At 60.5% G+C, this 56,995-nt stretch carries 51 protein-coding genes, 1 other RNA gene and 1 riboswitch (1 of these 53 cut by a window edge); of the genes, 31 read left to right on the forward strand and 21 right to left on the reverse strand.

Translation table 11 applies throughout. From position 1 onward, the window contains the following. A partial coding sequence (locus BFW87_RS16180; protein ID WP_176159759.1) for a malate:quinone oxidoreductase occupies positions 1–205 on the reverse strand: 205 nt, incomplete at its 3' end. Between the two features lie 730 nt (positions 206–935). Next, on the reverse strand, positions 936–1,169 hold the full coding sequence (locus BFW87_RS16185) for a hypothetical protein (protein WP_078740766.1): 234 nt from the start codon (positions 1,167–1,169) through the stop codon (positions 936–938). A 182-nt stretch (positions 1,170–1,351) separates the two neighbouring features. Here BFW87_RS16185 and BFW87_RS16190 point away from each other — a divergent pair, with 182 nt between their 5' ends. Continuing rightward, positions 1,352–1,936, forward strand: a complete 585-nt coding sequence (locus BFW87_RS16190) for a YajG family lipoprotein (protein ID WP_078740767.1) — start codon at positions 1,352–1,354, stop codon at positions 1,934–1,936. 60 nt (positions 1,937–1,996) lie between these two features. On the opposite strand, the gene BFW87_RS16195 is transcribed toward BFW87_RS16190, so the two are convergent. Further along, positions 1,997–2,206, reverse strand: coding sequence for a hypothetical protein (locus BFW87_RS16195; RefSeq protein ID WP_078740768.1), 210 nt, complete (start codon positions 2,204–2,206; stop codon positions 1,997–1,999). A 183-nt stretch (positions 2,207–2,389) separates the two neighbouring features. Between BFW87_RS16195 and BFW87_RS16200 the strand changes: the two genes are divergently transcribed. Beyond that, positions 2,390–2,647, forward strand: coding sequence for a hypothetical protein (locus tag BFW87_RS16200; RefSeq protein ID WP_078740769.1), 258 nt, complete (start codon positions 2,390–2,392; stop codon positions 2,645–2,647). A 122-nt stretch (positions 2,648–2,769) separates the two neighbouring features. Here BFW87_RS16200 and BFW87_RS16205 read toward each other — a convergent pair whose 3' ends face one another. Then, complete coding sequence (locus tag BFW87_RS16205; protein ID WP_176159760.1) at positions 2,770–3,933, reverse strand: 1-acyl-sn-glycerol-3-phosphate acyltransferase; 1,164 nt, start codon at positions 3,931–3,933, stop codon at positions 2,770–2,772. A gap of 130 nt (positions 3,934–4,063) precedes the next feature. On the opposite strand from BFW87_RS16205, the gene BFW87_RS16210 reads away from it, so the two are divergent. From BFW87_RS16210 to BFW87_RS16225, 4 genes are all read left to right on the forward strand, one after another. Further along, a complete protein-coding gene (locus BFW87_RS16210) occupies positions 4,064–4,246 on the forward strand; it encodes a CPXCG motif-containing cysteine-rich protein (RefSeq protein ID WP_078740771.1) in 183 nt (60 codons plus the stop codon). Between the two features lie 11 nt (positions 4,247–4,257). Beyond that, complete coding sequence (locus tag BFW87_RS16215) at positions 4,258–4,518, forward strand: putative signal transducing protein (protein ID WP_078740772.1); 261 nt, start codon at positions 4,258–4,260, stop codon at positions 4,516–4,518. Positions 4,519–4,554: 36 nt separating this feature from the next. After that, a complete protein-coding gene (locus tag BFW87_RS16220) occupies positions 4,555–5,175 on the forward strand; it encodes an SOS response-associated peptidase (protein WP_078740773.1) in 621 nt (206 codons plus the stop codon). A 257-nt stretch (positions 5,176–5,432) separates the two neighbouring features. Next, positions 5,433–6,251 carry a M48 family metallopeptidase gene (locus tag BFW87_RS16225; protein ID WP_078740774.1) on the forward strand — a complete coding sequence of 273 codons (819 nt, stop codon included), beginning with the start codon at positions 5,433–5,435 and terminating at the stop codon, positions 6,249–6,251. 128 nt (positions 6,252–6,379) lie between these two features. Here the strand turns inward: BFW87_RS16225 and BFW87_RS16230 are convergent, their stop codons facing one another. The 3 genes from BFW87_RS16230 to BFW87_RS16240 form a co-directional block, all read right to left on the reverse strand. Continuing rightward, positions 6,380–6,964, reverse strand: a complete 585-nt coding sequence (locus tag BFW87_RS16230) for a TMEM165/GDT1 family protein (protein ID WP_016974259.1) — start codon at positions 6,962–6,964, stop codon at positions 6,380–6,382. Positions 6,965–7,052: 88 nt separating this feature from the next. Beyond that, positions 7,053–7,174: riboswitch (yybP-ykoY riboswitch) on the reverse strand. A gap of 50 nt (positions 7,175–7,224) precedes the next feature. Then, the gene (locus BFW87_RS16235; protein WP_078740775.1) at positions 7,225–8,223 is read right to left on the reverse strand and encodes a class I SAM-dependent methyltransferase; all 999 of its coding nucleotides are present in this window, start codon (positions 8,221–8,223) and stop codon (positions 7,225–7,227) included. 30 nt (positions 8,224–8,253) lie between these two features. Beyond that, complete coding sequence (locus tag BFW87_RS16240) at positions 8,254–9,219, reverse strand: 2-hydroxyacid dehydrogenase (RefSeq protein WP_078740776.1); 966 nt, start codon at positions 9,217–9,219, stop codon at positions 8,254–8,256. An 84-nt stretch (positions 9,220–9,303) separates the two neighbouring features. Here BFW87_RS16240 and BFW87_RS16245 point away from each other — a divergent pair, with 84 nt between their 5' ends. From BFW87_RS16245 to BFW87_RS16265, 5 genes are all read left to right on the forward strand, one after another. Continuing rightward, a complete protein-coding gene (locus BFW87_RS16245) occupies positions 9,304–9,936 on the forward strand; it encodes a LysE family translocator (RefSeq protein ID WP_078740777.1) in 633 nt (210 codons plus the stop codon). Positions 9,937–10,225: 289 nt separating this feature from the next. Then, a complete protein-coding gene (locus tag BFW87_RS16250; protein ID WP_078740778.1) occupies positions 10,226–11,908 on the forward strand; it encodes a fatty acid--CoA ligase in 1,683 nt (560 codons plus the stop codon). A gap of 331 nt (positions 11,909–12,239) precedes the next feature. Further along, positions 12,240–14,099 (forward strand): DUF1302 domain-containing protein, encoded by a 1,860-nt coding sequence (locus tag BFW87_RS16255; protein ID WP_078740779.1) that lies wholly within the window; start codon positions 12,240–12,242, stop codon positions 14,097–14,099. A gap of 43 nt (positions 14,100–14,142) precedes the next feature. After that, positions 14,143–15,507: a DUF1329 domain-containing protein gene (locus tag BFW87_RS16260; RefSeq protein ID WP_078740780.1), complete on the forward strand. Its 1,365-nt coding sequence runs from the start codon at positions 14,143–14,145 to the stop codon at positions 15,505–15,507. Positions 15,508–15,763: 256 nt separating this feature from the next. After that, positions 15,764–18,493 (forward strand): LuxR C-terminal-related transcriptional regulator, encoded by a 2,730-nt coding sequence (locus BFW87_RS16265; RefSeq protein ID WP_078740781.1) that lies wholly within the window; start codon positions 15,764–15,766, stop codon positions 18,491–18,493. 346 nt (positions 18,494–18,839) lie between these two features. Here BFW87_RS16265 and BFW87_RS16270 read toward each other — a convergent pair whose 3' ends face one another. From BFW87_RS16270 to BFW87_RS16285, 4 genes are read right to left on the reverse strand one after another with little or no spacing between them, the layout of a single operon-like run. Next, entirely contained in the window at positions 18,840–19,403 is a 564-nt protein-coding gene (locus tag BFW87_RS16270; protein ID WP_078740782.1) for a PqiC family protein, read from the reverse strand. 14 nt (positions 19,404–19,417) lie between these two features. After that, positions 19,418–21,067 carry a PqiB family protein gene (locus tag BFW87_RS16275; protein WP_078740783.1) on the reverse strand — a complete coding sequence of 550 codons (1,650 nt, stop codon included), beginning with the start codon at positions 21,065–21,067 and terminating at the stop codon, positions 19,418–19,420. Continuing rightward, positions 21,048–21,692, reverse strand: coding sequence for a paraquat-inducible protein A (locus BFW87_RS16280; RefSeq protein ID WP_078740784.1), 645 nt, complete (start codon positions 21,690–21,692; stop codon positions 21,048–21,050). The genes BFW87_RS16275 and BFW87_RS16280 overlap by 20 nt, the downstream gene beginning before the upstream one ends. Further along, on the reverse strand, positions 21,689–22,279 hold the full coding sequence (locus BFW87_RS16285) for a paraquat-inducible protein A (RefSeq protein ID WP_078740785.1): 591 nt from the start codon (positions 22,277–22,279) through the stop codon (positions 21,689–21,691). The genes BFW87_RS16280 and BFW87_RS16285 overlap by 4 nt, the downstream gene beginning before the upstream one ends. Positions 22,280–22,433: 154 nt before the next feature. Between BFW87_RS16285 and BFW87_RS16290 the strand changes: the two genes are divergently transcribed. Together BFW87_RS16290 and BFW87_RS16295 are read left to right on the forward strand one after the other, a co-directional pair. Further along, entirely contained in the window at positions 22,434–23,078 is a 645-nt protein-coding gene (locus BFW87_RS16290) for an MBL fold metallo-hydrolase (protein ID WP_078740786.1), read from the forward strand. Between the two features lie 223 nt (positions 23,079–23,301). After that, on the forward strand, positions 23,302–24,087 hold the full coding sequence (locus BFW87_RS16295; protein ID WP_078740787.1) for an OmpA family protein: 786 nt from the start codon (positions 23,302–23,304) through the stop codon (positions 24,085–24,087). A 68-nt stretch (positions 24,088–24,155) separates the two neighbouring features. On the opposite strand, the gene BFW87_RS16300 is transcribed toward BFW87_RS16295, so the two are convergent. The 4 genes from BFW87_RS16300 to BFW87_RS16315 all read right to left on the reverse strand — a co-directional run bounded on the left by BFW87_RS16300 (position 24,156) and on the right by BFW87_RS16315 (position 27,602). Then, on the reverse strand, positions 24,156–24,737 hold the full coding sequence (locus BFW87_RS16300; RefSeq protein WP_078740788.1) for a BON domain-containing protein: 582 nt from the start codon (positions 24,735–24,737) through the stop codon (positions 24,156–24,158). After that, positions 24,734–25,327, reverse strand: a complete 594-nt coding sequence (locus BFW87_RS16305; protein WP_007904374.1) for a phosphoheptose isomerase — start codon at positions 25,325–25,327, stop codon at positions 24,734–24,736. Before BFW87_RS16305 ends, BFW87_RS16300 begins: the two co-directional genes overlap by 4 nt. 92 nt (positions 25,328–25,419) lie before the next feature. Continuing rightward, a complete protein-coding gene (locus BFW87_RS16310) occupies positions 25,420–25,791 on the reverse strand; it encodes a YraN family protein (RefSeq protein WP_078740789.1) in 372 nt (123 codons plus the stop codon). Next, positions 25,791–27,602, reverse strand: a complete 1,812-nt coding sequence (locus tag BFW87_RS16315) for a penicillin-binding protein activator (RefSeq protein WP_078740790.1) — start codon at positions 27,600–27,602, stop codon at positions 25,791–25,793. The genes BFW87_RS16310 and BFW87_RS16315 overlap by 1 nt, the downstream gene beginning before the upstream one ends. Before the next feature lie 165 nt (positions 27,603–27,767). On the opposite strand from BFW87_RS16315, the gene rsmI reads away from it, so the two are divergent. The 18 genes from rsmI to lpxC all read left to right on the forward strand — a co-directional run bounded on the left by rsmI (position 27,768) and on the right by lpxC (position 47,276). Further along, complete coding sequence (rsmI, locus tag BFW87_RS16320; protein WP_176159761.1) at positions 27,768–28,673, forward strand: 16S rRNA (cytidine(1402)-2'-O)-methyltransferase; 906 nt, start codon at positions 27,768–27,770, stop codon at positions 28,671–28,673. A gap of 85 nt (positions 28,674–28,758) precedes the next feature. Then, positions 28,759–29,112, forward strand: an RNA gene (gene rnpB, locus BFW87_RS16325) — RNase P RNA component class A. Positions 29,113–29,467: 355 nt separating this feature from the next. Then, positions 29,468–29,923, forward strand: coding sequence for a division/cell wall cluster transcriptional repressor MraZ (mraZ, locus tag BFW87_RS16330; protein WP_003171868.1), 456 nt, complete (start codon positions 29,468–29,470; stop codon positions 29,921–29,923). After that, positions 29,920–30,867, forward strand: a complete 948-nt coding sequence (rsmH, locus tag BFW87_RS16335; RefSeq protein WP_078740792.1) for a 16S rRNA (cytosine(1402)-N(4))-methyltransferase RsmH — start codon at positions 29,920–29,922, stop codon at positions 30,865–30,867. Before mraZ ends, rsmH begins: the two co-directional genes overlap by 4 nt. Further along, on the forward strand, positions 30,864–31,157 hold the full coding sequence (gene ftsL, locus BFW87_RS16340) for a cell division protein FtsL (RefSeq protein ID WP_004371991.1): 294 nt from the start codon (positions 30,864–30,866) through the stop codon (positions 31,155–31,157). The genes rsmH and ftsL overlap by 4 nt, the downstream gene beginning before the upstream one ends. Further along, the gene (locus BFW87_RS16345; protein ID WP_176159763.1) at positions 31,157–32,899 is read left to right on the forward strand and encodes a peptidoglycan D,D-transpeptidase FtsI family protein; all 1,743 of its coding nucleotides are present in this window, start codon (positions 31,157–31,159) and stop codon (positions 32,897–32,899) included. Before ftsL ends, BFW87_RS16345 begins: the two co-directional genes overlap by 1 nt. After that, positions 32,899–34,362, forward strand: a complete 1,464-nt coding sequence (locus BFW87_RS16350) for a UDP-N-acetylmuramoyl-L-alanyl-D-glutamate--2,6-diaminopimelate ligase (RefSeq protein WP_078740794.1) — start codon at positions 32,899–32,901, stop codon at positions 34,360–34,362. The genes BFW87_RS16345 and BFW87_RS16350 overlap by 1 nt, the downstream gene beginning before the upstream one ends. Further along, the gene (locus BFW87_RS16355) at positions 34,355–35,725 is read left to right on the forward strand and encodes a UDP-N-acetylmuramoyl-tripeptide--D-alanyl-D-alanine ligase (protein ID WP_078740795.1); all 1,371 of its coding nucleotides are present in this window, start codon (positions 34,355–34,357) and stop codon (positions 35,723–35,725) included. The genes BFW87_RS16350 and BFW87_RS16355 overlap by 8 nt, the downstream gene beginning before the upstream one ends. Next, complete coding sequence (gene mraY / locus BFW87_RS16360; protein WP_078740796.1) at positions 35,725–36,807, forward strand: phospho-N-acetylmuramoyl-pentapeptide-transferase; 1,083 nt, start codon at positions 35,725–35,727, stop codon at positions 36,805–36,807. Before BFW87_RS16355 ends, mraY begins: the two co-directional genes overlap by 1 nt. Positions 36,808–36,813: 6 nt before the next feature. Further along, positions 36,814–38,160, forward strand: coding sequence for a UDP-N-acetylmuramoyl-L-alanine--D-glutamate ligase (gene murD / locus BFW87_RS16365; protein ID WP_078740797.1), 1,347 nt, complete (start codon positions 36,814–36,816; stop codon positions 38,158–38,160). Then, positions 38,157–39,374: a putative lipid II flippase FtsW gene (gene ftsW / locus BFW87_RS16370; RefSeq protein WP_078740798.1), complete on the forward strand. Its 1,218-nt coding sequence runs from the start codon at positions 38,157–38,159 to the stop codon at positions 39,372–39,374. The genes murD and ftsW overlap by 4 nt, the downstream gene beginning before the upstream one ends. Beyond that, positions 39,364–40,434 (forward strand): undecaprenyldiphospho-muramoylpentapeptide beta-N-acetylglucosaminyltransferase, encoded by a 1,071-nt coding sequence (murG, locus tag BFW87_RS16375; RefSeq protein ID WP_078740799.1) that lies wholly within the window; start codon positions 39,364–39,366, stop codon positions 40,432–40,434. Before ftsW ends, murG begins: the two co-directional genes overlap by 11 nt. Further along, positions 40,427–41,872, forward strand: a complete 1,446-nt coding sequence (gene murC / locus BFW87_RS16380; protein ID WP_078740800.1) for a UDP-N-acetylmuramate--L-alanine ligase — start codon at positions 40,427–40,429, stop codon at positions 41,870–41,872. The genes murG and murC overlap by 8 nt, the downstream gene beginning before the upstream one ends. Next, positions 41,869–42,825, forward strand: coding sequence for a D-alanine--D-alanine ligase (locus BFW87_RS16385; protein WP_078740801.1), 957 nt, complete (start codon positions 41,869–41,871; stop codon positions 42,823–42,825). Before murC ends, BFW87_RS16385 begins: the two co-directional genes overlap by 4 nt. A 4-nt stretch (positions 42,826–42,829) precedes the next feature. Then, a complete protein-coding gene (locus BFW87_RS16390; RefSeq protein ID WP_078740802.1) occupies positions 42,830–43,699 on the forward strand; it encodes a cell division protein FtsQ/DivIB in 870 nt (289 codons plus the stop codon). Positions 43,700–43,714: 15 nt separating this feature from the next. Continuing rightward, the gene (gene ftsA / locus BFW87_RS16395; RefSeq protein WP_071486030.1) at positions 43,715–44,980 is read left to right on the forward strand and encodes a cell division protein FtsA; all 1,266 of its coding nucleotides are present in this window, start codon (positions 43,715–43,717) and stop codon (positions 44,978–44,980) included. 66 nt (positions 44,981–45,046) lie between these two features. Then, the gene (gene ftsZ, locus BFW87_RS16400) at positions 45,047–46,252 is read left to right on the forward strand and encodes a cell division protein FtsZ (RefSeq protein ID WP_078740803.1); all 1,206 of its coding nucleotides are present in this window, start codon (positions 45,047–45,049) and stop codon (positions 46,250–46,252) included. 112 nt (positions 46,253–46,364) lie between these two features. Then, positions 46,365–47,276 (forward strand): UDP-3-O-acyl-N-acetylglucosamine deacetylase, encoded by a 912-nt coding sequence (lpxC, locus tag BFW87_RS16405; protein ID WP_003171886.1) that lies wholly within the window; start codon positions 46,365–46,367, stop codon positions 47,274–47,276. 304 nt (positions 47,277–47,580) lie between these two features. On the opposite strand, the gene BFW87_RS16410 is transcribed toward lpxC, so the two are convergent. The 6 genes from BFW87_RS16410 to BFW87_RS16435 all read right to left on the reverse strand — a co-directional run. After that, positions 47,581–49,071, reverse strand: coding sequence for a diguanylate cyclase (locus BFW87_RS16410; RefSeq protein WP_078740804.1), 1,491 nt, complete (start codon positions 49,069–49,071; stop codon positions 47,581–47,583). Between the two features lie 174 nt (positions 49,072–49,245). Then, a complete protein-coding gene (locus BFW87_RS16415) occupies positions 49,246–50,568 on the reverse strand; it encodes an OprD family porin (protein ID WP_078740805.1) in 1,323 nt (440 codons plus the stop codon). A 295-nt stretch (positions 50,569–50,863) separates the two neighbouring features. Further along, the gene (locus BFW87_RS16420) at positions 50,864–52,228 is read right to left on the reverse strand and encodes a heavy metal sensor histidine kinase (protein ID WP_078740806.1); all 1,365 of its coding nucleotides are present in this window, start codon (positions 52,226–52,228) and stop codon (positions 50,864–50,866) included. Beyond that, positions 52,218–52,895 (reverse strand): heavy metal response regulator transcription factor, encoded by a 678-nt coding sequence (locus BFW87_RS16425; RefSeq protein WP_078740807.1) that lies wholly within the window; start codon positions 52,893–52,895, stop codon positions 52,218–52,220. Before BFW87_RS16425 ends, BFW87_RS16420 begins: the two co-directional genes overlap by 11 nt. 31 nt (positions 52,896–52,926) lie before the next feature. After that, positions 52,927–56,022: a multidrug efflux RND transporter permease subunit gene (locus BFW87_RS16430; RefSeq protein ID WP_078740808.1), complete on the reverse strand. Its 3,096-nt coding sequence runs from the start codon at positions 56,020–56,022 to the stop codon at positions 52,927–52,929. After that, positions 56,019–56,995: the 3' portion of an efflux RND transporter periplasmic adaptor subunit gene (locus BFW87_RS16435; RefSeq protein ID WP_078740809.1), read on the reverse strand. It continues 190 nt past the right edge of the window; 977 of the gene's 1,167 nt are visible here — the last part of the coding sequence; its start codon lies beyond the right edge, outside the window; its stop codon occupies positions 56,019–56,021. Before BFW87_RS16435 ends, BFW87_RS16430 begins: the two co-directional genes overlap by 4 nt.

A 56,995-nucleotide genomic window follows, 5' to 3' on the forward strand; every position in this document is an offset into this window, starting at 1 on the left:
GCGGCGTGTAGTTCAGCTCACACAGCCCGGCGTGGCCGGTACCGGCGTTGTTCCACGGGTTGGAACTTTCCGCGGCACCCGAATCCATCAGCTCAACGACTTCCAGCTTGAGGCCGGGGTCGAGCTCTTTGAGCAATACGGCCAGGGTGGCACTCATGATGCCGGCCCCTACCAGTACTACGTCGACTGCTTCGTTATGCGCCATTTAACGCGTCTCCAAAATCTGCAGCACCAAATTGACGGCATGGCTGCCAGGAGTGACGGGGCGGTTCACGTGTTGCCCCAGGTTACCCATGGCCAGGATCGCCATGTCCGATTCTTCGCAATTTTTTTGCAACTTCAGCGCACGCTTCCTGCCGGGCTAACCTGCCTATGAACGCATTCATGGGCGCCTGTGGCAATTCGACTTATGGTCAAAGCGTGCAATTCGTGCAACCAAATCCGTAGCGGACAGGTTTCAAGCTCCGGTTTTTGAGGCCTGCTCGGTCCTGTGTGGTTGGGCTGTTCCAGACGCTGATGGTGCTTGTACAAACGCCAAACTATTCATTTGCTCGCCACACTCTTGTGAAGTTGTGAAAACCCGTTTTTTCACGCTCTTTTGAAGACGTGAACCTCAAAAAAGGGCTGCCCCAGCCTGGCACCTGGCCCGAAGTCCTTGCCGACACGCGGCAATACGGGCAAACAACTCAAGTGGCCGAGCGCAATGGCAGCTCTGGCAGATTCGGTAAAGAGGGAGGGTTTGCAAGGAAAACAGCAAGCACGCCAGCTTCACTCGATCTGTGTGGGCGGCTCTCTGTGGGCGATTTGGGGGCTAATGCCTGAGCATTAACGATGTTGCGAGGCCCGATCAGGAGACGTCCTTATAATCGGGGGGAGATTGTAGCGAAGAACGCTAGGGAAATGGGCGTGTTTTATGACTTTTATTAGTGCTTCGGTCAGGAGGCCAACGCATGCTGCGCATGCGCGTGCACAGGATGCGCGCTGACCCGGGCGCTGGCCGGCAGCGGGCGGTGCATCCAGCCCAGTCGTGTCTCGGCCACTTCTACCCAGCCTTCACCGACGGGCGGCAGGCTGCACTGCTTGAAAGCCAGGCAATAGCCATGACTATCGAGCAAGGCATAGTGGCGCAGGCGGGCGTTTGGCAGGAACAGCGATTTGAGCAGGCGCATGGCTTTGTACCGGTTGCGTTACATGCTTGAAGGTTGCCAGTGTGCCATGACATTGGAATGACGGATTTATGTGAAATTGTAATTCACGCAGGCCTTCAGCCCCCGTTCAGGATCGCTGGTGGGTGGTGCGTCTGCACCGTTATACTGGCCGCCTGTTTGCACCTAGTCCTGGAGAAATGAGTATGTTGCAACGCCTGTTGTTCGGTTTGATCACTGTGACCAGTTTGACCCTGGTTGGCTGCGCCAACAGCCCGCAACAACTCAGCCCGCAACCAAAAATCACCACGCAGTTGGCCCCGGTCGGCCACGGCCAGCCGGTGTCGGTGCGTGTGGTCGATGGTCGTCCGTCGCCAACCCTGGGTTCGCGTGGTGGCCTGTACCCGGAGACCGCGTTGATTTCCGTCACGGGCCAGGACGTACTGCCCAAGCTGCAGGCCCAGGCTGAAGCCGCCGTCCGCCTGCTGGGTTTCACTCCGGCCAATTCGCCGGGCGCACCTCAGTTGACCATCACCTTGGCCGAGCTAAAGTACCAGTCGCCTAAAGAAGGCCTGTATGTGACCGAAGCCTCCATCGGCGCGACCTTCAAGTCTGACGTCAGTGCCGGCACCCGTCGTTACAGTGGTCGCTATGGCGCTTCCCTGAACCAGCGCTTTGGCATGTCGCCAAATGAAGAGACCAACACCAAGCTGGTCAGCGATGTACTGAGTGACGCACTGACCCGCTTGTTCAAAGACCCAAGCATCGGCCAACTGCTCAGCTCGCAGTAACCGTCAGCCAACAAAAAACCGGGCTCAGCGATGAGCCCGGTTTTTTTGTGCCTGCAACCTTCATGCAGCCGTTTCGACATAAAAGTCCAGCACACTCACGCCAGTGAGCAGGTCCACCTCCGGCAGGTCGGCATGCGGGTGCCCGCCGAGGGCGCAGTACACCAGCCAGTGGCGGTCCTGGACGTTGAAGGCCAAGGCGCCGACCAGCGCCTCTTGCTCATCGTTTGGGGTGATCAGGTACAGCCGGTCCTGGTTTTGTGCGTGCAGCATGACAAGTTCCCGAGCGTTCGAAGGGCAACAGAGTGGCCTGTTAAGGTGACGTTCAGGTGACGCTGTAAATTACTGGATACATTAACCGTACATGGGGGACGGAGCATTTCAGGCGCAGGACGCCACTATCATTCAGGTTTGTATCTGAATTGATACCAAGACACTGATCGACCGAGGTTTGCGATGGCGCTGCCCGCACTGCTCATTAACGTTGTGGCTTTATTGGTGGCCTGCCCGGGTGCAGCGCTGCTGTTCATTACTCGCCTGCGCGAACAACGCGCGATGGCCGACCTGACCGCACAGAGCGAAGATCGCGCGATCGACCAACCGATGTTGTTTCTGGATGTGCGCACCGAACGGGCGCATCGTCTGGCTTACCGCGTGGGGTTTGCCTGCCTTGTGTTGGCGCTGGCCGCGTCCTGGCTAAGCACCCACCTGTAGGAACAACCCAAAACAAATGTGGGAGCGGGCTTGCCCGCGATGAAGGAGTGTCAGCACCGGATTTGCCGACTGACACACCACAATCGCGGGCAAACCCGCTCCCACATTTTTTTGACCGCTTGTTACAGGGGGATCCCGGCCTTTACCCGATATTGATTGCGCACCGGCGTCGCATACTGCACCACCAGAAACGGCCGATGTTCAGCCGGGCACTCATTCAAGCGACGCTCCCACTCCGCTTTGGCCTTCGCTAACTCATCCGCCGGGAACACTTCAGCCGCCGTCGGCACTTGCAACTGCGGGTCAGCATCAGCCCATTGCGCGTAGGCCAGGTAATGCACCGGGAATAAACGGTAACCGCCGAGAATCTGCCGGTCCATTTCAATGGCCAGCAGCTTGGTGTCCTCGAAACGCTCGGTGATCGGCGGTGCAAAGTTCACGTGCACGCGGCCCTTGTAGCCGGTAATTCCGAGGGCGATGCTCACGTCGTCTTCGCCCGGAGCTTTGCTGTAGGTGCCGGTAGTGGCGCGGATGTACAGTTCGCGCGCCTTGGCCGAATCGCACGGGTCGTACTCGTAGCTGATCGACACCGGCGTCAGGTTCAGCGACTGGATCACCTCGGCAAACGGCTCCTCCTTGCGGCTGACGTGGAACATCTTGAGGATCGCCGACTCGGTCCGGTCATCGCCATCTTTGGCGCGGCCTTCGGCCTGGGCGATCCAGATCGACTGGCAGTCGTTGCGGATCGAATGGTTGATGTAGGCCGACAGCAGGTTGAACGCCGCCATCTTCTCCTTTCGCCCAGTGATTGAGCGGTGCACGATGAAGCTCTTGTTCAGGCGCATGAGGTCGCTGACAAACGGCTTTTGCAGCAGGTTGTCGCCGATGGCAATGCGCGGCGTCGGCAGGCCGGCGTGGTACACGGCGTAGTTGACGAAGGCCGGGTCCATTACGATGTCGCGGTGGTTGGCGAGGAACAGGTAGGCGGTGCCGGATTTGAGTTGCTCGACGCCGGTGTAGGTCACGCCGTCGGTTGCCCGGTCGATGGTGTGGTCGACGTAGTATTCGACTTTGTCTTGCAGCGTGGCCACGGTGGTGACGCCGGCGAACTCACGGCGCAGCCTGCGGGCGATCATGGGCTTGAGCAGCCAGCCCAGAGCGCCGGCAAAGCGCGGGAAGCGAAAGTGGGTCAGGATGTCCAGAAAGGCCTTGTCACTGAACAGACGTGCCAGCACTGCCGGGACTTCGCTGTCGTTGTAAGGTCGGATGGTATCGAATTCGCCCATCATGCTCTCTTGTTAGAAACGGCTAGGGTAAGTAAAGGAACATCAGGGTGCGGCCGCAATTGTGGCGCTGCCGAGAATAGCCCTGTAAATAGACCGGCGATTATACGCACAAGTCACCTGGGAGACCGCGATGCTGGAAACTGCGACGTACGATTGTCCTTATTGTGGTGAAGAAGTTGAAACAACCGTGGATTTGTCCGGTGGTGATCAGGTTTATATAGAAGACTGCCAGGTATGTTGCCGACCGATCATTTTCAATCTGCAGGTCCACGGTGACGAGTGGATGCTTGAAACCCGTAGCGAAAACGAATAACAGGTACGCCCATGCAGCGAATCTACGAACCGGAAAACCTGATGGAAGGCGAGCTGCTGCAACACATGCTCGCCAGCGAGGGCATCGACGCGCACCTGGTGGGCCGCCATTTGCTCGGCGGCACCGGTGAATTGCCGATTTTCGGGTTGCTGGGGCTGGAAGTGGATAACGACCGTGCCGCCTACGCCCGCGAGCTGATTCTGGCTTACATCGGCGCGCAGCCGCTGCCCGGTGATGAACCCGACAGCTTGCCCGACGTGTTGGTCTGTTAGGCTGTCGGTCGGTTTACCCAAGAGTCGTGTTACCCCATGTGTGGACGTTATGCCCTGTTTCGCTGGAACCCTACGTTTGCTGCCTTGCCGGGCTTCCCGGCTGATCAGCAGGCCCAGTGGAACATCTCCCCCAATGATTCCGTGCTGATCCAGCGCCTGAGCGAAGGCCAGCGCAGCCTGGCCCGCGCCCGTTGGGGCCTGACGCCGCCCTGGCTGACCGACATGTCCCGCACACCCGCCCACGCCCGCGCCGAAACCCTGGCCGAGCAACCGATGTTTCGCGAAGCGTTCCGCCAGCGTCGTTGCCTGCTGCCTGCCAATGGTTTTTACGAATGGCGCGGCACTCAGCGCAAACGCCCGTATTGGCTGACGCCGGGGGAGGGCTCCACGCTGTTTTTTGCGGCGATCTGGGAAGCGTATCCGGTGCAGGAGCAAGTGTGGCTGAGCACGGCAGTGGTGACTCAGGCCGCGCAAAGCCAGCGGCGGCCGTTGATTCTGGATGCGGCGGGGCAAGAGGCTTGGTTGAATCCGGAGACGCCGTTGCATCAATTGCAGGCATTGCTGGCCGCTGAGCCTGTGGCGTTGCGCGAGCGGGTGCTGGCCAATATGGTCAATGATCCCAAGCTCAACGGCCCCGAATGCCTGACGCCGGGTTAAGTCAGTGATTTTGCGGTTGAATTGATGGGCGCCATCGCAGGCAAGCCAGCTCCCACATTCAGAATTGTGAATACAGTCAATGTGGGAGCTGGCTTGCCTGCGATAGCGGTCGCCTGTCCTGAACTGGCTGATCAACCGCTGCTGTGTGGGATGTATCTGAAACCAGGCGGTTAAACGTCTGTTGTATCTGGCGCCGATACAAATGACCGCCTACGATACGCGCCATGTTTTCACGGCGTGTATTCAGGGAGAGCTTCATGAAGAAGTCATTGGCGGTAAGTGGCTTGGTTGCAGCGATGCTGCTGGCGGGCTGCCAGTCGGTTAACACTACCAGCGGCGGCGCGGTGGGGGTCGAGCGCAAGCAGTACATGTTCAGCATGCTGTCGAGCCAGGAAGTCGACCAGATGTATGCCCAGTCTTATCAACAGACACTGGGAGAGGCGAGCGGCAAAGGCATGCTGGACAAGACCAGCGCCAACGCCAAGCGCGTACAGGCAATAGCCAATCGCCTGATCGCCCAGGCCCCGACTTTCCGCCCCGATGCGGCGCAGTGGAAGTGGGAAGTGAACTTGATCAAAAGTGACGAGATGAACGCCAACTGCGGGCCTGGCGGCAAGATTTTCGTGTACAGCGCGTTGATCGATAACCTCAAGCTCACCGATGACGAGCTGGCGGCGGTGATGGGCCATGAAATCGCCCACGCCTTGCGCGAGCACGGGCGTGAAGCGATGTCCAAGGCTTACGGCATCCAGATGGCCAAGCAGGGCGCCGGTGCGCTGTTCGGTCTCGGTCAGGACAGCATGGCGCTGGCCGATACCGTGGCCAACTACGGCATGACCTTGCCGAACAGCCGCGCCAACGAAAACGAAGCCGACCTGATCGGCCTGGAGCTGTCGGCCCGTGCCGGTTACAACCCGAACGCAGCCATTACCTTGTGGAACAAGATGGCCAAGGCTTCGGAAGGTGCACCGCCGGAGTTCATGAGCACGCATCCGGCCTCCGACAGCCGAATTGCTTCGTTGCAGGCGGCGATTCCGAAGGTGATGCCGCTGTATCAGCAGGCCAAAAAATCCTGAGTTGATTGATCGTTCCCACGCGCAGCAAAGGAATGCATCCTGTGACGCTCCGCGTCACGCTGTTAAGAGCGGACGCAGAGCGTCCAGAGCGGCATTCCCACGCAGAGCGTGGGAACGATCATCGCGGTTTAGATCCACCCGCTGCTCTGCATGGCCTTGTACACCGCCACCACCGCCAGCACGAAAAACGCCGTCGCCGCCAGCCGGCGAATCAGGGTCAACGGCAGCTTCTCGGCTGCAAAATTCCCCGCCAGAACCACCGGCACGTTGGCAATCAGCATGCCCAGCGTGGTGCCGATAATCACCAGCCACAGCTCCGGATACTGCGCCGCCAGCATCACCGTGGCGATCTGCGTCTTGTCACCGATTTCCGCGAGGAAGAACGCGATCAGCGTGGTCAGGAATGGCCCGAACTTGCGCGTGGTACTGGCTTCGTCGTCGTCGAGTTTGTCCGGCACCAGAGTCCACAACGCCGTGGCGCAGAAGCTCGCTGCGAGGATCCAGTGCAACACCGCATCCGAGAAGAAACTTCCGAACCAGGCCCCCACGGCACCGGCCGCCGCATGGTTGGCCAGGGTCGCGGCGACGATGCCGGCGATGATCGGCCAGGGTTTGCGAAAGCGTGCGGCAAGGATGAGCGCGAGCAGTTGCGTCTTGTCGCCGATTTCGGCCAAGGCAACGATTGCGGTAGGAACGAGTAATGAATCCAGCATCAGGTAAGCTTCCAGGGGCGGGTCGACACGGCTATGACACGTACAGCCTTCCCGCCCCGGGTAAGGTGTTCGTGTCATAGGTCTTGTCAAACCCCGGTCCGTCTGTGCGGACTCCTGGGTCGCATACGCCATGGCCTGTTGACCAAGTATGTTGACGTATGCCGGACGAGCATGGCGCTCGTGGGAGACTACTCCCCTAGGACGGAGCGGATTCTGCCTAGGCAAAACCCATTCGGCAAGCCTTCTTTTTCAAACGCCCGTCAGCCGCGCTTGGCACGATAAATGCGAAAACCATTGCCTTCGGCCTTGATTGCACACACGCCCAAGTGCTCTTCAATTAACGGTTGGTATTTGAGGAAGCTGTTGGCAACCAAGCGAAGTTCGCCGCCTTTTGCCAAGTGTTTCGCCGCTTTTCGCAGCAAGTTCTCGGTGGCGAAATAATCGGTGTGCACCCCGACATGGAATGGCGGGTTGCTCAAAATCGCGTTCAAACCCATCGGCGCAGCGTCGATGCCATCACCGGTCAGCACCTCGGCTTCCAGGCTATTGGCAGCCAGGGTCAGGCGACTGCTGGCAGCGGCAAACGCATCCACGTCGAGCATCGTCACGGTGTTGTGCGGGTAGCGACGTTTGACCGCAGCGCCCAACACGCCTGCACCGCAACCGAAGTCCAGCAAGTGACCGCTCGGCAGCTTATCCAAATGTTCCAGCAGCAACTCGGTGCCGCGATCCAGGCGACCATGGCTGAACACGCCCGGCAAACTCACCACCTTGAGCGGGCCTTCTGCCAACGGCACTTCGAAGACCTGAGCCAGGCTCTCCAGCGCCACCGCTTGCGGGGCATTGGCCACCGTGACCTGCCACAGCTGGCAGTGCCGCGCGTTATCGAGCTTGCGCGGCTTGCCAAAGGGGATCATCTGCTTGGCGGCGCTTTCGATACCGCCTTTTTTCTCGCCGACCAGAAACAGCTCGGCGCCGGGCAGGCGCGCGGCCACGGCGTTGAGCAGGTAGTCGGTGAGGTCCTTGGACTTGGGCAGAAAGATCACCGCCGCATCGAACGCGCGCTCGGGCACATTCACGCCGAACAGGCTGCGCTCGGGGAAGCGCGCATCCAGCGCAGCCTGGTCGCCGGCATGCCAGCTCCAGCCGTGGGCATTGGGCAGGCGGCCGAGCAAATCATCGGCGGGCAGGCCGACCAGCAGCACGTTGCCTTGAAAAAGTTCGGCCTGACGAAGCAGTACTTCACTGCGCGGATCCATGGTCTGCTCCTTGAAAAGGGGCGCAGTTTATCAACTGACGACGCGCAGCGGGGCGCCGCTGAAAAAGCCCCGAGCGTTTTCGGCCAGTTGGCCGACGATGCGCTGACGCGCTTCGCGGCTGCCCCAGGCGTTGTGCGGCGTGACGATCAGGCGCGGAATGTCGCCGGCCAGCAGCGGGTTGCCATTTACCGGCGGTTCCACGCTCAGCACGTCGGTCGCCGCGCCGCCCAAGTGGCCGCTGCGCAATGCGTCCGCCAAGGCTTGCTCGTTGATCAAACCACCGCGTGCGGTGTTGACGACAAACGCGCCGGGCTTGAGCAACGCCAGTTCACGAGCGCCGATAAAGTCGCGGGTATGCTCGTTGAGCGGGCAATGCAAGGTCAGTGCGTCGACCTGCGAGAGCAGTTCATCCAGCGGCACGCGGTCGGCGCGGGCAGGGCGCCCGGGAATTGCGCCGAGCAGCACGCGCATGCCAAACGCTTCGGCCAGGCGCGCCACGGCGCCGCCCAGTTCGCCATGGCCGAGCAGGCCGAGGGTTTTGCCTTCCAGTTCGACAATCGGGTAATCCAGCAGGCAAAACTGTTTGGCCTGTTGCCATTTGCCCGCGTTGACATCCTGTTGATAGTCCTTCAACCGCGTCGCCAGATTGAGCAACAGCATGATCGTGTGCTGCGCCACTGAAGGCGTGCCGTAACCGTGACAGTTGCTCACGCTGATGCCGTGGGCACGCGCGGCAGCGAGGTCGACGTTATTGGTGCCTGTGGCCGACACCAGAATCAGCTTGAGTTCCGGGCAGGCCGCCAGGGTTTCAGTGTTGAGTGCAATCTTGTTGCTGATGACCACCTGAACGCCTTGCAGACGCTCGACCACATTCTGCGGCGTGGTATCTGAAAACAGCTCGAGTTCGCTGAAGCTGTTTCGCAGCTCGCTGAGGTCGAGGTCCCCCAGGTCCAGGGACGGGTGATCAAGGAAGACGGCGCGGCGATTGTTCATCATCAACTGTACCTTTTGCGACAGGGTTCGAAGGCGTAATCTCCGGAGCCTATCAGATGAAATAATCAGTTACTTAATGGAGTGAGCATGTACGCCGCCGAGTTTTTGACCGTAGCCTTGATTCACTTGTTGGCGGTGGCCAGCCCCGGCCCGGATTTCGCCGTGGTGGTGCGTGAAAGCGTGACCCATGGCCGCCGCGCCGGGACCTGGACGGCGCTGGGCGTCGGCTCGGCGATTTTCCTGCACGTGGGGTATTCGCTGCTCGGGATCGGCTTGATCGTGTCCCAGTCCATCGTGCTGTTCAATGCGCTTAAATGGGCGGCAGCGGCGTACCTGCTGTACATCGGCTTCAAGGCCCTGCGCGCGCAGCCGGCCAAGCCTGCCAGTGAAGAAGACCTGCACCGTGAAGTCGGCGAGCGCACGGCGCGCGGCGCGTTCACCTCGGGCTTCGTGACCAATGGCTTGAACCCCAAGGCCACGCTGTTTTTCCTTTCGTTGTTCACCGTGGTGATCAACCCGCATACGCCACTGGCGATTCAGGCCGGTTATGGCGTGTACCTCGCGGTGGCAACGGCGTTGTGGTTCTGCCTGGTGGCGATGCTGTTCAGCCAGCAGCGCGTGCGCGCGGGGTTTGCGCGGATGGGGCATTGGTTTGACCGGACCATGGGCGCGGTGTTGATTGCGATTGGCGTGAAGCTGGCCTTCACCAGCATGAAGTAGACACAGTACAAATGTGGGAGCGGGCTTGCTGTGGCGAGGGAGCTTGCTCCCGCCCGATCGCGCAGCGGTCGCCGGCTTTTTTGGGGGCGCTTCGCACCCCAGCGCAAGCAAGCTCCCTCGCCACAGCAAGCCAGCTCCCACATTGGATCTCCATCGGGGCTGAGTACTGGCGCAAAGCTAGCATTCATTGGCCGCGACAAATCATTCCTTTGGCTGATTTGGCTGACACATAAGGTCTCTACAGTGCAGGTCTTCAAGCCAAGACCGTGCAGTCAGATAAGGGATTCGTATGTTGCAGACCCGTATTATTCCGCCCGCCGAAGGCGCGTACAGATACCCGCTGTTGATCAAACGCCTGTTGATGTCCGGGACCCGTTACGAGAAAACCCGGGAAATCGTCTACCGCGACAAGCTGCGTTACACCTACCCGACCCTGATCGAGCGCGTTGCGCGCCTGGCCAATGTATTGACCGAAGCCGGGGTCAAAGCCGGTGACACGGTGGCCGTGATGGATTGGGACAGCCACCGTTACCTGGAATGCATGTTTGCCATCCCGATGATCGGCGCGGTCATCCACACCATCAACGTGCGCCTGTCTCCGGAACAAATCCTCTACACCATGAACCACGCCGAGGACCGCTTTGTGCTGGTCAACAGCGAGTTCGTGGGGCTTTATCAGGCCATCGCCGGGCACCTGACCACGGTCGACAAGACGCTGTTGCTGACCGACGGCGAATCCAAGACCGCCGAGCTGCCGGGTCTGGTCGGCGAGTACGAAACATTACTGGCGGCCGCCAGCCCCAAGTACGACTTCCAGGACTTCGACGAAAACTCCGTCGCCACCACCTTCTACACCACCGGCACCACCGGCAACCCCAAGGGCGTGTACTTCACCCATCGCCAGCTGGTGCTGCACACCATCGGCGTGGCGACGATCATGGGCAGTGTCGACAGCGTGCGCCTGCTGGGCACCAACGACGTGTACATGCCGATCACGCCGATGTTCCACGTGCACGCCTGGGGCCTGCCGTACGTGGCGACCATGCTTGGCCTGAAACAGGTCTACCCCGGCCGTTACGACCCGGAATACCTGGTGGAGCTGTGGCGCAAGGAAAAGGTCACCTTCTCGCACTGCGTACCGACCATCCTGCAAATGGTGCTCAACGCCAAAGCCGCGCAGGGCGTGGATTTCGGCGGTTGGAAAATCGTCATCGGCGGCAGCGCGCTCAATCGCACGCTGTATGAAGCGTCCAAGGCGCGCGGGATTCAGCTGACCGCTGCGTACGGCATGTCCGAGACCGGGCCGTTGGTATCGTGTGCCCATCTCAATGAAGAATTGATGGCCGGCAGCGAAGACGAGCGCACCACATATCGCATCAAGGCTGGCGTGCCCGGGCCGTTGGTGGAAGCGGCGATTATCGACGGTGACGGCAACTTCCTGCCCGCCGACGGAGAGTCTCAGGGTGAGCTGGTGCTGCGCGCGCCATGGCTGACTGAAGGCTATTACAACGAGCCGCAGAAGGGCGCTGAGCTGTGGGAAGGCGGCTGGATGCACACCGGCGACGTGGCCACGCTGGACGCTTTCGGTGTGATCGATATTCGCGACCGCATCAAGGACGTGATCAAGACCGGCGGCGAGTGGATCTCGTCCCTGGCGTTGGAAGACCTGGTCAGCCGTCACCCGGCGGTACGCGAAGTAGCGGTGGTGGGCATCGCCGACCCGCAGTGGGGCGAGCGCCCGTTTGCGTTGCTGGTGGTCCATGATGGCCATGTGATAGGTGCCCGCGAGCTCAAGGAACACCTCAAGCCCTTCGTTGAATTGGGCCATTTGAGCAAGTGGGCGATCCCCAGCCAGATCGCCGTTGTTACTGAAATTCCCAAGACCAGCGTCGGCAAGCTCGACAAAAAACGTATCCGCGTTGACATCATTGAATGGCAAGCCAACAACAGCACCTTCCTGTCTACTCTCTGAAACCTCAAAGCGTGCCCTTTTGGGCACGCACTGCTCTATCTCGTGCCTTCACTTGTGATTTCCGGATTTTCAGCCATCCTTCCCGCGTCGACTGTCGTCGACGTGGCGAAAGGACTGTGGCAGACGGGTTGGTGATACAAATCACACTTTAGAGGGATCAAGCGATACCCCCTGCTGGCTATAGTCCCACCCAGAGTTTTTCATGGATGTTGCGTTTCGGGGCATGGGGCCCCGGTTGCGAGGCGGCATTGGAATCGTTGTATTCCGGCCGTTACAGGCATCCAGAGAAACAACTCACTGCCATAACAATAATGCACATGGAGTAGCGTCGATGACCTCAGTAAATCAGTTCTGGCGCCGGGCAAGACTGCCTTTGGCCGTCAGTCTCGCTTCTACGCTCGCCGGGCCCGCATTCGGCGTCAGTTTCAATATCGGTGAAATCGAAGGCAGCTTTGACTCCTCCCTGTCGGTGGGGTCCAGTTGGTCGACTGCCGGTCGAAACAAAGACCTGATCGGTGCCAACAACGGAGGCAGGGGCCTGTCCCAGACCTCCGATGACGGTCACCTGAACTTCGACAAGGGCGATTCCTTTTCGAAGATCTTCAAGGGTATCCATGACCTTGAGTTGAAATACGGCGACACCGGCATCTTTGTGCGTGGCAAATACTGGTACGACTTCGCGCTGCAAAACGAAGACCTGGACTTCAAGAACGTCAGCAATGACAACCGCAAAGAGGGCGCCAAGTCCTCCGGCGGGCAGATTCTCGACGCCTTCATCTACCACAACTACACCATCGCGGATCAGCCGGGTAACGTGCGGTTCGGCAAGCAGGTAGTGAGCTGGGGTGAAAGTACCTTCATTGGCGGCGGCATCAACTCGATCAACCCGATCGACGTGTCCGCGTTCCGTCGTCCGGGCGCCGAGATCAAGGAAGGCCTGATTCCGGTCAACATGTTCTACGTGTCGCAAACCCTGACCGACAACCTCTCCGCCGAGGCGTTCTATCAGCTGGAGTGGGACCAGACCGTTGTGGATAACTGCGGTACGTTCTTCTCCCAGCCGGATGTGATTGCAGACGGTTGCGGCGATAACCTGCGCGTGTTGAACAAGCGTTCCACGATTCCCGGTGCGGCCTTGCCAACTCTTAACGCCCTGGGCGTGGATATAAACAACGAAGGCGTACTTGTGCGTCGTGGCGGCGACCGTGATGCACGGGACAGCGGCCAGTTCGGCGTTGCCATGCACTACAACTTCGAACCGCTGGATACTGAATTCGGCGCCTACTTCATGAACTACCACAGCCGCGCACCGATTTTCAGTGCGACCGGTGCGCCCGCCTCGGCGTACACACGTCCGCTGGGGCCGCTGGGAGCGTTGCGTCCGTTGATCGTGGCGGGCAGCTCGCGGTACTTCGTCGAATACCCTGAAGACATCCGCCTGTACGGTTTGAGCTTCTCTACCACGTTGCCTACCGGCACCGCGTGGAGTGGCGAGCTGAGCTATCGCCCGAATGCGCCGGTGCAATTGAGCACCACGGACATTCTGTATGCGGGTGTGACGCCGATTCCGGGCTTTGGTAACGCATCGGTGCTCAAGGGCACACCGGGCCAGGACCTGCACGGCTATAACCGTAAGGAAGTGACCCAATTCCAGACCACGTTCACGCACTTCTTCGACCAGGTGATGGGCGCTACCCGCCTGACCACCGTGGGTGAAATCGGCGTGACCCACGTGGGTGGCCTCGAGAGTAAAAACACCGCACGTTATGGCCGCGATCCGGTCTTCGGTCCCGGCACACTGCCTGGCGGTTTCTGCAACGCACTCAACAACTCCACCGCCACCGGCGCGGGCTTGCCGAACGCTGCTGGCCTGAACACCAATTGCAACAATGACGGCTACACGACGGCGACATCCTGGGGCTACCGCGCCCGGGCCATCTGGGAATACCCGGATGTGTTTGCCGGTGTGAACCTCAAGCCTAGCGTGGCCTGGTCCCACGACGTCAAAGGTTACTCGCCAGGCCCTGGCGCCAACTTTGAAGAAGGTCGCAAGGCCGTCAGCCTGGGTGTGGATGCCGAGTACCAGAACACCTACACCGTCGGCCTGAACTACACGAACTTCTTTGGTGGCAAGTTCAGCACCGTGGATGACCGTGACTTCATTGCCTTGAGCGCTGGCGTGAACTTCTAAGACTGTCTTTTTCAGATGCATGCATTTCAGGAAGAACCAGAACATGAAAATAACTAAAAGTCTGTTGCATGTGGGTGTGCTCGGGCTGTCGATCCTGGCGAGCAACGTCATGGCGGCAGTCTCGGCGGATGAAGCCGCCAAGCTGGGTACGACCCTGACGCCGATGGGCGCTGAAATGGCCGGTAACGCGGCAGGTACCATCCCGAAATGGTCACCACTGCCTACTAACGCCGGCGCCGTGGATGCCCGTGGTTTCCTCGCCAACCCTTACGCAAGCGAGCAACCGCAGTTCACCATCACTGCGCAGAACGTCGAGCAGTACAAAGACAAGCTGGCGCCGGGTCAGTACGCGATGTTCAAGCGTTACCCGGATACCTTCAAAATGCCGGTCTACCCGAGCCATCGCGGCGCAACTGTGCCGGCAGATGTGTTTGCCGCCATCAAGAAGAACGCCACCACCACCAACTTGGTGTCGGGCGGCAACGGCCTGGAAAACTTTGAAACCGCCGTGCCGTTCCCGATTCCGAAAACCGGCGTGGAAGTGATCTGGAACCACATCACCCGTTATCGCGGTGGCAGCGTGACCCGTCTGGTGACCCAGGCCACGCCGCAAACCAACGGCTCGTTCAGCCTGGTGTACTTCAAAGACCAGTTCGTGTTCCGCGACAAGATGAAGGACTTCGACCCGAAAAACCCGGGCAACGTGCTGTTCTACTTCAAGCAGCAAGTAACCGCGCCAGCCCGTCTGGCCGGTGGTGTGCTGCTGGTACACGAAACCCTGGACCAGGTTAAAGAGCCGCGTTCGGCGTGGGTCTACAACGCCGGCCAGCGCCGTGTGCGCCGGGCGCCGCAAGTGTCCTATGACGGCCCGGGTACCGCCGCCGATGGCCTGCGTACCTCCGACAACCTCGACATGTACAACGGTGCGCCGGACCGCTACGACTGGAAGCTGGAAGGCAAAAAAGAAATCTACATCGCCTCCAACAGCTACAAGGTCGACGACCCGAAGCTCAAGTACGCCGACATCATCAAGGCCGGCCACATCAACCAGGACCTCGCACGTTATGAGTTGCGTCGCGTCTGGCACGTGGTGGCGACCCTGAAGGAAGGCCAGCGCCACATCTACGCCAAGCGTGACTTCTTCATTGACGAAGACACCTGGCAAGCGGCCGTGATCGACCACTACGACGGTCGTGGCCAACTGTGGCGCGTCGCCGAGGCCCACGCCGAGAACTACTACGACAAACAAGTGCCGTGGTACGCCCTCGAAACCCTCTACGACCTGCAGTCCGGCCGCTACCTGGCACTGGGCATGAAGAACGAAGAGAAGCAGGCGTATGACTTCGGCTTCACCGCCACCACCGCCGACTTCTCGCCTGCGGCCTTGCGTCAGGATGGTGTTCGCTAAGCTTTACGCATAAACCCCATGTGGGAGGCGGTCAGTGTGGGAGCTGGCTTGCCTGCGATAGCCTCACCTCGGTATGTCTGACAGACCGAGGTGACAGCATCGCGGGCAAGCCCGGCTCCCACACGGGCAACCTCCCACATTTTTTGTCGCAGTTCTTTTTCAGGCAAATGTTGCAAAGATCTACAATCCCGCCGCTTTTACCGCTAGTCTGCGGACATCTGCAATGCCGACAATAGCCTTCTACAAGAGCCCGGCGATGACTGATCTGTCCCGAATCCAAGGGCCTGCCAGCGCGGTTATTCCAACACTGGAAGCACGCTTCTACAGGCCACCGCTGCCCGACGGCTACGTGCTGCGCCCGCGCCTGTGCGAGCGGCTGAGCGCTGGCCTGGACGGGCGATTGCTGCTGGTCAGCGCACCGGCGGGGTTTGGCAAAAGTTCGTTGGCGGTGGAGTTCTGCCAGAGTTTGCCAGCCCATTGGCACAGCCTGTGGCTGGGCCTGAGCCCACGGGATAACGACCCGGGGCGTTTCCTCGAGCGCCTGCTCGACGGCTTGCAACACTACTTCCCGCAACTCGGTGCCCAATCCCTGGGTTTGCTGAAAATGCGCCAACGCCATCAGCCTTTTGCCTTCGAAGAATGGCTCGATGGCTTGCTCGATGAACTGGCTGAGCACCTTTCTACACGTGCACCTTTATTGCTGGTGCTGGACGACTACCACCTCGCCCAAGGCCCGGTGCTGGATCGCTGCCTGCAATTTTTCCTCAATCATTTGCCCGACGGCCTGGTGGTGTTGGTCACCAGCCGCCAGCGCCCGGACTGGCATCTGGCGCGGTTGCGCCTGTCTCGTCACTTGCTGGAGTTGCACGAACAAGACCTGCGGCTGACTCACGATGAATCCCTGGCTGTGCTGGACCGGCACAGCAACTCATTGCGCGGCGAGGCGCTGGATAACTTGATCCGGCGCAGTGAAGGCTGGGTGGCTGGCCTGCGTTTTTGGCTGCTGGCGCTCTCCGAAGCCGGCAATGAAGGCGCCTTGCCGCAACACCTGCACGGTGGCGAAGGGCTGATTCGCGATTACCTGCTCGAAGAAGTGATCGACTGTCTGCCCGTAGAAGTTCAAGCGTTTTTATACGACACGGCGCCTCAAGACCGTTTTTGCAGCGAGCTGTGTGACGCCGTGCGCGATGCTCACGACAGCGCGGAAATCCTGCGTTACCTGCAGGCCCATCAAGTTTTTCTGGTGCCGCTGGACGAAAGCGGCCACTGGTTTCGTTACCACCATCTGTTCTCCGACTTGCTGCGCACCCGCCGGGCGAGCAGTGCAACCTTGCCGATCGCCAGCCTGCACCTGCGCGCTTGCCGCTGGTTCAACGCCCAGGGCTTGATCGATGAAGCGGTAGAACAAGCGTTACGCGCGGGCCATCTGGATGTGGCGGCGAATCTGGTCCAGAACCTTTCAGAGGAGCAACTGCTTGCCGAGCAGAATGTCGGCATGTTGCTGCGCTGGAAGATGGACTTGCCCGACAGTCTGCTGATCAGCACGCCGCGCTTGATTGTGCTCTACAGTTGGGCCCTGGGCCTGGCCTGCCAGCTGGATGCGGCGGAAGAACTCTCCGGTTACCTGAGCCGCTTCCTGCCGGCGCCGTCGGCCACTGCGCAAAAATCGATGTTGGCCCAATGGCTGGCGTTGAGCGGGATAATCGCCCGGGGCCGTGGCGATCGTGAATTGACCCAGCGTTATTGCAGCGAGGCGTTGGAAAGCCTGCCGCACAAGCGCTACGGCCAGCGCCTGATGTGCCTGTCGACCCTGTCCAACCTGGCGATTGTCGACGCCGACCTGTGGCGCGCCCGCGGCCTGAATCGCGAATCCCTGGAGCTGGCGCAGCGCGTCGGTAATCCATTGTTCGAGGCGTTGGCCCATTACGACCGTGCACGCGTTCTGCAAGCGCGGGGCGAAATTCTGCGTTCACTGGATGAAGTACGCCAAGGGCTGCAGCGCCTGCAGGGCTTGGCGCCTCAACGGCTGTACGCCGTGCGCGCGCGGTTATCGCTCTACGAGGGTTTTTTGCTGTTGGTGCGCTGTCAGCCGGAAGCCGGGCTGGCTCGCTTGCGCGCCGGGCTGACCGAAGCGCGCGCCTGCCGCGACATCAGCGTGTTGATCGGGCATTGCGTGATTGCCAACTTCGAAGGGCGGCGCAACGACTTTCCCAAGGCCTTCGCCGAGCTCGCCGAGGCCGAGCGTTTGATGCACATCTGGGACGTGCCGCCGATCTACTATCTGGCGATGATCACGTTGATCAAATGCGAGCTGTGGCTGGCCCAGGGCCGCACTGACCTGGCCGACGCCTGGCTGAAGCGGCTGGGGCAAACCTACAACGGCGAACACGCCGCGGCTGCGCCGGAGTTTCATCCACATCTGCCGCAACACATTGGGCTGCAGCAAGCTGCGCTGGATGCCACTCGCCATCAGCCTGACGCCGCCTTGCAACGCCTCCAGGTACTGGCGCAACAGGCGCACAGCAGCGGGCGTCAGATGATTGCATTGATGGCCCTAACCCAGCAGACGTATTTACTGCTTGAGTGCGGCCAGGAAGTGAAGGCCCGGCCAGTCTTTGCCCAAGCCCTGGAGGCTGGCGCCGGTGGCGCGCTGCAACCTTTCCAGCGCCTGCTGGAAAACTACCCGGACTGGATGCGTGAGCAACTGGGCAAAGACCCGCATGGCTTGCTCAATCAAAGCCTGCTGGCGCTGTTGCCGGCGGTCGCTGGCACCCCGGCGTCATCCAGCCACGAAACCCTCAGTGCCCGCGAACTGGCGGTGCTGCAACTGATCGCCCAAGGCTGTTCCAACCAGGAAATCAGCAATCAGTTGTTCATTTCGCTGCACACGGTGAAAACCCACGCCAGCCATATCAACAGCAAGCTGGGCGTGGAACGCCGCACCCAGGCAGTGGCGCGCGCCAAGTCGATGGGCTTGCTGGCCTGATAATCGGCCGCTCCCCTGTGGGAGCTGGGCTGCCTGCGATGGCCATAGGTATCTACACAACTTTAACTCTACGCATAAACCCGAGCAGATAGGGCTGTTGTGGCGAGCGGGCTTGTCCCGCGTTGGGCTGCGTAGCAGCCCCAAAGGGAAGAATGCGGTGGGTCAGGTACTCCAGCGCGTCCGGTTTTAGGGCCGCTTCGCACCCCAACGCGGGACAAGCCCGCTCGCCACAGGAAAATTCGGTAGCCCCTGAAAGTTGTGTAGATACCTATGCTGCGACGGCATCAACTCTGCATGCCTGATGTACCCAGGTATCTGTATCACAGGCAAGCCAGCTCCCACCGGTTTACTGCGGCGCAGTCGGGCACGTTTTTAGCGACGTGTCGGCGGTTTTGCTGATCAGGGCGGCGAAGCGCTTGAGGTTGTTCTGATGCGCCACTACCAGGTCGTCAATGCTCGTGCCCGCCGGCGTTTGCAAGGTGGTGCGGCAGGTCAGTGGTTGAGCATCACCGCCAGTGGTTGGCCGCAGGCGCCAGCGCACGTCGAGCAGTGCGTATTGGCCCGGCACCGAGTCGAATCGCTGCACTTCAACGCGCAACGATAAGGGCTGCCGGGAATGACTGTTGGCCAGTTGATCCACCAGCGCACTTTTCAGCTCATCGGCCAAGGTTGCGGCCCACCACTGGGTTTCAAGAATCGCCACGCCACTGTCCCCTTGGCGAATCACGATCTGTGCACGGTCAACCTGGGGCGGCACGCTGATGCTTTCAATGCGGATATCGCCGGCCTGTGCCTGAGTGCTGTTATTCCAGTGCACCGGGGTGAGGGTGTGGAAGGCAATCGGTTCACTGCGACACGCCGCAAGCAGCACCAGCGCGGTGACCAAGGTGATCTTCAACGGAAATCTCATGGCTGCTCCAATGCTCATTTGCGGGGTGGTCCTTGCAGGTCCGTCGGTGCGGCGTTGTCGGGGCGACCGCGAATCAGCGACTCCGGATGCCGGCCCAGGTAGTCCGACAACTCGCGCAAGGAGCGCGACATGCGCGCCAGCTCATCCAGCGTCTGGGTCAGTTGTTCTCGCTGCGGCGAGTCCTCGGCCAGGGTCGAGTTGGCTGACTGCAACGTCTTGCTCACGTCACCCAGGGTGCTTTGTACGCCGGGCAAGGTCTTGGCGTTGAATTGGTTGAGCCCTTTACGCAACTCGACGAGGCTGCCGTCAAGGTTGCCGGCGATGCGCTCGATCGGCAGTTGGTTGAGCTTGTTAACGATGCCTTCGAGTTTTTCCTGCAATTGTTCCAGGTTGCCGGGAATCGTCGGAATGCTGACCGGGCGCAGGCTCGGGTCAAACGCGACTTTTTCGGCTTTGGGGAAGAAATCCAGGGCAATGTACAGCTGGCCGGTCAGCAAGCTGCCGCTGCGGGCTTGGGCGCGCAGGCCGTTTTCGATAAACGTGCCGATCAAGCGAACGCCGCCCGCTTCATCGTTGGGATCGTGGTTGGTGGCCTTGAGCAGCTTGGTGTTCGCCTCCCCGAGCAGCTGTGGATAAATCACGATGCCGACGTTGATCGGAAAGCTGCGCTTCTTGGCGTCGAAATCCAGGTTGATCGACACGACCTTGCCGAATTCGACGCCGAGGAATTCAACGGGCGCACCGACCTTCAGACCGCGCAGCGCCTGATCAAAGCGCAAGCTCATGTACTGGCCTCGGCCATTCGGCGGGGCGAGGGCGTTCTGCTGGTCGTCGAACAGCTCGTAGGTGTGATCTTCGGCGGCCGGTTTATCGTTTGGGCTGTAGGGCGGCGCCTGGAAAGCGATGCCGCCGGCCAGCATCGAAGACAAGGACTCCGTTTTCAGCGCGAAACCATTGGCGCCGACGCTCAGATCAATGCCGCTGGCGTTCCAGAATCGCGTGTTTTCGGTGACATACACATCGTTCGGCGCATGCACGAAGACCTCGACTTTCAAGCCTTTGCCATCATCATCCAGCTCGTAGGCCACGACCTGGCCGACCTGGATTTTGCGGTAATACACCGGCGAGCCGATATCCAGCGAGCCCAGGTTCTGGGTATGCAGGGTGAAACGTTTGCCCGGCTCGCCATAGGTGATGGGCGGCGGGTTTTCCAGGCCTTTGAACTGTTTGGCGCGGGTGTCGGACTGGCCGATATCGGCACCGATGTAGTCGCCGGACAGCAGGGTGTCGATGCCCGAAACGCCGCCCGCACCGATGCGCGGGCGCACGACCCAGAACTTCGAATCTTCACGGGTGAAGCTTTCCGCCTGCTTGGCCAGTTTGATGGTGGCGTTGACGCTTTTCTGGTCGTCACTCAAGGCCACGTCGGAGACTTGACCGATCACCACGTTGCGGTATTTGACCTCGGTTTTGTTGGCGACCAGGCCGCTGCCGGTCTTGAAATTGAGGACGATGGTCGGGCCCTGTTGCAGCACGCTGTGCACCACCAGCGAAATACCCACCAGCACCGCGACAATCGGCACGATCCACACCAGTGACACGCTGAAGCGCCGCGTCTTGATTTCAGGTGAGCCGGCAGGGGTGTCAGCGTTGTGTGAACTCATCCGAGATCTCCTTGTTGTGTGGGTTTTCCCAGATCAGGCGAGGGTCAAAACTCATGGCGGCGAGCATCGTAAACACCACCACCAGGCCAAAAAACAAAATACCCAGGCGCGGCTCGATGGTGCCCAACGCCTGGAATTTGACCAGTGCGGCCACCAGTGCAACCACGATCACATCGAGCATTGACCAGTAGCCGATCAGCTCCACAAACCGAAACAGTTTCGAACGCTCCTTTCGCGCCCAAAGGCTGTTGCGTTGCACGGTGACCAGTAACAGCGTGAGTGACACGAATTTAATACCGGGCACTGCAATACTTGCGATGAAAATGATCAGTGCAATGTCCCAGGCGCCATGCTGCCAGAACTCCAGCACGCCGCTCATGATGGTGCTGTCGGCGCCTGAGCCGAGCATCGTGGTGTTCATCACCGGCAATAAATTGGCCGGAATATAAAAGGCGAGGGCCGTGAGCATGTAGGCCCAGGTGCGCGTCAGGGACTTCACCTTGCGCCGGTGCAGAGGCGCGCCGCAACGGTCGCATTCGGTGGGCTCGGCGGTCATGTCGCAGGGTTGGCCGCACGCATGGCACAGGCACAGGTTCAGCTCGCGGGCGGTGGGTGGCGTGTTCATACGCTATCCCACAGGTCGCGTACATCGCGCCCGGCAATGCGGATCAGCAACAGGGCGAGGGCGGCGAGGGCGAACAGCCCGGTGCCGGGGATCACGTCAAGCATGCCGGCCAGCTTGAACACCGCGACCATCGCGCCTAACAGGCAGACTTCGAGCATGCTCCAGGGCCTGAGTGCTTCCAGCCAGCGCATGCACAGTTTGAACGCCGGTGAGCGCCTGCCGGTCAGGGCGTAACTCAATACCCAGATCAGCAACAGCAGTTGGAACACCGGCGCGATGATGATGGAAATCGCCGCCACCAACGCAATAAAAGTGATCGGTCCCAGGCTTAGCGCAACCACCGAATCCCACAGGGTCGCGCTGTTTTTCAGGCCTTGCAGGCTGATGCTCATCACCGGGTAAAAATTGGCAAAGGTCCACAACACCGCCGCCGTGATGGTCAGCGCTAGGCGCTGTTGCACTGACAAGCCGTTGTAGCGCTGTATGACCCCTGCGCAGCGTGTGCACAGGGCCTTTTGATGTTTGGCGAGCGTGACTTTTTCATACACGCGGTCGCAGTGTTCGCAGATGATCCGTTGATTCGCCATAAATCTTGCTCCAGGCGCGACGCGCTACGGACTTGGATGGCTGCGGGTTCAATGGCGCTTGAATAGCTTAGCAGTTGATGTGATCCCTTCCGAAGCGGGGGCAACCTCAACCATACTGCGTCTGGAATGTGCCATAGAGCTTGCAGGAACGCCCATGATTCTTGAAAAAACCGCGCTGATTCGCGAAACCTTTCCCGTCGGCCCGTTGCAGTGCAACTGCACCATCATTGGTGACCCGGTCACTAAAAAAGCCATCGTGGTCGACCCGGGCGGCAATCACGAGCTGATTCTGGCACGCCTTGATGCGCTGGGGCTCAAGGTGGTGAGCATCATCCATACCCACGCCCATCTGGATCACTTCCTGGCCTCCGGCCAGTTGAAGGAGAAGACTGGCGCGACGTTGCACTTGCACAAGGAGGATCAATTCCTCTGGGATAACCTGGAAATGCAATGCCAGATGTTTCGGGTGCCCTACACGCCGGTCCCTTCACCGGATCGCTGGCTGGAAGATGAAGAAGAGCTGGCGTGTGGTTGCGGCGTGGCTTTGCATACCCCGGGGCACACGCCGGGGTCGATGAGTTTCTGGTTCGCGGATGCCAAGCTGTTGATCGCCGGCGACACGTTGTTCAAGCGAGGGGTGGGGCGTACCGACTTGTGGGGTGGTGACCAGGCGACGATCGTGCGTTCGATCAAGAGACGTTTGTACACGCTGGACGAGGGCGCGACGGTGGTTACCGGGCACGGGCCGGACACTCGCCTGGGCGATGAGATGCGTGAGAATCCGTTTGTTCGGGCGTAGGGAATAACCACGGGGCAGGGGGTGTTCTACACAAAGAATCGTCGTAGCAGCTCGCGTTCAGCCTGCGTCTGCTACGGTTTCTGTAGCGGTAATCCTGGCCAATGTTTTGTTACAGCTCGGAAAGTGGTCACGGAATTTTTGCCGTATGTCGCGTTCCAAACTCGGCACAGGTCTATTGCCAATATCCTTTGCACCACAGAATGCAAAAGTAGGAGCTCCCTTCATGTTCACTCCGCGTCGTCTTCTTGTCGTTGCCACCGCCGTAGCCCTCTTGTCCGGCTGCGCTTCACCCAATCCTTATGACGGCAGCCAGGGGCAGGCAAATAACGGTTCGCAAGGTGGTATCAGCAAAACCGCCAAATACGGCGGCCTCGGCGCTCTGGCCGGTGCCTTGGCGGGTGCAGCCATCGACCACAACAACCGCGGTAAAGGTGCGCTGATCGGCGGCGCAATCGCCGGCCTCGGCGCTGCGGGTTACGGCTACTACGCCGACCAGCAGGAAAAGAAACTGCGCGAGAGCATGGCCAATACCGGGGTTGAAGTGCAGCGCCAGGGCGACCAGATCAAGCTGATCATGCCGGGCAACATCACCTTTGCCACCAACTCGGACGCGATCTCGAGTAGCTTCTACACGCCGTTGAACAATCTGGCGGGCTCGCTCAAGCAGTTCAACCAGAACACTATCCAGATCGTCGGCTACACCGACAGCACCGGCAGCCGCCAACTGAACATGGACCTGTCTCAGCGCCGTGCGCAGAGCGTGGCCAACTACCTGACTTCCCAAGGCGTCAGCCCGACCAACCTGAGTGCGCGCGGTGCCGGCCCGGATAACCCGATTGCCAGCAACGCCGACGTGAACGGCCGCGCCCAGAACCGCCGCGTTGAGGTCAACCTCGGCCCGATCCCGGGTCAGCAGTACGGCCAGCCGGCAGGTCAGCAGCAACAGCAGCAGCAGGCGCCGCAGCAGAACAACCAGTTCCAGGGCAACCCGTACCAGCAGTACCAGTAAACGCTAGCCACAAAAAAGGGCGCCGTGCAGTCAATGCACGGCGCCCTTTTTTGTGAGCAGCGTTTACATCAGTCGATGTATTCGAAGAGCTTCACAATCTTCTGCACGCCGGACACGCCCTGTACCAGGTTGGACGCGCGAGTGGCTTCCGCCTGGGTCAGCAGGCCCATCATGTAGACGATGCCGTTATCGGTGACGATCTTGATGCGTGAGCCCGGAACGGCGCTGTCGGTCAGCATCTGTGCCTTGATCTTGGTGGTCAGCAACGCGTCGTTACTGATAGCCAGCAGGGTGATCGGGTCCATGACCTGCAGTTCGTTGTGGACCTTCTTGACTCGCTGAACCGTGGAGGCGGCTTGTTCAGCCTGGGCCTTGAGATCGGCGCGCGGTGTTTGCCCGGCCAGCAGCACTACACCGTTGAAGCTGGTTACAACGATGCGTGACGCGCCATTGCCCAGGTCGGTAGCCGCCTTGGCGACGTTGACCTTGACCTTGGTTTCAATCAGCGAGTCATCGATGGTGCTGCCGAAGGTGCGGGTGCCCCGGTCGTCCTGGATGGGGGTGTCGCGTGTCGCAGTGATTGCCGTGCTGCAGCCGCTGATGGCGAGGCACAGCGTGATGGCCAAAAGGCTGAGGCGGTTAACGGTCATTCTTCACTCCCGAACAGTTGGCTGTCGATCAGATCGCACAGGCAGTGGATCGCCAGCAGGTGGACTTCCTGGATACGTGCGGTGACGTTGGCCGGGACGCGAATCTCAACGTCCTCAGGCAGCAACAGCGAGGCCATGCCGCCGCCGTCGCGTCCGGTCAATGCTACGACAATCATTTCGCGATCATGTGCGGCCTGGATCGCTTGAATAATATTGGCCGAGTTGCCGCTGGTGGAAATCGCCAGCAGTACATCGCCGGGTTGGCCCAGTGCGCGGATCTGCTTGGAGAAGATTTCGTTGTAGCTGTAGTCGTTGGCGATCGAGGTGATCGTCGACGAATCGGTGGTCAAGGCAATGGCCGGCAAGCTCGGGCGCTCACGCTCGAAGCGGTTGAGCAGCTCGGAGGAAAAGTGCTGGGCATCGCCGGCCGAACCGCCGTTGCCGCACGAAAGCATTTTGCCCTCGTTGAGCAAGGCATTGACCATGACCTGACTGGCTTGCTCGATGTGCGGTGCAAGTACGTCCATCGCCTGTTGCTTGGTGTCGATGCTGGCCTGGAAAAGCTGGCGAATTCGGGATTGCATGTCCATCTGTGTGACCTTAAGTAGCGCGGCTGTTTGGCACAGGAATGTGCAGCCCGCAAAGCAAAGAGCAAAAGTGTGGGGTGAAGATGTCCGGTGAATCAGCTGTCGAAGGCATTTTTGAGCCAGTTCAGATCAGCATGGCCTGCCGGTGTGCTTTCTATGGCAACCACATCGAAACGGCAGGGTGAGTCAGCCCAGCGATGCTCTTTTTGCAGGAAAAACTGCGCGGCGAGTATCAGCTTCTGACGCTTGCGCCCGTCGATACTGGCGAGCGCGCCACCCCATTGTGCGTGTTTTCTGTAGCGGACTTCGACGAATACTACTGTATCGCCGTCAAGCATGACCAGATCAAGCTCACCGCGTTTACACAACCAGTTCTGCGCCAGGAGGCGCAGACCGTGTTGCTGCAGATACAAAAGAGCCTGGAGTTCGGCATCCTTGCCGCTTTGCGCGCGGGACCGCTCGGGCATCAGCGCGGGGTGTCCGGCAGGCGTTGGATGTCGCCGCCGACGAACTTCGCCCATGGCAGCTGGCGGTCGACGCGCTGGTTGGCGTTGATGCCCAGGCTGCCCGAGAGGCCGTCAACACGCGTATCCGGCAGCGCCTTGAGTTGGCCCAGGCGCGGTGCCAGGCGGTAGGCGTCTACGCCCATCGCATACAGGCGGCCGAGGCTGCCATTGGCTTGCGGCCATTGTGCAGCGACCTGGTTGCGCAGCGGGTCGGTGGTATTAAGCAACCAAGGCGTTTCGCAGAACATGACGTTGGTCATGTCCAGGTACTGGTTTTTGTCGCCGCTCGCGCTGAACACGTGGGACGTCGCATACACAGGCACATCACCGGCGTACTGGAAGTTAAGGGTTGGCTTGATCTGCTGGGCCAGTTGCGGCGGTACGGCCAGGAAAATGAACTCGATGTCCTGGCGACGCGACGGCTGCGCGGCTACGTCGGTACCGACGGTGCTTTGCAGGCTTTTGGCGCGACCTTCGCTTTTACGCAGCTGGAACAGGTCGGCAATTTGCTGGGCGAGGGCGACCGGCTGATCAACATATTCAACGCCGACCACGGTACCGCCATTGGCTTCCCAATCCTGACGGAACGCCTTGTAGACACGCTCGCCCCATTCGCCACGCGGCACCATGGCAGCGGCGCGGTGCAGGCCGTCGGCACGGGCACGGCGCGAGACTTCGCGGGCTTCGTCTTCAGCCGCCAGGCCAAACTGGAACAGTTGCGGCGGGTTTTGATCGGCTTCGCTGTAGTTCAGCGCCAGGGTTGTAATTGGCAGCTGCGGGCGGGCGGCGAGCTGTTTGACCAGCGGCTTTTCCAGCGGGCCAACCACCAGTTGCACACCGGCGGCCTGGGCCTTGGCGTAGAAGTCGTCGATGGAGGTCAGGCGCGAACTGTCAAAAAACTCAATGACCGGCGGCTTCTGCCCGGCCTGTTCGGCCTGGAAGTGAGCTGCCATGAAGCCTTCACGCAACGCCTTGCCAACCGACGCCAAAGGACCGTCCTGCGGAAGCAGCACGGCGATCTTGTTCAGCGGCTGGCTGGCCAGCTCCTTGAGTTTGGTCAGTGGGGTAGGCAGATTCACTGCCGCCGGATGGCCCGGGTTCTGCGCGCGCCAGGTATCAATGGCCGCTTGCTGCTGTTCCAGGGTGCCGGCGCCCTTGACCGCCTGGGCCAGGGAGATCCAGCCGTCGAGTGTCGGGTTGCCGGTGGCCTGCAACTGTTCGGCCGGCAGTGCGGCGATCAGCGTCCAGATGGCTTCGTGATTGCTCTTGGCTGCATCGCCGGTAAGCAGTGGCGCCATGGCGACACGCTCGCGAGCAGCGGCCAGGGTCTGGCCATCAGCCTCATAAGCGCGAGCATGCACGGTGCCGGTGCGGATCTGCTGATCAGTCGGCAACTCCTTCAGGCTTTGCAGGCTGGGATGGTTCAGGGCGGCCAGCGCAGCCTTGGGCTGGTTGCGCGCCATGGCCAGCTCGGCAGACAAGGTGCTGGCGAAGACTTGAGCGGCGGGCTTCAGGACGTTCAGAGGCACTTGCGCCAGAATTTGCGACGAGCGACCAGGGTTGTTCTGGTGGAACGCCAGGTCAGCGGCACTCAGGCGCAGCAGCGCTGCCTGTTCTGGCGTCTTGGCATTGGTGGCCTGTTCGAGCAGTTGCTCGATACTGGCATCCGGGGTCCGTGGAAGGTCGCCAAGGCTGGACGAGGGCGAGCTGGCACACGCGGCCAATAAGGCGGCGAGGCAGAGGGCGGAGAGCAGCCGCAGGCAAGCGATCATGTATGCGTTCCTGATACCGAACAAATTAGCGTGGAAGTGTACCCAAGCACTGGCCCAGGCGCGATGTTAGTGGCGTGAAACCGTTGATTTAGATCGTGCAAATGTTGCGAGCGCGCATCAACAGTCGACCTTGCGGGCATATTATCGAGGCGCCTACGCGCTACAATGCGACTTTTCCCAACCATCGAGGTGTGCGTTTTGACTGCTCCAGGTCCTTTGAATTCCACTGCAGGCTCGCTTTTTGTCGTGGCGACGCCCATTGGCAACCTGGACGACATCAGTGCCCGCGCGCTGAAAGTGTTACGCGACGTTAAGTTGATCGCGGCAGAAGACACGCGGCACTCCCAGCGGTTGATGCAGCATTTTGGTATCAGCACGCCATTAGCCGCGTGCCATGAACATAACGAACGCGAAGAAGGCAGCCGTTTTATCACCCGCTTGTTGGCCGGTGATGACGTGGCACTGATCTCCGATGCCGGTACGCCGCTGATCTCCGACCCGGGTTACCACTTGGTTCGCCAGGCGCGAGCGGCTGGTATCAATGTAGTGCCTGTTCCGGGGGCGTGCGCGCTGATTGCGGCACTATCGGCCGCAGGCCTGCCGTCAGACCGGTTCATTTTCGAGGGTTTTCTGCCGGCCAAGGCCGTGGGGCGTCGTGCGCGTCTGCAGGCGTTGAAGGAAGAGCCGCGCACCCTGATTTTCTACGAAGCCCCGCACCGTATCCTGGAATGCCTGCAAGACATGGAACTGGTATTCGGCGGCGAACGTCTGGCACTGCTGGCGCGCGAACTGACCAAGACCTTTGAAACCCTCAAAGGCCTGCCGCTGGAAGCGTTGCGCGCGTTTGTCGAGGGTGACAGTAACCAGCAGCGCGGCGAGTGCGTGGTGTTGGTGGCCGGCTGGACTGCGCCGGTAGAGGAAGATGCTGTCGGCAGCGAAGCCGTGCGCATCCTTGATCTGTTGCTTAAAGAGATGCCGCTCAAGCGTGCTGCAGCCTTGGCGGCGGAGATCACCGGTTTGCGCAAGAACGTGTTGTATCAAGTGGCGCTGGATAAACAGAAAGGCGAATAGTTCCGGGGTTAAACCGGTATTCCGTCTGAACGTGATGGCATTAGTACTTGTCCTGAAGCCGCCGTGCCGTTAACCTGCGCGGCGGAGAGTCGATTGGACAGTCGCTGCCCTCTATGAAAATTAGGGGGGGGAGGAAAGTCCGGGCTCCATAGGGCGAAGTGCCAGGTAATGCCTGGGAGGCGTGAGCCTACGGAAAGTGCCACAGAAAATAACCGCCTAAGCGCTTCGGCGCCGGTAAGGGTGAAAAGGTGCGGTAAGAGCGCACCGCACGTCTGGCAACAGTTCGTGGCTAGGTAAACCCCACTTGGAGCAAGACCAAATAGGGTCCCAAGGCGTGGCCCGCGCTGGGACCGGGTAGGTTGCTAAAGATGTCCAGTGATGGCCATCGTAGACGAATGACTGTTCAAGACAGAACCCGGCTTACAGATCGACTCTCCACCTTTTTTCCTTCTGTCCGAATCTCGGGCAGAAACCCGGTAGTAACGCAAGAATCCCTCCCTGCCGAATCATTGGCAGATGCATCTTCGTAATACCAAAAAAATCTTACTCTTAATAAATTACTTTAACTTCAAGCTATAGCTCCATGAGCTATCTGCGGTTATTGAGTCAAAAACATCGCCAAACTCTCGTTTCTCCTCCTTTTACGTTCCTAAATCTCCGTTCTGTAAGGCTTTTCCTTGAATCCGCGCCTTGACGGTGTGGTGGGCGCATTCCTATAGTGTGCGCAAGTGGCGGAAAGTGGCACAAAGTGGGTTTTTTGAACGTAAAACGCTAAAATTTGGAGAAACGCATCTGTGTTTCGCGGAGCTAACGCTATCAGTCTCGATGCAAAAGGCCGTCTCGCCATGCCGAGCCGGTATCGTGACGAGCTCATTTCGCGAAGTTCAGGCCAGTTAATCATCACGATTGACGCCGTTGATCCTTGTTTGTGTGTTTACCCCCTCGATGAGTGGGAGTTGATTGAAACCAAGTTGCGCGCTCTGCCTTCATTGCGTGAAGAAAACCGCCGCCTGCAGCGTTTGCTGATCGGTAATGCCGTCGACCTCGAGCTCGATGGCAGTGGTCGTTTCCTGGTGCCGCCGCGTTTGCGCGAGTACGCCAAGCTGGATAAGCGCGCAATGCTGGTGGGCCAACTGAACAAGTTCCAATTGTGGGACGAAGATGCCTGGGATGCTGTGTCTGCAGCGGACCTGGCTGCTATTCAACAACCGGGCGCCATGCCTGATGAACTGCGTGATTTGATCCTGTGACTATTGATAGCGGCTTTAACCACATCACCGTACTGCTTGACGAAGCCGTTGAGGCTCTCGCCGTACGCGCGGATGGCTGCTATCTGGATGGCACCTTCGGCAGGGGCGGGCACAGCCGGTTGATACTCAGCCAGCTCGGGTCCGACGGAAAACTCCTCGGGTTCGACAAAGACCCTCAAGCGATTGCCACCGGGCAAGCGCTAGCGGCCGAAGACGGCCGCTTTGTCGTTGTGCAGCGCAGCTTTGCCGAGTTGGGCGCCGAAGTGGCCGAGCGTGGCATGGCGGGCAAGGTGGCCGGGGTGTTGCTCGACCTGGGCGTGTCTTCGCCGCAGCTTGACGACCCGGAGCGCGGCTTCAGTTTCATGAACGACGGCCCGCTCGACATGCGCATGGACCCTACTCGCGGCATCAGCGCTGCCGAGTTCATCGCCACCGCGCCTCATGAAGAAATCACCCGTGTGTTCAAGGAATACGGTGAAGAGCGCTTCGCCGGTCGCATGGCCCGCGCCGTGGTTGAACGCCGTGAGATCCAGCCGTTTGAGCGCACTGCCGACCTGGCTGAAGTGCTGAAAGTCGCCAACCCGGCGTGGGAAAAGGGCAAGAACCCGGCGACCCGCGCGTTCCAGGGCCTGCGTATTCACGTCAACAACGAATTGGGCGATCTGGACGCCGGCCTCGAAGCCGCTCTGGACGCGTTGGAAGTGGGCGGTCGCCTGGTGGTGATCAGCTTCCACTCCCTGGAAGACCGCATCGTCAAACTGTTCATGCGTCGTCTGGTCAAGGGCGAGACCGATAACCTGCCGCGCAACCTGCCGGTACGTTTCGAAGCCTTCGTGCCGAAAATCAAAATCCATGGCAAAGCGCAGTTCGCTTCCGAAGCCGAGCTCAAAGCCAACCCACGTTCCCGTAGCGCCGTCATGCGCGTCGCGGAGAAGTTGCGGTGAGCAAGCTTTTCGCCAAGCCCCTCCCGGGCGGCAGCTTCTTTATGTTGCTGCTGTTTGTCGGCGTGCTGGTGTCCGCAATTGCGGTGTCCTACAGCGCGCACTACAACCGTCAACTGCTCAATACCCTCTACGGGGAGTTGAGTGTGCGTGACAAAGCGCAAGCGGAGTGGGGCCGGCTGATCCTTGAACAAAGCACCTGGACGGCGCATAGCCGCATCGAAGTGCTGGCGACCGAGCAACTGAAAATGCATATCCCGGGCGCGGCCGACGTTCGCATGGTGGCGCCATGATGAAGCTCGAGGGTGCACTCTACCCATGGCGCTTCCGCCTGATGCTCGGCCTGTTGGCCTTGATGGTCGGCGCGATTGCCTGGCGGATCATTGACCTGCAAGTGATCGATCGTGACTTCCTGATCGGCGAGGGCAATGCCCGTAGCCTGCGTCACATCCCGATTCCTGCGCACCGTGGCCTGATCACCGACCGTAACGGCGAGCCTCTGGCCGTGAGTACGCCGGTGACCACGTTGTGGGCTAACGCCAAGGAACTGCAAACCGCCAAGGAAAAATGGCCGGAGCTGGCTGCCGCGTTGGGTCAGGACCCGAAAGCCTTGGCCGAGCGTCTTGAAGCCCAGGCCAATAAAGAATTCATCTACCTGGTTCGCGGTCTCACCCCCGAACAAGGCCAGCAAGTACTCGATCTTAAAGTCCCCGGTGTCTACGGCATCGAGGAGTTTCGTCGTTTCTACCCGGCCGGTGAAACCACCGCGCACATGGTTGGCTTTACCGACATTGATGACCACGGTCGCGAAGGTGTCGAGCTTGCCTACGATGAATGGCTGGCCGGGGTCCCCGGCAAACGCCAAGTCATCAAGGATCGGCGCGGCAGACTGATCAAGGATGTCCAGGTCACCAAAAACGCCAAGGCCGGTAAGCCCTTGGCGTTGTCGATTGACCTGCGCCTGCAGTATTTGGCCAACCGCGAGCTGCGCAACGCGATCATCGAGAACGGCGCGAAAGCCGGCAGCCTGGTGATCATGGACGTGAAGACCGGCGAAATCCTCGCCATGGTCAACCAGCCGACCTACAACCCGAATAACCGTCGCAACCTGCAGCCGGCGATGATGCGTAACCGCGCAATGATCGACGTGTTCGAGCCGGGTTCGACCATGAAAGCCATCTCCATGAGTGCTGCCCTGGAAACCGGGCGCTGGAAGCCGAGCGACAAAGTCGAGGTTTACCCAGGCACGCTGCAGTTGGGCAAATACACCATCCGTGACGTGTCGCGTACTGAAGGTCCAGTGCTGGATTTGACAGGTATTCTGATCAACTCCAGTAACGTGGGCATGAGTAAGGTCGCCTTCGACATCGGCGGCGAAACCATTTATCACCTGGCGCAAAAGGTCGGTTTGGGTCAACCCACGGGTCTGGATTTCCCGGGCGAACGTGTGGGTAACCTGCCGAACTACCGCGACTGGAAAAAGGCCGAGACCGCCACGCTTTCCTATGGCTACGGCCTGTCGGTGACCGCGATCCAGCTGGCCCATGCTTTCTCTGTATTGGCCAATAATGGCCGAATGGTTCCGCTGAGCTTGATCCATGTCGACGAAGCGCCGAAAGCCACCCAGGTGATCCCGGAAAACGTCGCCAAGACCATGCAAGGCATGCTGCAACAAGTGATCGAAGCACCACGCGGCGTATTCCGCGCCCAAGTGCCGGCGTATCACGTGGCAGGCAAGTCGGGTACCGCGCGTAAAACGTCGGTCGGCACCAAGGGCTACGCCGAAAACTCTTACCGCTCGCTGTTCGCCGGTTTCGGCCCGATGAGCGATCCGCGTTACGCCATCGTCGTAGTGATCGATGAGCCAAGCAAGGCCGGCTACTTCGGTGGCCTGGTATCGGCGCCGGTGTTCAGCAAAGTGATGTCCGGCACCCTGCGCCTGATGAACATCACGCCGGACAACCTGCCGCCGACTCAACAAGCGAACGCCGGACCACCGGCCGCTGCTGTAAAAGCCAATGGAGGGCGCGGCTGATGTCTCTGAGCCTGAACAAGATTTTTGCCCATGCCGGTCGCGATCTGTTGATCCGCGAGCTGAGCCTGGATAGCCGTAATGTGCGTGCCGGTGACCTGTTCCTGGCAGTGCCTGGTGGCAAGTACGATGGCCGTGCGCACATTGCCGATGCTCTGCAGCGCGGCGCCGCAGCAGTTGCTTATGAAGTGGAAGGCGCCACCGTTCTGCCGATCACCGACGTGCCGTTGATTCCGGTCAAGGGCCTGGCTGCGCAGCTGTCCGACATTGCCGGGCGTTTTTATGGCGACCCGAGCCGCCACGTAAACCTGATTGGTGTCACCGGTACCAATGGCAAAACCAGCGTGACCCAATTGGTTGCGCAGGCGCTTGACCTGCTGGGTCAGCATTGCGGCATCGTTGGCACCCTGGGCACCGGCTTTTATGGCGCGCTGCAAAGCGGCCTGCACACCACGCCAAACCCGATTGCCGTGCAAGCCACCCTGGCCGACCTGAAAAAGGCCGGTGCTAAAGCGGTTGCCATGGAAGTCTCCTCCCACGGTCTGGATCAGGGCCGCGTTACGGCCTTGGCCTTCGACGTGGCAGTGATGACCAACCTGTCCCGCGATCACCTGGACTACCACGGCACTATGGAAGCCTATGCGGCGGCCAAGGCGAAGCTGTTTGCCTGGAATGATTTGAAGTGCCGGGTGGTCAACCTGGACGATGCGTTCGGTCGCCAGTTGGCAGACGAAGACAGCGAAGCGCGCCTGATCACCTACAGCCTGGAAGATTCCAGCGCGTACCTGTATTGCCGCGAAGCCCAGTTTAACGATGAAGGCGTGCTCGCCACATTGGTCACGCCGCAGGGCGAGCACCATTTGCGCAGCACCTTGCTCGGCCGTTTCAACCTGAGCAACACCTTGGCGGCCATCGGCGCCTTGCTCGGCCTGGATTACGCCCTGGATGAAATCCTGCGTGTCCTGCCGAAGCTGGAAGGCCCGGTAGGTCGCATGCAGCGCCTGGGTGGCGGCAAACAGCCGCTGGTGGTGGTTGATTACGCCCATACCCCGGACGCTCTCGAAAAAGTGTTGGTCGCCCTGCGTCCACACGCCAAGGGCAAGCTCCTGTGCCTGTTCGGCTGCGGCGGTGATCGTGATCGTGGCAAACGTCCATTGATGGCCGAAATTGTTGAGCGCCTTGCCGACGGCGTGCTCGTCACTGACGACAACCCCCGCAGCGAAGCGCCGAGTCAGATCTTTGATGACATCCGTGTCGGCTTTAAAGATGCGTCTGCAGTCAGCTTCGTCGCTGGTCGTGGCGCCGCCATTGCCCAACTGATCGCCAGCGCCAGCGCTGATGACGTGGTGGTGCTGGCCGGTAAAGGTCATGAGGATTACCAGGAAATCAACGGCGAGCGCCACGCCTTCTCCGACTTGGTCGAGGCTGATCATGCCTTGACCGCCTGGGAGGTCGCCCATGCTTAAAGCGATGACGTTCAGCGAACTGACCCAGGCCCTTTCGGCCCGCGTACTGTCGAGCGATTGCAGCTTTGACGGTGTCAGTATCGACAGTCGCAACATCAAACCGGGCCAGCTGTTTGTCGCACTGGCAGGCCCGCGTTTTGACGGCCACGACTACCTGAACGACGTTGCCGCCAAAGGTGCCGTTGGCGCGTTGGTACAGCGTGAAGTGGCAGATTCCACCTTGCCGCAACTGCTGGTTGCCGATACCCGTTTGGCCCTCGGCCAGTTGGGTGCTCTGAACCGCGTCGCCTTTGACAAGCCCGTTGCAGCCGTCACCGGTTCCAGCGGCAAAACCACGGTCAAGGAACTGCTCGCCGGTATCTTGCGCACGCGCGGGCCGGTGCTCGCCACCCGGGGCAATCTGAACAATGATTTTGGCGCTCCGCTGACCCTGCTCGAACTGGCCCCGGAACACACGGCGGCCGTGATTGAGTTGGGTGCGTCGCGTGTTGGCGAAATTGCCTACACCGTGGCGCTGACCAAGCCCCACGTTGCGATCATCAGCAACGCCGGTACCGCTCACGTGGGCGAGTTTGGCGGCCCGGAAAAAATCGTCGAAGCCAAAGGCGAAATCCTTGAAGGCCTCGATGCATCGGGCACCGCTGTATTGAATCTTGACGACAAGGCCTTCGAAACCTGGCGTGTACGCGCCGCCGGGCGCAAGGTCCTGACGTTTGCCGTGCTGAACGCGGCGGCTGACTTTCATGCCTCGACTATCACCGTCGATGCCCGTGGCTGCCCGTCCTTCACCTTGCACACCCCGCAGGGCAGTGAGCATGTGCAGTTGAACCTGTTGGGCAACCACAACGTCGCGAATGCCTTGGCTGCCGCCGCTGCCGCGTACGCCTTGGGCGTGTCGCTGTTCGGTATCGCCACCGGTTTGGGCGCGGTGCAGCCGGTCAAAGGCCGCACCGTGGCGCAACTGGCGACCAACGGCATGCGCGTGATTGACGACACCTACAACGCCAACCCGTCCTCTATCAATGCCGCGGTTGACCTGCTCAAAGGCTTTACCGGGCGCAAGGTGCTGGTGCTGGGCGATATCGGCGAACTGGGCGATTGGGCTGAACAAGGCCATCGCGAAGTCGGCGCCTACGCCAGCGGTAAAGCCGATGCTCTTTATGCAGTGGGCACGAACATGGCGCACGCCGTTAACGCCTTTGGCCTCGGTGCGCAGCATTTCGCCACCCAAGCCGAGTTGATCCAGGCACTGACGGCGGCTGAACACGATAAAAACACAACCATTTTGATCAAAGGATCGCGCAGCGCGGTGATGGAAAACGTCGTCGCTGCCCTGTGTGGCTCAAGTACGGAGAAACATTAATGCTGCTGCTGCTGGCTGAGTATCTGCAACAGTTCCACAAAGGCTTCGCGGTCTTTCAGTACCTGACCCTGCGGGGGATTCTGGGTGTGCTGACCGCGCTGTCTTTGTCGCTGTTCCTGGGGCCATGGATGATCCGCACCCTGCAGAACCTGCAAATTGGTCAATCGGTTCGTAATGACGGCCCGCAGTCGCACCTGTCCAAATCCGGCACCCCGACCATGGGCGGCGCGCTGATTCTGTCGTCCATCGGCATCAGCACCTTGCTGTGGGCTGACCTGCACAACCGCTACGTCTGGACGGTGCTGCTGGTGACCTTGCTGTTCGGCGCCATCGGCTGGGTTGATGACTATCGCAAAGTGATCGAGAAAAACTCCAAGGGGCTGCCAAGCCGCTGGAAGTACTTCTGGCAGTCGGTGTTTGGTCTCGGCGCTGCAATCTTCCTCTACACGACTGCCCCGAGCGCGGTTGAAACCACGTTGATCATCCCGATGCTCAAGGACGCCAGCATCCCACTGGGCATTGGCTTCGTGGTGTTGACCTACTTCGTGATCGTCGGCTCCAGCAACGCGGTCAACCTGACTGACGGCCTCGACGGCCTGGCGATCATGCCGACGGTGATGGTCGGCGGCGCGCTCGGCATCTTCTGCTACCTGTCGGGTAACGTGAAATTCGCCGAATACCTGCTGATCCCGTACGTGCCGGGCGCGGGTGAACTGATCGTGTTCTGCGGCGCGCTGATCGGCGCCGGGCTGGGGTTCCTGTGGTTCAACACCTACCCCGCACAAGTCTTCATGGGCGACGTCGGCGCACTGGCGCTGGGCGCGGCTCTGGGCACCATCGCAGTCATCGTTCGCCAGGAAATCGTGCTGTTCATCATGGGCGGTGTGTTCGTGATGGAAACCCTGTCGGTGGTCATCCAGGTGGCCTCCTTCAAATTGACCGGGCGTCGTGTGTTCCGCATGGCGCCGATTCACCACCACTTTGAACTCAAGGGCTGGCCTGAGCCGCGTGTGATCGTCCGTTTCTGGATCATCACCGTGATTCTGGTACTGGTCGGCCTTGCCACCCTGAAACTGAGGTAGAAACGAGTGTCCCTGATCGCTTCAGACCACTTCCGCATCGTTGTCGGCCTCGGCAAGAGCGGCATGTCCCTGGTTCGCTTCCTGGCGAACCGGGGCACGTCGTTTGCCGTGGCCGATACGCGGGAAAATCCACCGGAGCTGGTCACGCTGCGCCGTGACTACCCGCACGTGGAAGTGCGTTGTGGCGAGCTGGACGTCGAGTTTCTGTGCCGTGCCGACGAGCTTTACGTGAGCCCGGGCCTGGCCCTCGCGACACCCGCCCTGCAAGCGGCAGCGGCGCGTGGCGTGAAGCTGTCAGGCGATATCGACCTGTTTGCGCGTAATGCGAAGGCGCCGATTGTGGCCATCAGCGGCTCCAACGCGAAAAGCACTGTGACCACTCTGGTCGGCGAGATGGCGGTTGCGGCGGGCAAGCGTGTGGCGGTAGGCGGAAACCTCGGCACCCCGGCACTGGATTTACTCAGCGATGACATCGAGCTGTACGTCATGGAGCTGTCGAGCTTCCAGCTGGAAACTACTCACGACCTCGGTGCCGAAGTGGCCACCGTGCTGAACGTCAGCGAAGACCACATGGACCGTTACAGCGGCCTGCCGGCGTATCACCTGGCCAAGCACCGGATCTTCCGTGGCGCCCGGCAAGTGGTGGTCAACCGTCAGGATGCCCTGAGCCGTCCGCTGATGGGCGAAGGCCTGCCGTGCTGGACCTTCGGCCTGGGCAAACCCGACTTCAAAGCGTTCGGCATTCGCGAAGAGAGCGGCGAGAAATATCTGGCCTTCGAATTCCAGAACCTGATGCCGGTTCGCGAGCTGAAAATCCGTGGTGCACACAACCAGTCCAACGCCCTGGCGGCCTTGGCGCTGGGTCACGCCGTTGGCCTGCCGTTCGATGCGATGCTATCCAGCCTGCGCACATTCGCCGGTCTTGAGCACCGCTGCCAATGGGTACGCGAGCTCAATGGCGTGAGCTACTACAACGACTCCAAGGCCACCAACGTCGGTGCTGCGCTTGCAGCGATCGAAGGCCTGGGTGCCGATATTGAAGGCAAGCTGGTGCTGATCGCCGGTGGCGACGGCAAGGGCGCTGACTTCAAGGACCTTAAAGGCCCGGTGGCCGCGCATTGCCGCGCCGTGGTGCTGATGGGGCGCGACTCCGACGTGATCGCCGCTGCCTTGGGCGACGGTTTACCGCACGTGCGCGCGACGTCCCTGGACGATGCCATCGCCCAATGTAAAGCCCTGGCGCAGCCAGGCGACGCCGTGCTGCTGTCGCCAGCCTGCGCCAGTTTCGACATGTTCAAGAACTACGAAGAACGCGGCCAGCTGTTCGCCCGCGCAGTGGAGGCCTTGGCATGAATTTCAGAAATATCATCAAGCCGTACCCTTCGCCGATCATCACCGGGCGTGGTATCGACCTTGATTTCCCGATGCTCGCCGGCTGCCTCGCGCTGCTCGGTCTGGGCCTGGTGATGATCACCTCGGCGTCCTCCGAAGTGGCCGCCGTGCAGTCGGGCAACACCCTGTACATGATGATTCGTCACTTGGTCTATCTGGTGATCGGCCTCGGTGCAGGCATCGTGACCATGATGATCCCTATTGCCACGTGGCAACGCCTGGGTGGGCTGATGCTGATCGGTGCCTTTGGCTTGCTGATCATGGTGATCCTCCCCGGTATCGGGCGTGAGGTGAACGGTTCGATGCGCTGGATCGGCTTCGGCGCATTCAACGTGCAGCCGTCGGAAATCGCCAAAGTGTTCGTGGTGATCTACCTCGCCGGTTACCTGGTACGCCGCCAGAAAGAAGTGCGCGAAAGCTGGATGGGCTTCTTCAAGCCCTTCATCGTGCTGCTGCCGATGGCGGGCCTGTTGCTGATGGAGCCCGACTTCGGTGCCACCGTCGTAATGATGGGCGCTGCGGCGGCGATGCTGTTCCTCGGCGGGGTGGGCTTGTTCCGGTTCGCCCTGATGGTGGTGCTGGCGGTGGTTGCCGTCTATCTGCTGGTCGAAGCGCAACCGTATCGTATGGCTCGTCTGATTACCTTTACTGACCCCTGGTCCGATCAATTCGGCTCCGGTTACCAGCTGACCCAGGCGCTGATCGCCTTTGGTCGCGGCGGATGGCTGGGCGTGGGGCTGGGGAACAGCGTGCAGAAGCAGTTTTACCTGCCGGAAGCGCATACCGACTTCGTGTTCTCCGTGCTTGCCGAAGAACTCGGTGCAGTGGGTTCGCTGTGCACCGTTGCACTGTTCCTGTTCGTCTGCGTGCGGGCGCTTTACATCGGTCTTTGGGCCGAGAAAGCCAAGCAGTTTTTCGCCGCCTATGTGGCGTACGGCTTGGCGTTCTTGTGGATCGGCCAGGTGCTGATCAACATCGGTGTAAACATCGGCCGTTTGCCGACCAAGGGTTTGACCTTGCCTTTTCTCAGCTACGGCGGCAGTTCGTTGGTCATCTGCTGCGTCTGCCTGGGCTTGCTGCTGCGCATCGAGTGGGAGAGTCGCACCCACCTGGGCAGCGAAGAGATGGAATTCAGCGAAAGCGATTTCGCCGAGGAGCCGAACCATGGGCGCTAACGTGCTGATCATGGCGGGCGGCACCGGGGGCCATGTGTTCCCGGCCCTGGCGTGTGCGCGTGAATTCCATAACCGTGGCTACACCGTGCACTGGCTCGGTACGCCGCGCGGCATCGAAAACGAATTGGTCCCGAATGCCGGTTTGCCGCTGCATTTGATCAACGTCACCGGGTTGCGTGGCAAGGGTAAATTGTCCCTGCTCAAGGCGCCGTTCGTGTTGCTCAAGGCCGTCTGGCAAGCCCGTAAAGTGATTCGCGAATTGAAGCCTGTGTGCGTACTGGGCTTTGGCGGTTATGTGACGGGCCCTGGTGGTGTCGCCGCCAGGCTCGCTGGCGTGCCGGTGATCGTGCACGAGCAGAACGCTGTCGCCGGCACTGCCAACCGCCTGCTCGTGCCGTTGGCCGCGCGGGTGTGCGAAGCCTTTCCGAAGACCTTTGCTGCCTCGGACAAACTGCGTACCACCGGCAACCCGGTGCGTACCGAACTGTTCATGGACATCGCCCGCCAGGCATTGGCCGGGCGCAAGGCGCACCTGCTGATCATGGGGGGGAGCCTGGGCTCTGAGCCTTTGAACAAACTGCTGCCTGAAGCCCTGGCGCAACTCCCCGTGGAATTGCGTCCGGAAGTCTTCCATCAGGCCGGCAAGCACCATGGTGAAGTCACCGTCCAGCGTTATCGCGAGGCCGGTGTCGAGGCGGATGTGCAGCCCTTCATCAAAGACATGGCCCATGCCTATGGCTGGGCCGACCTGGTGGTCTGCCGCTCCGGCGCGTTGACCGTCAGTGAACTGGCCGCCGCCGGTCTGCCGTCCTTGCTGGTGCCTTTGCCCCACGCCATCGACGATCACCAGACCCGCAACGCCGAATATTTGGCCGGGGAGGGCGCTGCCTTCCTGCTGCCGCAAAGAACGACTGGCGCCGCCGATTTGGCCGCACGCCTGACCGAGGTTTTGATGCAACCGGAACGACTCAACAGCATGGCGAGCACCGCAAGCCGCCTGGCCAAACCTGACGCAACCCGCACCGTGGTCGATATCTGCCTGGAGGTGGCCCATGGTTGAGAATCAGAAAGCCATGCCACAACCGGAAATGCGCCGCATACGTCGCATCCACTTCGTCGGTATCGGCGGCGTGGGCATGTGCGGCATTGCCGAAGTGTTGCTGAACCTGGGCTACCAAGTGTCCGGCTCGGACTTGAAAGAGTCGCCGGTCACCGATCGCCTGAAAACCTTCGGCGCACAGATCTTCATCGGCCACCGTGCCGAGAACGCGGCCGAAGCCGACGTGCTGGTGGTGTCCAGCGCTGTGAACACCTCCAACCCGGAAGTGGCGACTGCTCTTGAGCGTCGTATTCCCGTAGTGCCACGCGCCGAGATGCTTGCTGAGCTGATGCGCTACCGTCACGGCATCGCCGTCGCCGGTACCCACGGCAAAACCACCACCACCAGCCTGATCGCCTCGGTGTTTGCGGCCGGTGGCCTGGACCCGACATTCGTCATCGGTGGTCGCCTGAATGCTGCGGGCACCAATGCCCAGCTCGGCACCAGCCGTTACCTGATCGCCGAAGCCGATGAAAGTGACGCGAGCTTCCTGCACCTGCAACCGCTGGTCGCCGTGGTCACCAACATTGACGAAGACCACATGGCCACCTACGACGGTGACTTCAACAAGTTGAAGAAAACCTTCGTCGAGTTCCTGCACAACCTGCCGTTCTATGGTTTGGCTGTGGTGTGCCTGGACGACCCGGTGGTGCGCGAAATTCTGCCGCTGGTCAAACGTCCAACCGTCACCTACGGCTTCAGCGAAGACGCTGACGTGCGCGCCATCAATGTGCGCCAGGAAGGCATGCAGACTTACTTCACCGTGCTGCGCCCGGACCGCGAGCCGCTGGATGTGTCGGTGAACATGCCGGGCAACCACAACGTTTTGAACTCGCTGGCTACCATCTGCATTGCTTCCGATGAGGGCGTCAGCGATGAAGCCATCGTTGAGGGGCTGTCGCGATTTGCCGGTGTTGGCCGCCGCTTCCAGGTCTACGGCCAACTGCCGGTAGAAGGCGGTGACGTGATGCTGGTGGACGATTACGGTCATCACCCGACCGAAGTCGCCGCCGTGATCAAGGCCGTACGTGGTGGCTGGCCGGAGCGCCGCCTGGTGATGGTTTACCAGCCGCACCGCTACAGCCGCACCCGCGACCTGTACGACGACTTTGTGAATGTATTGGCCGATGCCAACGTGCTGTTGCTGATGGAAGTTTACCCGGCCGGTGAAGAGCCGATTCCGGGCGCCGACAGCCGCAAGCTGTGCAACAGCATTCGTCAGCGCGGTCAGCTGGACCCGATCTACATCGAGCGCGGTGTGGACCTGGCCCCGATCGTCAAACCGCTGCTGCGTGCCGGTGACATTCTGCTGTGTCAGGGCGCCGGTGATATTGGCGGCCTGGCCCCCAAGTTACTCGCGAGCCCGCTGTTTGCCGTGCAGAAGGGGACGTCGAAATGACCACTGACTACGGCTCCCTGTTTTCCACCCTCGCACCTGCCGACTTCGGTCGTGTAGCGGTGCTGTTCGGCGGTAAAAGCGCCGAGCGCGAAGTGTCGCTCAAGTCCGGTAATGCTGTGCTTGAAGCCCTGCAAAGCGCTGGCGTGAACGCCTTCGGTATCGACGTGGGCGATGATTTCCTCGCCCGCCTGCAGGCCGAAAAGATCGACCGCGCGTTCATCATTCTTCACGGCCGCGGCGGTGAAGACGGCAGCATGCAGGGCCTGCTGGAATGCGCAGGCATTCCCTATACCGGCAGCGGCATCCTCGCGTCGGCACTGGCCATGGACAAGCTGCGCACCAAACAGGTGTGGCACAGCCTGGGTATTCCAACGCCGCGTCACAGCGTTCTGTGCAGCGAAGACGATTGTATTTCTGCAGCCGAGGAACTGGGCCTGCCTTTGATCGTCAAACCAGCCCATGAAGGCTCCAGTATCGGCATGGCCAAAGTGAACTCGGCCGCCGAATTGATCGACGCATGGAAAGCGGCAAGTACCTACGATTCGCAAGTGTTGGTGGAACAGTGGATTTCCGGTCCCGAGTACACCATCGCCACCCTGCGTGGCCAGGTTTTGCCGCCTATCGCATTGGGCACGCCCCACACTTTTTACGACTACGACGCCAAGTACGTGGCTTCCGATACTCAGTACCGGATCCCGTGTGGCCTTGACGCAACCAAGGAACAGGAATTGATGGACCTCACGGCGAAAGCCTGTGAGGCGCTGGGTATCGCCGGTTGGGCGCGGGCAGACGTGATGCAGGATGACCAAGGGAATTTCTGGTTCCTTGAAGTCAACACCGCTCCCGGCATGACCGACCACAGTTTGGTACCCATGGCTGCTCGTGCCGCCGGTCTGGATTTTCAGCAGTTAGTGCTGGCGATTCTGGCAGCCAGCATAGAGCCAAGAGGCTAAGCACATGAACGGCGCATCGCTTCGTCATCAGCCCCCACAAGCACCCGGCCGCAAGCCGGTGCCACGGGGTGCGAGCCGGATGGTGGCTAAAGAGCCGATGTCGGCGCGCCTGCCCAAAGCCAACTTTGGTTTCATCAAGGCGCTGTTCTGGCCGGTGCTGCTGGTGGTGTTGGGTTTCGGCACTTACGAGGGCGCACAGCGTCTGCTGCCGTATGCCGACCGGCCGATCACCAAGATCAGCGTGCAGGGCGACCTGAGCTACATCAGCCAGCAAGCCGTGCAGCAGCGCATCGGCCCGTATCTGGCGGCGAGCTTCTTCACCATCGACCTGGCGGGTATGCGCGCGGAGTTGGAGCAAATGCCGTGGATCGCTCACGCCGAAGTCCGCCGCGTATGGCCGGACCAGGTGACGATCCGCCTGGAAGAACAACTGCCCGTGGCCCGCTGGGGCGATGGCGCGCTGTTGAACAACCAGGGCCAGGCGTTCACCCCGCGTGAACTGGCGAACTACGAGCACCTGCCGCAGTTGTTCGGGCCGCAGCGGGCGCAACAGCAAGTGATGCAGCAGTACCAGGCGTTGAGCCAGATGCTGCGGCCGTTGGGTTTCTCGATTGCGCGACTGGAATTGCGTGAACGGGGCAGCTGGTTTTTGACGACCGGGGCAGGCAGTTCCGGCCCGGGGATCGAGTTGTTGCTGGGACGCGGCAACCTGGTGGAAAAGATGCGCCGCTTTATTGCCATCTATGAAAAGACCTTGAAAGAACAGATTACGAACATTGCGAGCGTCGACCTGCGTTACGCCAACGGCCTGGCCGTCGGCTGGCGTGAACCGGCTGCGCCGACGACAGCCAAACCCGCTGTCGCGAAGAATTAAGAAGAGGCAGGACCCATGGCAAACGTGCAAAGCGGCAAAATGATCGTCGGTCTCGATATCGGCACCTCCAAGGTGGTGGCGCTGGTCGGCGAGGTCGGGGAAGACGGTGTGATCGAAATCGTCGGTATCGGCACGCATCCGTCCCGGGGCCTGAAGAAGGGCGTGGTGGTGAACATCGAGTCCACCGTGCAATCGATCCAGCGCGCCATCGAAGAAGCGCAGCTGATGGCCGGTTGCCGGATTCACTCGGCGTTCGTCGGCGTGGCCGGCAACCATATCCGCAGCCTGAACTCCCACGGCATCGTGGCGATCCGCGACCGTGAAGTCAGCGCCGCCGACCTTGAGCGTGTGCTCGACGCCGCCCAGGCCGTGGCGATCCCGGCTGACCAGCGTGTGCTGCACACCCTGCCGCAGGACTACGTGATCGATAACCAGGAAGGCGTTCGCGAGCCTCTGGGCATGTCGGGCGTACGTCTGGAAGCCAAGGTTCACGTAGTGACCTGCGCCGTCAACGCCGCACAGAACATTGAAAAATGCGTGCGCCGCTGTGGCCTGGAAATCGACGACATCATTCTTGAGCAGTTGGCCTCGGCCTACTCGGTACTCACTGACGACGAAAAAGAACTCGGCGTTTGCCTGGTCGACATCGGCGGCGGTACCACTGACATCGCGATCTTCACCGAGGGTGCGATCCGTCACACCGCCGTGATCCCGATCGCCGGCGACCAGGTCACCAACGACATCGCCATGGCGCTGCGTACACCGACCCAGTACGCCGAAGAAATCAAGATCCGCTACGCCTGCGCCCTGGCCAAACTGGCCGGTGCCGGTGAAACCATCAAGGTGCCAAGCGTCGGCGACCGTCCACCGCGCGAACTGTCGCGCCAGGCCCTGGCCGAAGTGGTCGAGCCGCGTTACGACGAGCTGTTCACCCTGATTCAGGCCGAACTGCGCCGCAGCGGCTACGAAGATTTGATCCCGGCCGGCATCGTGCTGACCGGTGGCACCTCGAAGATGGAAGGCGCGGTCGAACTGGCCGAGGAAATCTTCCACATGCCGGTTCGCCTGGGCGTGCCCCATGGCGTCAAAGGCCTGGGCGACGTGGTGCGTAACCCGATTTATTCCACCGGTGTGGGCTTGCTGTTGTACGGGCTGCAAAAGCAGACCGACGGCATTTCCCTGTCGGGCCCGAGCATCCGTGACAGCTACCGCAACAACGACGACGAAGCGAAAGCACCGTTGTTCGAGCGGTTGCAGGCTTGGGTAAAAGGCAATTTCTAAAGATTTACCGCAACACCGCAGCAAGCAGTAGGCGAAAAAACTAGAGATAACGAAAGGAGAGGGAACATGTTCGAACTCGTAGACAACATCCCCGCAAGCCCGGTCATCAAAGTGATCGGTGTCGGCGGTGGCGGCGGCAACGCTGTCAACCATATGGTCAAGAGCAACATTGAAGGCGTTGAATTCATCTGCGCCAACACTGATGCCCAGGCGCTGAAAAGCATCGGCGCGCGGACCATCCTGCAATTGGGCACAGCCGTGACCAAGGGCCTCGGCGCTGGCGCCAATCCGGAAGTCGGCCGTCAAGCCGCACTGGAAGACCGCGAGCGTATTGCTGAAGTGCTGCAAGGCACCAACATGGTGTTCATCACCACCGGCATGGGCGGCGGTACCGGTACCGGTGCAGCTCCGATCATTGCCGAAGTGGCCAAGGAAATGGGGATTCTGACAGTTGCTGTCGTGACCCGTCCGTTCCCGTTCGAAGGCCGCAAGCGCATGCAGATCGCCGACGAAGGCATTCGTCTGCTGTCTGAAAGCGTCGACTCGTTGATCACCATTCCCAACGAGAAGCTGCTGACCATCCTGGGCAAGGACGCAAGCTTGCTGTCCGCGTTCGCCAAGGCTGACGATGTACTGGCCGGTGCCGTTCGCGGTATCTCCGACATCATCAAGCGCCCGGGCATGATCAACGTCGACTTTGCCGACGTACGTACCGTGATGAGCGAAATGGGCATGGCGATGATGGGCACTGGCTGCGCCAGCGGTCCGAACCGTGCACGTGAAGCCACTGAAGCGGCCATCCGCAACCCGTTGCTGGAAGACGTGAACCTGCAAGGTGCACGCGGCATCCTGGTGAACATCACCGCCGGTCCTGACCTGTCCCTGGGTGAGTACTCCGACGTGGGTAGCATCATCGAAGCCTTCGCTTCCGAGCACGCGATGGTCAAAGTCGGCACCGTTATCGATCCGGACATGCGCGATGAACTGCACGTGACCGTGGTTGCTACCGGCCTGGGCGCGAAAATCGAGAAGCCTGTGAAGGTCATCGACAATACCGTTCATACCAGTCACACCAGCCACGTCAGCCAGCAAGCTGCCGCTCCAGCGCCTTCGCGCCAGGAACTGCCGTCTGTGAACTACCGTGATCTGGACCGTCCGACCGTGATGCGCAACCAGGCTCAGGCCGGTGCTGCGGCGTCCCGTAGCCTGAATCCGCAAGATGATCTGGACTACCTGGACATCCCGGCATTCCTGCGTCGTCAGGCCGATTAATGGAATGTATCAGGGCTATGAAGGTGATTGGTGTTCAGCAAAGGTCTGGTCTGTTATTATCGCCAGCCTTTGTTGATACCAGTTCGCAATTTGCGCTGAAGCGGTCCAAGCCATGATTAAACAACGCACCCTGAAGAATATTATCCGTGCCACAGGTGTAGGTCTGCACTCCGGGGAGAAGGTATACCTGACCCTCAAGCCCGCACCTGTCGACACCGGCATCGTGTTTGTTCGTGCCGACCTGGACCCTGTGGTGCAGATTCCTGCTCGCGCGGAAAATGTTGGCGAAACCACGATGTCGACCACGTTGGTCAACGGTGACGTGAAAGTGGACACGGTGGAGCACTTGCTCTCGGCCATGGCCGGTTTGGGCATCGATAACGCCTACGTCGAGCTCTCCGCGTCCGAAGTCCCGATCATGGATGGCAGCGCTGGACCCTTCGTATTCTTGATTCAATCTGCCGGCCTGGAAGAACAGGACGCAGCCAAGAAGTTCATTCGCATTCTGCGGGAAGTGACAGTAGAAGACGGCGACAAACGCGCCACCTTCGTCCCGTTCGAAGGCTTTAAAGTGAGCTTTGAGATCGATTTCGATCACCCGGTATTCCGTGACCGCACCCAAAGTGCAAGCGTGGATTTTTCCAGCACTTCGTTCGTAAAAGAAGTCAGCCGCGCCCGTACCTTTGGTTTCATGAGTGACATCGAGTACCTGCGCAAGCACAATCTCGCACTCGGCGGCAGCGTTGAAAACGCCATTGTGGTCGACGCGGATGGTGTACTGAACGAAGACGGCCTTCGCTACGAAGACGAATTCGTGAAGCACAAGATCCTCGATGCAATCGGTGACCTCTACCTGCTGGGCAATAGCCTGATAGGCGAGTTCAAAGGCTTCAAGTCGGGCCACGCCCTTAACAACCAGCTGCTGCGCAAGTTGATTGAGCAGACAGACGCTTGGGAAGTTGTGACCTTCGAAGATGCCAGCACCGCACCGATCTCTTACATGCGTCCCGTTGCGGCGGTGTAAGTAACAACTCTCTTTTCGTTAGTTTTGAAAGGCTGCCTTCGGGTGGCCTTTTTTTATGCCCGCAATTGTGTGAAAGAGCCCTCTGTGGGGGGCAGCCTGTTGTGGCAAGCGAGCTTGTTGTAGGGAGTGAGCTTTTTGTGGCGAGCGAGCTTGCTCGCGTTGGCCCGCGAAGCGGGCCCAAAAGGCCTGCATCAATATATCTGACAGAATAAGGCGCCTGGTTTTGGGGCCGCTTCGCAGCCCAACGCGAGCAAGCTCGCTCGCCACAACAAGCTAGCTCGCCACAGAGGCTCAGTTAACCTGATTACAGGCCCGCAGCATCGACTATACGATTGCGCCCACTGTGCTTGGCCTCATACAACGCCTGATCCGCACTGAGCAACAAGGCTTCCAGTGATTGGCGACTGCGTTTATCCCACGTGCTCATGCCGATGCTCACGGTAATCGCGCCTTCTGCATTGGGCATGCGCGGCAAGTGCTCGACGCTGCTGCGGATATGTTCGGCGATCACCCAGGCCCCTTTGGCGTCGGTATGGGGCAGTACCACTGCAAATTCCTCCCCGCCATAACGCGCCGCCAAATCGGCCGGGCGCCGGATGTTGTCGTCAATCACATGGGCAACCAGGCGCAAGGCCTCGTCCCCGCCGTGATGACCATGGCGGTCGTTGAAGGCCTTGAAGTGGTCAACGTCGATCATCAGCAGCGTCAGCGGCTCGGTGGAGCGCTGCGCACGGTCCCATTCCAGCCGCATCCGTTCGTCGAGGGTGCGACGGTTCGCAAGGCCCGTCAGCGCGTCAGTGGCTGCCAGTTCTGACAGCACCTGCTCGGCGCGGTGACGCCGGCGCAGTTCGTTGCTGAGCATCCAGGTCAGCCACAGTAGCCCGATGCACAGCACACCCGTCGCCATACTGACCAGAATGGCGGCACGCCTCCATTGGGCGAACACTTCATCGGCAGACAGCGCCACTGCTACGATCAGTGGCAGGTTGCCGACGGTGGAGAAGGTGTAGAGCCCTGGCTGGCTATCGACACTAGAGACGCCCTGAAAGCTGCCATCGTGCTCCTTGAGCATGCGCGCTACATTCGGGCGCTGGCTCAGGTCTTTGTTAATCATGTCCAGCTCCAGCATTGGCTCCTGCGCCAGCAGGATGCCCTGTTGGTTGATCAGGTTGATGGTGCTGTCACTGCCGATATTCAGCCCGCTGAACAACTGATGGAAGTACGACAGGCGCATCGACGCCACCGCCACGCCCTGGAAGCGCCCGTCCGGTGCGGAAACACGGCGGCTGAACGCTATCCGCCAAGGGTCATCACACACGCAGCGCGCCAGAAACGGGCGGCTGATGTACAGGCCGATGTCGGGGTGGGTGCGGTGTATCTGGAAATAGTCGCGATCGGCAAAATTACCGGTCTTGGGTGTCAGCAGTGAGGAGTCCGCGATCACTTCTCCATTGCCGTCCAGCAGCAGAATGTCGCCCTTGTACGGCGCGGCGGTGGAGCGGTCGAACAGCACCAGGTGGCGAATGCTGGCAGAGACGCTGCTGAGGTCATTGCGTTCGGTGGCAGCGATCAGGCCTGTGAGCGCCAAGTCATAGAGCTCCACGTTGCGCAGCACGTCCGCGTCGATCAATTGAGTGATGTTGTTCGCCGTGCGCTTGGCGGCCTGCAAGGTGTTGGCATGCTCACGGATCAGCAGCGCAGTGACGATCGCGACGATCACCAGCACCGTGAGGACGCTTCCTGCAATCAGCAAGCGTTCCGGGCGGCGTGTGTGGCGTGGGAGGCTCGGGCTCATCGGCTTACTTCTGCTTCGAGGATGCCCATAGCTTAGTAGGCAAACGCAGATTCAGTGTGGGAGCTGGCTTGCCTGCGATAGCGTTGTACCCGTCGACGCGTTTACATCTGGTGCACCGCCATCGCAGGCAAGCCAGCTCCCACCTTTTGAGCGTATTCCATAGGACGAGCGGCGTTAGAACACGTCGATCGGATAATCCACGATCACCCGGTATTCATCCACATCCCGGTCCACTGCCGAATAGCCATTGCCGCCACGGTTAGTTGCCCACTGCAGGCGCACCGCCAGATCCTTGGCCTTGCCGCCTTGCACCACGTATTTCAGGTCGATATCGCGTTCCCAGTGCTTGGCATCTTTACCGTCGGCGCTGTACCAGGCGCTGTAGCCACGGCTGTTGGGGTCGACTTTGGTCAGGTCGGTCTTGCCGCTGATGTAGGAGACCGCCGAGGTCAGGCCGGGCATGCCGAGGCCGGAGAAGTCATAGACGTACTTGAGCTTCCACGAGCGCTCGTTCGGGCCGTTGAAGTCGGAGTATTGCTGGGAGTTGTCCAGGTAAATGCTGTCGCCCTGGGCGATGTAATCGAACGGCGTGTTGCCATTGACCCGCTGATAGGCGGCGGTGACGCTGTGGTTGCCCACGCCGACGGTGAAATGCAGGCTGTAAGTGTTGTTGTCGATGCCGCCCAACAGCGACTGGCCGGTGTCCTGGGTGTGGTAGTAGTGCAGGCCCGGGTTGAGGCTCACCCACTCGTTCAGCGCGTAGGTGTAGTCCAGGTCGTAGTAATACTGATGCCATACGTCTTTCAATTTGGAGGCGTACAGGTTGCTGGTTAAACCCGGAATGCCGCTGAACGACACGCCGGCCCAATTCAGGTGCTGGCTGTCGGTGTTGTCCGGCAATGCGCCATAGCTGGTGCCGATGCGCCGGTGGCCGCTCTGGTTGTAGAGCTTGGTGAAACTGGCCTGGCCGCCTTCGAGCATCCAGCCTTCGAAACTGTGGTTGGTCACGCTGACGCCACGGAAGGTCTGCGGCAGCATGCGGGTCATGCCGCCGGCGATCACCGGGTTGTTGAGGAACAAGTCGCCAGCTCTCAGCTCCGTGTCGAACGCGCGCATTTTCAGGGTGCCGCCTGCGGTGGAGAACGAGCCGGGTGCTTTGCCGTTGCCACTGCCGTAGGGAAGGATGCTGGAGCCATCAGTGCCGCCACCGCCGTCAAGCTTGAGGCCGAGCATGGCATTCACGTCCAGGCCGAAGCCGACGGTGCCTTGGGTGTAGCCGGATTCAAATGTGCCGAGAAAGCCTTGGCCCCATTCCTTGCTGTCATCGGTGTGAATGTCGCGCCGGTCGCGGTTCATGTAGTAGTTGCGGGTGTTGATTTTGAGGCTGGCGCCTTCAACGAAACCGTCGGCGGGGGTGGGGTCTGCCGCGTGGGCGAGAGGGGCGATCGTTGTTGCAATCGCGAGGAATAACGGGGTAAGCGTCAGCGAGTTCTTCACCGGTGTAGCTCCTTTGGTCTATCGACAACGGCCAGTGTCGTGGGGGTGTGCCTGGCCTTTTTTTACGGCAAAAAAAAGCCGCTGAAGTCAGCGGCTTTAAACAGATTCCCAGTGTAGAGCCCTGGAAATAAGTCGAGGGAAATTCGGGTGAGCGTGAACCTGTCCTGCCGTCTCGCTCATCGGTGCGTCAAAGTAACGCAGGTGAGCGGTGCGATACAGAGTGTAACAAGATAATAACTATTGCCCAAACGGCAACAGTAAGACCGCTGGAGCTCCCACATTTGACCGGGGTGCCTTAGACGGGCAACGTAATGCCAAAGGTATTACCGCCACCCTCACTGCGCACAAACACATCCCCGCCGTGCATCAGCGCAATCGCCTTGACGATCGCCAACCCCAACCCGTGATTCGCCCCGCTGTTGCTGCGCGATGCATCCACCCGATAAAACCGCTCGAACAACCGTGGCAAATGCTCACTGGCAATCTCATCACCCGGGTTGGTCACCCCGATCGATACCTGATGCTCCTGCATTTCAATGTTCACTTCGATCAATCGCCCCGGCGCGGTGTGTTGCACCGCGTTGCTCAGCAGGTTGATCAGCGCGCGGCGCAGGTGGGCTTTTTCGATATGCACCAGGGCGTCGCCGCGTACGTGCACTTTTACCTGGGCGTCTTCGAGGATGAAGTCCAGATAGTCGAGGGTCGTGGCGACCTCATCGGCCAGCGAGCTTTCGATCAGCTTGGTGGCCTTGCTGCCCTGATCGGCACTGGCCAGGAACAGCATGTCATTGATGATCGAGCGCAGGCGTTCCAGCTCTTCGAGGTTGGATTGCAGCACTTCGAAATAATGCTCGGCCGAGCGCCCACGGGTCAGTGCCACTTGGGTCTGGCCGATCAGATTGGTCAGCGGCGAGCGCAGTTCATGAGCCACATCGGCATTGAAGGATTCCAGGCGCGAATAAGCCTGTTCCACCCGATCGAGGGTGGAGTTGAACGAATTAACGAACTGGCTCAACTCCGGCGGCAGCGGCGACAATTGCAGGCGCCCGGAGAGTTTGGGTGGCGCCAGTTTCTGCGCTTCATCCGAGAGTTTGCCCAGCGGTTTGAGGCCGATCCGCGAGACCCAGAACCCCAACAGCGCCGCCAGCACCACGCCGACAAACGCCAGGCCGATCAGCGCCATCAACAGTTGGTGCTGGGTGGCGTGGAAGTTCTCGGTGTCGATGGCGATCATGAAACGCAGCGGCGGGCGCTGATCCTTGGCCGGGAACTGGCTGACCAGTGCTTTGAACGGGTGTTTGTGGCCGGCCAGGCGCAGGTCGCGCTTACCGGTGCGGCCTTCGGCGAAGGCGCGGATCTGTGCGTCGGGGTTGCCGTATTCGTAGTTCGGATCGCTGCTCACCACCCAGAACCGGATGCGCTTGTCTTCTTCGCTGAGTAACTTCAGTTTGGCGGTAATTTTCGCCCAGTGATCCGGCGTGCCGAAGCGGTTGACCGAAGATTCCAGCACGCTGTAGCGCGCATCCAGCTCGGCGCCCGGTAACAACCCCAGGCCCCGGTCCACCTGTTGGTACAGCGCGCCGCCGATCAATACAAAGATCAGCAACGCCACCAGGGTGAACATGCCGCTCAGGCGCAGGGCGATGGAGTTAGCCGACACTGCGATTCTCCAGCACGTAACCCATGCCGCGAATGGTGTGCAAAAGCTTAGTGTCGAACGGCCCGTCGAGCTTGGCGCGCAGGCGTTTGATCGCCACTTCGACCACGTTGGCGTCGCTGTCGAAATTGATGTCCCAGACCATTTCCGCAATTGAGGTCTTGGAAAGGATTTCACCCTGACGCCGCGCCAACACGCTGAGCAGCGAGAACTCCTTGGCCGTCAGGTCCAGACGCACGCCGTTGCGGCTGGCTTTGCGGCTGATCAGGTCGATCCACAGGTCGGCCACGGTGACTTGCACCGGTTCATGGCCGCCGCTGCGGCGCGTCAGGGCTTGCAAGCGCGCCACCAGTTCCAGGAAGGAAAACGGTTTGCCCAGGTAATCATCCGCGCCTTCACGCAGGCCACGGATGCGGTCTTCCACGCGCTCGCGGGCGGTGAGCATGATCACCGGCGTCTGCTTGCGCGCACGCAGCGCGCGAAGCACGCCAAAGCCATCGAGGCCCGGGAGCATCACGTCGAGCACGATCACCGCGTAATCGTTCTCCAGCGCCAGGTGCAAACCCTCGACGCCTTCGCGTGCCACATCCACGGTGTAACCCTGTTCCGTCAGGCCGCGATGCAGGTAGTCCGCGGTTTTTTCTTCATCTTCAATAATCAGGACGCGCATGAGCCTTTTGTTCCAGGACGGGGCCTAGGCCTTAATGTGTGGTCGCCAGCTCAAGGGCTGGTTTGGGTCTGTGGAAAAACCGTTCAAGGTACAAGTATATGACCGGAGTGGTGAACAGCGTCAGCGCCTGACTCACCAGCAGCCCGCCGACCACCGCGATACCCAGCGGTTGGCGCAGTTCGGCGCCTGGCCCGGAGCCCAGCATCAGCGGCACCGCACCGAGCAACGCGGCGAGGGTGGTCATGATGATCGGCCGGAATCGCGTGACGCACGCTTCATAGATCGCCTCCTCAGGCGGCAGCCCGCGCACACGCTGAGCCTCCAGCGCAAAGTCGATCATCAGGATGCCGTTTTTCTTCACGATGCCGATCAGCAATACCAGGCCGATCAGCGCCATGATCGAGAAGTCCTGGCCGAGCAACCACAGCATGATCAACGCGCCCAGGCCCGCCGAGGGCAGGGTGGAAATGATTGTCAGCGGGTGCACGAAACTCTCATACAGCACACCCAGAATAATATAGACCGCCACCAGCGCCGCGAGGATCAGCCACGGCTGGCTGGCCAAGGAACTCTGGAATGCCTGGGCTGCGCCCTGGAACGTGCCGATCATGGTGGCCGGCATGCCGATTTCGTTCTTGGCCTGGTTGAGCATGATCACCGCATCGCCCAACGCCACCCCAGGTGCCAGGTTGAACGACAGGTTGGCGGCCGGGAACATGCCGTCATGGCTGATTGACAGCGGGCCCACGGTAGGCGGGTCGACCTTGGCCAGCGCCGACAGCGGCACCATTTCATTGGTCAGCGGCGAGCGCAGGTAGAAGTAGTTCAGGCTCTCGGCCTTGCCGCGTTGCTGGCTGTCGAGCTCCAGCACCACTTGGTACTGGTTGATCTCGGTCTGAAACTCGTTGATCTGGCGCTGGCCGAACGCGTCATACAGCGCCTGGTCGACGTCGGTAGCGGTCAAGCCGAAGCGCGCGGCGGCCTGGCGGTCGATGCTGATGTGGGTGATGCTGCCGCCCAGTTGCAGGTCGTTGGACAGGTCGCGAAATGCCGGGTTGGCGCGCAGTTTTTCGGTCAGGCGCTGGGTCCAGGTGTTCAGCGTCGGGCCGTCGTTGCTCTTGAGCACATATTGATACTGGGCGCGGCTCGGGCCGGAGCTGAGGTTGATGTCCTGGCCGGCACGCAGGTACAGCACGATGCCCGGCACTTTCGCCAGTTTCGGGCGGATCCTGTCGATGAACTGGCTGGCGGACACGTCGCGATCACCGCGGTCTTTCAAGGCGATCCAGAAGCGCCCGTTGGCGATGGTCTGGTTGCTGCCGGTCACGCCCACGGAGTGAGAAAATGATTCCACTGCCGGGTCAGCCTTGACGATTTCGGCGAGGGCCTTGTGTTTGGCGACCATGTCCGGGTACGACACGTCGGCCGCCGCTTCGCTGGTGCCGAGTACAAAACCGGTGTCTTGCACCGGGAAGAACCCCTTGGGAATAAACACGTAGCCGACCACGGCCAGGGCCAGAGTCACCATGAAAATGGCCGCCATGCTGCGCTGATGCGCCAGCGCACGGCGCAGGTTGCGTGCGTAGCCCGCGAGCAGGCGTTCGCTGAAACCGGGTTTGTCGTGGGCATGGTGAGTGGGTGCGCGCATGAACAGCGCAGCCAGCGTGGGCGCCAATGTCAGCGAGACCACCACCGAAATCAGGATGGTCGAGGTGGCTGTCAGCGCAAATTCCTTGAACAGTCGCCCGACCACACCGCCCATGAACAGCAGTGGAATAAACGCCGCCACCAGCGAGAAGCTGATGGACACCACGGTAAAGCCAATCTCGCCGGAGCCCTTGATCGCTGCTTCGCGTTTATCGAGGCCGGCCTCCAGGTGACGGTGAATGTTTTCCACCACCACAATGGCATCGTCCACCACAAAACCCACGGCGATCACGATCGCCACCAGCGTGAGGTTGTTCAGGCTGAAGCCCATCAGGTACATCAGCGCAAAACTCGCCACCAGCGACACGCCGAGCACGCTGGACACAATCATCGTCGCCGACAATTGGCGCAGGAACAGCGCCATTACCGCCACCACCAGCAAAATCGCGATCAGCAGGGTCACTTCCACTTCATGCAGGGACGCGCGGATGGTCTTGGTACGGTCGGTCAATACGCTGACTTTTACCGAGGCCGGCAGCATGCCTTCCAGGCGCGGCAGTTCTGCCTGAATGCGGTCCACGGTCTCGACGATGTTCGCGCCGGGCTGGCGTGAAATCACCAGGTTGACGCCCGGGGTGTCACCGGACCACGCCTGCACGTAGGCGTTTTCCGAACCGTTGATGACTTTGGCGATGTCACGCAGTTGAACCGGTGCGCCGTTCTTGTAGGAAACAATCAGCTGGCCGTAGTCGTCCGGGTGAAACAGCTGGTCGTTTGTCGACAGGGTCGACACGCTGTTCTCACCGTAAATCGCGCCTTTGGCCAGGTTCAGGCTCGATTGCTGGATGGCCACACGCACGTCGGCGAGGGTCAGGCCGATGGCTGCGAGTTTATCCGGCGAGGCCTGTACACGAATCGCCGGGCGTTGCTGGCCGGTGATGTTGATCTGGCCGACGCCGTCGATCTGGCTGATCTGGCGGGCCAGCAGGGTTTCCACGTAGTCGCTCAGTTCGGTGCTGGGCATGCTGTCTGAACTGACGCTGAGGATCAGCACCGGGCTGTCCGCCGGGTTGACCTTTTTCCAGGTCGGCAGGCTGGGCATGTCGCTGGGCAGTTTGCCGGACGCGGTGTTGATCGCGGCCTGGACTTCCTGCGCGGCGGTATCGATGCTCTTGGTCAGGGTGAACTGCAGGGTCAGCAGGCTGGAGCCCAGCGCACTGCTGGAGGTCATCTGGGTCATGCCGGGGATGGCGCTGAATTGCACCTCCAGGGGCGTGGCGACCGACGACGCCATGGTGTCCGGGCTGGCGCCGGGCAGGGTGGCGGTGACCTGAATCGTCGGAAATTCCGCTTCCGGCAGTGGGGCGACGGCCAAACGCGGGAAGGCAATCACCCCGAGCAGCACCAGAGCGAAGGTCAACAACAGGGTGGCGACCGGATGATCAACGCACCAGGCGGAAGGCGAACGGCTGCCGCTCATGGCTGCACCTTGGCGTCGACGGTCTGGATCACTTGCGGTGGCTCTTTAAGCACTTCCACTTGAGCGCCAGCCTTGAGCCGCGATTGACCATCACTGACCAGCACATCCCCGGCGTTCACGCCCTTGATGATGTTGATCTCGCTGTTCTGATAGGCCACTTGCACCGGCACAATCTCCACCTTGTCACCGTTGACGCGGTACACAAAGTGCGAGTCCAGGCCACGTTGCACCACGGTTGGCGGCACTGTCAGGGCATTTTTGTCGAGAGCCGTCTGGATCTTGATGGTCACCAGTTGCCCCGGCCACAGACGCTGCGAGGCGTTGGTGAATTCTGCCTTGGCGCGCAGGGTGCCGGTGGTGGAACTGATCTGGTTGTCGATCAGGCTCAAGTGGCCTTCGCCGAGCAGGTCGCCGGTCTGGCCGTCGGTGTCGGCGCCCTGATAGGCGTCGACGCTGGCTCTGTCAGGCGCGGCGATCAGGCCTTGCAGGGTTGGGAGCATTTGTTGCGGCAGGGAAAATTCGACGGCGATCGGGTCGATCTGGGTCACCGAAAACAGGCCCTGGGTATCGCTCATGCGCAGGAAGTTGCCTTCGTCCACGCTGCGAATACCGACGCGACCGGTGACGGGGGAGCGAATTTGAGTGTAGGAAAGCTGCACCTGCGCTGAGTCGATCGCGGCCTGATTGCCTTGCGCAGTGGCCTTGAGCTGATTGACCAGCGCTTGTTGCTGGTCATAGGTCTGCTTCGACACGCCGTCGTCGATGCTCAGTTCCTTATAGCGCTTGAGGTTGACCAGCGCCACTTGCAACTGCGCCTGGCTTTCGCCCAATTGCGCCTTGGCCTGGTCGAGGCTGGCGCGGATCGAACGGTCATCAATGGTCGCCAGCAAATCGCCGGTCTTGACCAGTTGACCCTCTTTCACCAGCAATTTGGTGAGGATGCCGTCGATCTGCGGGCGAATCACCACGCTGT

Source organism: Pseudomonas fluorescens (genome assembly GCF_002022275.1).
GTDB lineage: Bacteria > Pseudomonadota > Gammaproteobacteria > Pseudomonadales > Pseudomonadaceae > Aquipseudomonas > Aquipseudomonas fluorescens_AJ.

Excerpts from the sequence above, each read along its gene's own strand:
- BFW87_RS16260 (WP_078740780.1), top strand. The coding sequence starts at position 14,143 with ATGAAAATAACTAAAAGTCTGTTGCATGTGGGTGTGCTCGGGCTGTCG.
- BFW87_RS16245 (WP_078740777.1), top strand. The coding sequence starts at position 9,304 with ATGTACGCCGCCGAGTTTTTGACCGTAGCCTTGATTCACTTGTTGGCG.
- BFW87_RS16345 (WP_176159763.1), top strand. The coding sequence starts at position 31,157 with ATGAAGCTCGAGGGTGCACTCTACCCATGGCGCTTCCGCCTGATGCTC.
- BFW87_RS16185 (WP_078740766.1), bottom strand. The coding sequence starts at position 1,169 with ATGCGCCTGCTCAAATCGCTGTTCCTGCCAAACGCCCGCCTGCGCCAC.
- rsmI (WP_176159761.1), top strand. The coding sequence starts at position 27,768 with ATGCGACTTTTCCCAACCATCGAGGTGTGCGTTTTGACTGCTCCAGGT.
- BFW87_RS16230 (WP_016974259.1), bottom strand. The coding sequence starts at position 6,964 with ATGCTGGATTCATTACTCGTTCCTACCGCAATCGTTGCCTTGGCCGAA.
- mraY (WP_078740796.1), top strand. The coding sequence starts at position 35,725 with ATGCTGCTGCTGCTGGCTGAGTATCTGCAACAGTTCCACAAAGGCTTC.
- BFW87_RS16285 (WP_078740785.1), bottom strand. The coding sequence starts at position 22,279 with ATGGCGAATCAACGGATCATCTGCGAACACTGCGACCGCGTGTATGAA.
- BFW87_RS16195 (WP_078740768.1), bottom strand. The coding sequence starts at position 2,206 with ATGCTGCACGCACAAAACCAGGACCGGCTGTACCTGATCACCCCAAAC.
- BFW87_RS16305 (WP_007904374.1), bottom strand. The coding sequence starts at position 25,327 with ATGGACATGCAATCCCGAATTCGCCAGCTTTTCCAGGCCAGCATCGAC.
- ftsW (WP_078740798.1), top strand. The coding sequence starts at position 38,157 with ATGAATTTCAGAAATATCATCAAGCCGTACCCTTCGCCGATCATCACC.
- BFW87_RS16210 (WP_078740771.1), top strand. The coding sequence starts at position 4,064 with ATGCTGGAAACTGCGACGTACGATTGTCCTTATTGTGGTGAAGAAGTT.
- BFW87_RS16295 (WP_078740787.1), top strand. The coding sequence starts at position 23,302 with ATGTTCACTCCGCGTCGTCTTCTTGTCGTTGCCACCGCCGTAGCCCTC.
- BFW87_RS16220 (WP_078740773.1), top strand. The coding sequence starts at position 4,555 with ATGTGTGGACGTTATGCCCTGTTTCGCTGGAACCCTACGTTTGCTGCC.
- BFW87_RS16200 (WP_078740769.1), top strand. The coding sequence starts at position 2,390 with ATGGCGCTGCCCGCACTGCTCATTAACGTTGTGGCTTTATTGGTGGCC.
- BFW87_RS16265 (WP_078740781.1), top strand. The coding sequence starts at position 15,764 with ATGACTGATCTGTCCCGAATCCAAGGGCCTGCCAGCGCGGTTATTCCA.
- BFW87_RS16275 (WP_078740783.1), bottom strand. The coding sequence starts at position 21,067 with ATGAGTTCACACAACGCTGACACCCCTGCCGGCTCACCTGAAATCAAG.
- BFW87_RS16315 (WP_078740790.1), bottom strand. The coding sequence starts at position 27,602 with ATGATCGCTTGCCTGCGGCTGCTCTCCGCCCTCTGCCTCGCCGCCTTA.
- BFW87_RS16255 (WP_078740779.1), top strand. The coding sequence starts at position 12,240 with ATGACCTCAGTAAATCAGTTCTGGCGCCGGGCAAGACTGCCTTTGGCC.
- BFW87_RS16355 (WP_078740795.1), top strand. The coding sequence starts at position 34,355 with ATGCTTAAAGCGATGACGTTCAGCGAACTGACCCAGGCCCTTTCGGCC.
- BFW87_RS16270 (WP_078740782.1), bottom strand. The coding sequence starts at position 19,403 with ATGAGATTTCCGTTGAAGATCACCTTGGTCACCGCGCTGGTGCTGCTT.
- BFW87_RS16215 (WP_078740772.1), top strand. The coding sequence starts at position 4,258 with ATGCAGCGAATCTACGAACCGGAAAACCTGATGGAAGGCGAGCTGCTG.
- BFW87_RS16225 (WP_078740774.1), top strand. The coding sequence starts at position 5,433 with ATGAAGAAGTCATTGGCGGTAAGTGGCTTGGTTGCAGCGATGCTGCTG.
- ftsA (WP_071486030.1), top strand. The coding sequence starts at position 43,715 with ATGGCAAACGTGCAAAGCGGCAAAATGATCGTCGGTCTCGATATCGGC.
- BFW87_RS16425 (WP_078740807.1), bottom strand. The coding sequence starts at position 52,895 with ATGCGCGTCCTGATTATTGAAGATGAAGAAAAAACCGCGGACTACCTG.
- lpxC (WP_003171886.1), top strand. The coding sequence starts at position 46,365 with ATGATTAAACAACGCACCCTGAAGAATATTATCCGTGCCACAGGTGTA.
- BFW87_RS16235 (WP_078740775.1), bottom strand. The coding sequence starts at position 8,223 with ATGGATCCGCGCAGTGAAGTACTGCTTCGTCAGGCCGAACTTTTTCAA.
- BFW87_RS16290 (WP_078740786.1), top strand. The coding sequence starts at position 22,434 with ATGATTCTTGAAAAAACCGCGCTGATTCGCGAAACCTTTCCCGTCGGC.
- BFW87_RS16300 (WP_078740788.1), bottom strand. The coding sequence starts at position 24,737 with ATGACCGTTAACCGCCTCAGCCTTTTGGCCATCACGCTGTGCCTCGCC.
- BFW87_RS16205 (WP_176159760.1), bottom strand. The coding sequence starts at position 3,933 with ATGGGCGAATTCGATACCATCCGACCTTACAACGACAGCGAAGTCCCG.
- BFW87_RS16385 (WP_078740801.1), top strand. The coding sequence starts at position 41,869 with ATGACCACTGACTACGGCTCCCTGTTTTCCACCCTCGCACCTGCCGAC.
- BFW87_RS16430 (WP_078740808.1), bottom strand. The coding sequence starts at position 56,022 with ATGAGCGGCAGCCGTTCGCCTTCCGCCTGGTGCGTTGATCATCCGGTC.
- BFW87_RS16280 (WP_078740784.1), bottom strand. The coding sequence starts at position 21,692 with ATGAACACGCCACCCACCGCCCGCGAGCTGAACCTGTGCCTGTGCCAT.
- murC (WP_078740800.1), top strand. The coding sequence starts at position 40,427 with ATGGTTGAGAATCAGAAAGCCATGCCACAACCGGAAATGCGCCGCATA.
- BFW87_RS16410 (WP_078740804.1), bottom strand. The coding sequence starts at position 49,071 with ATGAGCCCGAGCCTCCCACGCCACACACGCCGCCCGGAACGCTTGCTG.
- BFW87_RS16310 (WP_078740789.1), bottom strand. The coding sequence starts at position 25,791 with ATGCCCGAGCGGTCCCGCGCGCAAAGCGGCAAGGATGCCGAACTCCAG.
- ftsZ (WP_078740803.1), top strand. The coding sequence starts at position 45,047 with ATGTTCGAACTCGTAGACAACATCCCCGCAAGCCCGGTCATCAAAGTG.
- BFW87_RS16350 (WP_078740794.1), top strand. The coding sequence starts at position 32,899 with ATGTCTCTGAGCCTGAACAAGATTTTTGCCCATGCCGGTCGCGATCTG.
- BFW87_RS16190 (WP_078740767.1), top strand. The coding sequence starts at position 1,352 with ATGTTGCAACGCCTGTTGTTCGGTTTGATCACTGTGACCAGTTTGACC.
- murG (WP_078740799.1), top strand. The coding sequence starts at position 39,364 with ATGGGCGCTAACGTGCTGATCATGGCGGGCGGCACCGGGGGCCATGTG.
- BFW87_RS16240 (WP_078740776.1), bottom strand. The coding sequence starts at position 9,219 with ATGATGAACAATCGCCGCGCCGTCTTCCTTGATCACCCGTCCCTGGAC.
- BFW87_RS16390 (WP_078740802.1), top strand. The coding sequence starts at position 42,830 with ATGAACGGCGCATCGCTTCGTCATCAGCCCCCACAAGCACCCGGCCGC.
- BFW87_RS16250 (WP_078740778.1), top strand. The coding sequence starts at position 10,226 with ATGTTGCAGACCCGTATTATTCCGCCCGCCGAAGGCGCGTACAGATAC.